The 57,671-nt window shown below is 36.8% G+C and carries 51 protein-coding genes (1 of these 51 running past the window's edge); 35 read left to right on the forward strand and 16 right to left on the reverse strand.

Annotation, left to right across the window (positions count from 1 at the left end):
- Nucleotides 1–6: 6 nt before the first annotated feature.
- From H624_RS0106180 to H624_RS0106190, 3 genes are all read right to left on the reverse strand, one after another.
- Complete coding sequence (locus H624_RS0106180; RefSeq protein WP_051220504.1) at nt 7–873, reverse strand: IS3 family transposase; 867 nt, start codon at nt 871–873, stop codon at nt 7–9.
- Between the two features lie 20 nt (nt 874–893).
- Nucleotides 894–1,565, reverse strand: a complete 672-nt coding sequence (locus tag H624_RS11705) for a helix-turn-helix domain-containing protein (protein WP_051220505.1) — start codon at nt 1,563–1,565, stop codon at nt 894–896.
- 148 nt (nt 1,566–1,713) lie between these two features.
- Nucleotides 1,714–4,248, reverse strand: a complete 2,535-nt coding sequence (locus tag H624_RS0106190; protein WP_035856274.1) for a transglycosylase domain-containing protein — start codon at nt 4,246–4,248, stop codon at nt 1,714–1,716.
- A 405-nt stretch (nt 4,249–4,653) separates the two neighbouring features.
- Between H624_RS0106190 and tyrS the strand changes: the two genes are divergently transcribed.
- Nucleotides 4,654–5,916 (forward strand): tyrosine--tRNA ligase, encoded by a 1,263-nt coding sequence (gene tyrS, locus H624_RS0106195; RefSeq protein ID WP_235678933.1) that lies wholly within the window; start codon nt 4,654–4,656, stop codon nt 5,914–5,916.
- Between the two features lie 221 nt (nt 5,917–6,137).
- Here tyrS and H624_RS0106200 read toward each other — a convergent pair whose 3' ends face one another.
- Nucleotides 6,138–7,466 (reverse strand): YjiH family protein, encoded by a 1,329-nt coding sequence (locus H624_RS0106200; protein ID WP_026866816.1) that lies wholly within the window; start codon nt 7,464–7,466, stop codon nt 6,138–6,140.
- A gap of 147 nt (nt 7,467–7,613) precedes the next feature.
- Between H624_RS0106200 and H624_RS0106205 the strand changes: the two genes are divergently transcribed.
- Nucleotides 7,614–8,564, forward strand: coding sequence for a dipeptidase (locus H624_RS0106205; RefSeq protein ID WP_026866817.1), 951 nt, complete (start codon nt 7,614–7,616; stop codon nt 8,562–8,564).
- A gap of 36 nt (nt 8,565–8,600) precedes the next feature.
- Here the strand turns inward: H624_RS0106205 and H624_RS0106210 are convergent, their stop codons facing one another.
- On the reverse strand, nt 8,601–9,089 hold the full coding sequence (locus tag H624_RS0106210) for a COG3014 family protein (protein WP_026866818.1): 489 nt from the start codon (nt 9,087–9,089) through the stop codon (nt 8,601–8,603).
- 106 nt (nt 9,090–9,195) lie between these two features.
- Between H624_RS0106210 and H624_RS0106215 the strand changes: the two genes are divergently transcribed.
- The 6 genes from H624_RS0106215 (at nt 9,196) to H624_RS0106245 (ending at nt 16,413) form a co-directional block, all read left to right on the forward strand.
- Nucleotides 9,196–10,329 carry an MFS transporter gene (locus tag H624_RS0106215; RefSeq protein WP_026866819.1) on the forward strand — a complete coding sequence of 378 codons (1,134 nt, stop codon included), beginning with the start codon at nt 9,196–9,198 and terminating at the stop codon, nt 10,327–10,329.
- A 427-nt stretch (nt 10,330–10,756) separates the two neighbouring features.
- A complete protein-coding gene (locus tag H624_RS0106225; protein WP_026866821.1) occupies nt 10,757–11,950 on the forward strand; it encodes a DUF418 domain-containing protein in 1,194 nt (397 codons plus the stop codon).
- Nucleotides 11,951–11,953: 3 nt separating this feature from the next.
- The gene (locus H624_RS0106230; protein WP_026866822.1) at nt 11,954–12,628 is read left to right on the forward strand and encodes a response regulator transcription factor; all 675 of its coding nucleotides are present in this window, start codon (nt 11,954–11,956) and stop codon (nt 12,626–12,628) included.
- Nucleotides 12,629–12,632: 4 nt separating this feature from the next.
- A complete protein-coding gene (locus tag H624_RS0106235) occupies nt 12,633–13,625 on the forward strand; it encodes a sensor histidine kinase (protein WP_026866823.1) in 993 nt (330 codons plus the stop codon).
- Between the two features lie 102 nt (nt 13,626–13,727).
- On the forward strand, nt 13,728–14,489 hold the full coding sequence (locus H624_RS0106240) for an ABC transporter ATP-binding protein (protein WP_026866824.1): 762 nt from the start codon (nt 13,728–13,730) through the stop codon (nt 14,487–14,489).
- Nucleotides 14,476–16,413: an FtsX-like permease family protein gene (locus H624_RS0106245; RefSeq protein WP_026866825.1), complete on the forward strand. Its 1,938-nt coding sequence runs from the start codon at nt 14,476–14,478 to the stop codon at nt 16,411–16,413. The genes H624_RS0106240 and H624_RS0106245 overlap by 14 nt, the downstream gene beginning before the upstream one ends.
- Before the next feature lie 103 nt (nt 16,414–16,516).
- Here the strand turns inward: H624_RS0106245 and queF are convergent, their stop codons facing one another.
- On the reverse strand, nt 16,517–17,005 hold the full coding sequence (queF, locus tag H624_RS0106250) for a preQ(1) synthase (RefSeq protein WP_026866826.1): 489 nt from the start codon (nt 17,003–17,005) through the stop codon (nt 16,517–16,519).
- Nucleotides 17,006–17,139: 134 nt separating this feature from the next.
- On the opposite strand from queF, the gene H624_RS0106255 reads away from it, so the two are divergent.
- Nucleotides 17,140–18,045, forward strand: coding sequence for an alpha/beta hydrolase (locus tag H624_RS0106255; RefSeq protein ID WP_035856277.1), 906 nt, complete (start codon nt 17,140–17,142; stop codon nt 18,043–18,045).
- Nucleotides 18,046–18,058: 13 nt separating this feature from the next.
- On the opposite strand, the gene H624_RS0106260 is transcribed toward H624_RS0106255, so the two are convergent.
- Entirely contained in the window at nt 18,059–18,277 is a 219-nt protein-coding gene (locus tag H624_RS0106260) for a hypothetical protein (RefSeq protein WP_026866828.1), read from the reverse strand.
- 77 nt (nt 18,278–18,354) lie between these two features.
- On the opposite strand from H624_RS0106260, the gene H624_RS0106265 reads away from it, so the two are divergent.
- The 7 genes from H624_RS0106265 to H624_RS11710 all read left to right on the forward strand — a co-directional run bounded on the left by H624_RS0106265 (nt 18,355) and on the right by H624_RS11710 (nt 28,040).
- The gene (locus H624_RS0106265) at nt 18,355–18,978 is read left to right on the forward strand and encodes a GNAT family N-acetyltransferase (RefSeq protein ID WP_026866829.1); all 624 of its coding nucleotides are present in this window, start codon (nt 18,355–18,357) and stop codon (nt 18,976–18,978) included.
- An 18-nt stretch (nt 18,979–18,996) separates the two neighbouring features.
- On the forward strand, nt 18,997–20,178 hold the full coding sequence (locus H624_RS0106270) for a M20 metallopeptidase family protein (RefSeq protein WP_342664966.1): 1,182 nt from the start codon (nt 18,997–18,999) through the stop codon (nt 20,176–20,178).
- A gap of 1 nt (nt 20,179) precedes the next feature.
- Complete coding sequence (locus H624_RS0106275; protein WP_026866831.1) at nt 20,180–21,454, forward strand: amidohydrolase; 1,275 nt, start codon at nt 20,180–20,182, stop codon at nt 21,452–21,454.
- 119 nt (nt 21,455–21,573) lie between these two features.
- Complete coding sequence (pruA, locus tag H624_RS0106280) at nt 21,574–23,115, forward strand: L-glutamate gamma-semialdehyde dehydrogenase (RefSeq protein WP_026866832.1); 1,542 nt, start codon at nt 21,574–21,576, stop codon at nt 23,113–23,115.
- A gap of 319 nt (nt 23,116–23,434) precedes the next feature.
- Nucleotides 23,435–24,739, forward strand: coding sequence for a CitMHS family transporter (locus H624_RS0106285; RefSeq protein WP_026866833.1), 1,305 nt, complete (start codon nt 23,435–23,437; stop codon nt 24,737–24,739).
- Nucleotides 24,740–24,894: 155 nt separating this feature from the next.
- The gene (locus H624_RS0106290; RefSeq protein ID WP_035856279.1) at nt 24,895–25,095 is read left to right on the forward strand and encodes a cold-shock protein; all 201 of its coding nucleotides are present in this window, start codon (nt 24,895–24,897) and stop codon (nt 25,093–25,095) included.
- 128 nt (nt 25,096–25,223) lie between these two features.
- Complete coding sequence (locus tag H624_RS11710) at nt 25,224–28,040, forward strand: AAA family ATPase (protein ID WP_051220506.1); 2,817 nt, start codon at nt 25,224–25,226, stop codon at nt 28,038–28,040.
- Nucleotides 28,041–28,054: 14 nt separating this feature from the next.
- Here the strand turns inward: H624_RS11710 and H624_RS0106300 are convergent, their stop codons facing one another.
- From H624_RS0106300 to H624_RS0106315, 4 genes are all read right to left on the reverse strand, one after another.
- A complete protein-coding gene (locus H624_RS0106300; RefSeq protein WP_026866835.1) occupies nt 28,055–28,816 on the reverse strand; it encodes an ABC transporter permease in 762 nt (253 codons plus the stop codon).
- The gene (locus H624_RS0106305) at nt 28,813–29,517 is read right to left on the reverse strand and encodes an ABC transporter ATP-binding protein (protein WP_026866836.1); all 705 of its coding nucleotides are present in this window, start codon (nt 29,515–29,517) and stop codon (nt 28,813–28,815) included. Before H624_RS0106305 ends, H624_RS0106300 begins: the two co-directional genes overlap by 4 nt.
- A gap of 142 nt (nt 29,518–29,659) precedes the next feature.
- The gene (gene rpsD / locus H624_RS0106310; RefSeq protein WP_026866837.1) at nt 29,660–30,262 is read right to left on the reverse strand and encodes a 30S ribosomal protein S4; all 603 of its coding nucleotides are present in this window, start codon (nt 30,260–30,262) and stop codon (nt 29,660–29,662) included.
- A 221-nt stretch (nt 30,263–30,483) separates the two neighbouring features.
- On the reverse strand, nt 30,484–30,954 hold the full coding sequence (locus H624_RS0106315) for a GAF domain-containing protein (RefSeq protein WP_026866838.1): 471 nt from the start codon (nt 30,952–30,954) through the stop codon (nt 30,484–30,486).
- Between the two features lie 113 nt (nt 30,955–31,067).
- Between H624_RS0106315 and H624_RS0106320 the strand changes: the two genes are divergently transcribed.
- Genes H624_RS0106320 through thiI form a run of 3 tightly spaced genes read left to right on the forward strand, consistent with a single transcriptional unit; the run spans nt 31,068 to nt 35,143 of the window.
- Nucleotides 31,068–32,759 (forward strand): septation ring formation regulator EzrA, encoded by a 1,692-nt coding sequence (locus tag H624_RS0106320; protein ID WP_026866839.1) that lies wholly within the window; start codon nt 31,068–31,070, stop codon nt 32,757–32,759.
- A 57-nt stretch (nt 32,760–32,816) separates the two neighbouring features.
- Nucleotides 32,817–33,944 carry a cysteine desulfurase family protein gene (locus H624_RS0106325; RefSeq protein ID WP_026866840.1) on the forward strand — a complete coding sequence of 376 codons (1,128 nt, stop codon included), beginning with the start codon at nt 32,817–32,819 and terminating at the stop codon, nt 33,942–33,944.
- On the forward strand, nt 33,941–35,143 hold the full coding sequence (gene thiI / locus H624_RS0106330) for a tRNA uracil 4-sulfurtransferase ThiI (RefSeq protein ID WP_026866841.1): 1,203 nt from the start codon (nt 33,941–33,943) through the stop codon (nt 35,141–35,143). Before H624_RS0106325 ends, thiI begins: the two co-directional genes overlap by 4 nt.
- A gap of 53 nt (nt 35,144–35,196) precedes the next feature.
- Here the strand turns inward: thiI and H624_RS0106335 are convergent, their stop codons facing one another.
- Nucleotides 35,197–35,994 (reverse strand): NAD kinase, encoded by a 798-nt coding sequence (locus tag H624_RS0106335; protein WP_026866842.1) that lies wholly within the window; start codon nt 35,992–35,994, stop codon nt 35,197–35,199.
- A gap of 194 nt (nt 35,995–36,188) precedes the next feature.
- On the opposite strand from H624_RS0106335, the gene sppA reads away from it, so the two are divergent.
- From sppA to H624_RS0106360, 5 genes are all read left to right on the forward strand, one after another.
- On the forward strand, nt 36,189–37,187 hold the full coding sequence (gene sppA / locus H624_RS0106340) for a signal peptide peptidase SppA (RefSeq protein ID WP_026866843.1): 999 nt from the start codon (nt 36,189–36,191) through the stop codon (nt 37,185–37,187).
- Nucleotides 37,188–37,198: 11 nt separating this feature from the next.
- Nucleotides 37,199–37,780, forward strand: coding sequence for an RDD family protein (locus H624_RS11715; protein WP_051220507.1), 582 nt, complete (start codon nt 37,199–37,201; stop codon nt 37,778–37,780).
- A gap of 100 nt (nt 37,781–37,880) precedes the next feature.
- On the forward strand, nt 37,881–38,777 hold the full coding sequence (locus H624_RS0106350) for a class I SAM-dependent methyltransferase (protein WP_026866844.1): 897 nt from the start codon (nt 37,881–37,883) through the stop codon (nt 38,775–38,777).
- Nucleotides 38,778–38,786: 9 nt separating this feature from the next.
- Complete coding sequence (locus tag H624_RS0106355) at nt 38,787–39,974, forward strand: acetate kinase (protein ID WP_026866845.1); 1,188 nt, start codon at nt 38,787–38,789, stop codon at nt 39,972–39,974.
- Between the two features lie 105 nt (nt 39,975–40,079).
- A complete protein-coding gene (locus tag H624_RS0106360) occupies nt 40,080–41,246 on the forward strand; it encodes an epoxide hydrolase family protein (protein ID WP_026866846.1) in 1,167 nt (388 codons plus the stop codon).
- Between the two features lie 49 nt (nt 41,247–41,295).
- Here the strand turns inward: H624_RS0106360 and H624_RS0106365 are convergent, their stop codons facing one another.
- Nucleotides 41,296–42,351, reverse strand: coding sequence for an LLM class flavin-dependent oxidoreductase (locus H624_RS0106365; RefSeq protein ID WP_026866847.1), 1,056 nt, complete (start codon nt 42,349–42,351; stop codon nt 41,296–41,298).
- A 109-nt stretch (nt 42,352–42,460) separates the two neighbouring features.
- The gene (locus H624_RS0106370) at nt 42,461–42,958 is read right to left on the reverse strand and encodes a universal stress protein (protein WP_026866848.1); all 498 of its coding nucleotides are present in this window, start codon (nt 42,956–42,958) and stop codon (nt 42,461–42,463) included.
- A 143-nt stretch (nt 42,959–43,101) separates the two neighbouring features.
- Here H624_RS0106370 and ald point away from each other — a divergent pair, with 143 nt between their 5' ends.
- A complete protein-coding gene (gene ald / locus H624_RS0106375; RefSeq protein ID WP_026866849.1) occupies nt 43,102–44,217 on the forward strand; it encodes an alanine dehydrogenase in 1,116 nt (371 codons plus the stop codon).
- 234 nt (nt 44,218–44,451) lie between these two features.
- Here ald and H624_RS0106385 read toward each other — a convergent pair whose 3' ends face one another.
- Nucleotides 44,452–45,027: a hypothetical protein gene (locus H624_RS0106385; RefSeq protein WP_026866850.1), complete on the reverse strand. Its 576-nt coding sequence runs from the start codon at nt 45,025–45,027 to the stop codon at nt 44,452–44,454.
- 85 nt (nt 45,028–45,112) lie between these two features.
- Between H624_RS0106385 and H624_RS0106390 the strand changes: the two genes are divergently transcribed.
- Both H624_RS0106390 and H624_RS0106395 read left to right on the forward strand, forming a co-directional pair.
- A complete protein-coding gene (locus tag H624_RS0106390) occupies nt 45,113–45,799 on the forward strand; it encodes a metal-dependent hydrolase (RefSeq protein ID WP_026866851.1) in 687 nt (228 codons plus the stop codon).
- Nucleotides 45,800–45,907: 108 nt separating this feature from the next.
- Nucleotides 45,908–47,170, forward strand: a complete 1,263-nt coding sequence (locus tag H624_RS0106395) for a DRTGG domain-containing protein (protein ID WP_026866852.1) — start codon at nt 45,908–45,910, stop codon at nt 47,168–47,170.
- A 33-nt stretch (nt 47,171–47,203) separates the two neighbouring features.
- On the opposite strand, the gene H624_RS0106400 is transcribed toward H624_RS0106395, so the two are convergent.
- Nucleotides 47,204–47,575 (reverse strand): YtpI family protein, encoded by a 372-nt coding sequence (locus tag H624_RS0106400; protein WP_026866853.1) that lies wholly within the window; start codon nt 47,573–47,575, stop codon nt 47,204–47,206.
- Between the two features lie 76 nt (nt 47,576–47,651).
- Here H624_RS0106400 and H624_RS0106405 point away from each other — a divergent pair, with 76 nt between their 5' ends.
- From H624_RS0106405 to pyk, 8 genes are all read left to right on the forward strand, one after another.
- Entirely contained in the window at nt 47,652–48,611 is a 960-nt protein-coding gene (locus H624_RS0106405) for a DHH family phosphoesterase (protein ID WP_051220508.1), read from the forward strand.
- 11 nt (nt 48,612–48,622) lie between these two features.
- The gene (locus H624_RS0106410) at nt 48,623–51,769 is read left to right on the forward strand and encodes a DNA polymerase III subunit alpha (RefSeq protein ID WP_026866855.1); all 3,147 of its coding nucleotides are present in this window, start codon (nt 48,623–48,625) and stop codon (nt 51,767–51,769) included.
- Nucleotides 51,770–51,835: 66 nt separating this feature from the next.
- Nucleotides 51,836–53,074, forward strand: a complete 1,239-nt coding sequence (ystJ, locus tag H624_RS0106415) for an NADP-dependent malic enzyme (RefSeq protein WP_026866856.1) — start codon at nt 51,836–51,838, stop codon at nt 53,072–53,074.
- Nucleotides 53,074–53,496 carry a FadR/GntR family transcriptional regulator gene (locus tag H624_RS11720; protein ID WP_035856296.1) on the forward strand — a complete coding sequence of 141 codons (423 nt, stop codon included), beginning with the start codon at nt 53,074–53,076 and terminating at the stop codon, nt 53,494–53,496. Before ystJ ends, H624_RS11720 begins: the two co-directional genes overlap by 1 nt.
- Nucleotides 53,497–53,513: 17 nt before the next feature.
- The gene (accD, locus tag H624_RS0106425; protein ID WP_026866857.1) at nt 53,514–54,365 is read left to right on the forward strand and encodes an acetyl-CoA carboxylase, carboxyltransferase subunit beta; all 852 of its coding nucleotides are present in this window, start codon (nt 53,514–53,516) and stop codon (nt 54,363–54,365) included.
- 2 nt (nt 54,366–54,367) lie between these two features.
- Nucleotides 54,368–55,315 carry an acetyl-CoA carboxylase carboxyltransferase subunit alpha gene (locus H624_RS0106430; RefSeq protein ID WP_026866858.1) on the forward strand — a complete coding sequence of 316 codons (948 nt, stop codon included), beginning with the start codon at nt 54,368–54,370 and terminating at the stop codon, nt 55,313–55,315.
- A gap of 153 nt (nt 55,316–55,468) precedes the next feature.
- On the forward strand, nt 55,469–56,428 hold the full coding sequence (gene pfkA / locus H624_RS0106435) for a 6-phosphofructokinase (RefSeq protein WP_026866859.1): 960 nt from the start codon (nt 55,469–55,471) through the stop codon (nt 56,426–56,428).
- Nucleotides 56,429–56,440: 12 nt separating this feature from the next.
- On the forward strand, nt 56,441–57,671 hold the 5' portion of the coding sequence (pyk, locus tag H624_RS0106440) for a pyruvate kinase (RefSeq protein WP_026866860.1). It continues 530 nt past the right edge of the window; 1,231 of the gene's 1,761 nt are visible here — the first part of the coding sequence; the start codon lies at nt 56,441–56,443; its stop codon lies off the right edge, out of view.

Here is a 57,671-nt window from a genome sequence, read left to right on the forward strand (position 1 = left end):
TTTTTTTTATGCAGCCACACGACGAAGTTCGATTGGTGTCAAACCAAACAGCACATCTTGTGGTCGTTCATGGTTATAAAAATGGATATAATGATTGAGATCTTCCACCAGGTGTTGGTAGGTGGCATAGCCACCTGACTTTCTAACTAAGTGATAACGCTCTGATTTTAACTTACCAAAAAATGACTCCATCGGCCCATTATCAATACATTTCCCCACTCTAGACATGCTCTGAGTCATCTGATTCACATTTAACAGTTGTCTAAAACCATAAGAGGTAAACTGGTATCCTCGGTCACTGTGCACCATGGGTGAAGCCAGTGGATTGCACTTTAAAGCAGCTTTAAACGTATCCAACACAAGTTGATTATTATTCCTCAAACTAAAACGATGGGCGACAATACTATTATCAAATAAGTCCAATATCGCACACATGTAGACACGCGAGCCATTCTTAAGCTTATATTCTGTAACATCCGTTAGCCATTTCTCATTCTTAAATTCAGAAACGAACTGTCGACCCAATGTATTTGTTGCAGTCAAATCACCAGATTTCTGTGTGCGGACTTGTTTCTTTTTACGTGTGACGGATTGTATACCCATGAGTCGCATGATGCGTAAGATACGTCTCGCACCGTATGCGGTATTAAGTTGGCGATTCACTAGATGACGCATCATTCGATATCCAGGGACACCTTTATATTTTAGGTATAACTCAGCAATGGTGGATGCGATGACTGCATTCTCAATCTCATATTGTGGGGGCTGACGGTTCAAATATTTATAATATGCTTGACGACTGATATTTGCGACCGCACATAGTTCCGAGATTGTATAGCCGACCCTGTGTAATTCAGTAATGGCTTCATGCACCCTATGGCCACGAACTCGGCTTATTTTTGTCTCCGCTCGAGTTCTTCCAACTTTTTTAGAAACGCATTCTCTACTTCCACTTTCCGACGTTGACGACGCTCTTGTTCTAGCGCGCGTTTCAATTGATCGACTTCACTCAATGCATCTTCAGGCTTTCGCTTGCCGCGTCGGTCTTCTAAACCATACTTTCCAGCTGCTTCATATTTTTTCACATATTGATAAGCTTGCTGATAGGTGACATCAAAAAGCTCAGATAGTTCACGAATACTCACTTCATTTGCCTCATAATACTGTGCAATGTCTAATCGTTCTTGGTATGTGGTCTGTCTTGACTTAACCATCAATGGCTTACCTCCGAAGGTAGATTTAACTCGTTTACCTTCAGTATACGCCTTAACCCATTTCTTTACAGTAGAATAGGCACGAATATTGTATTTTATAGCTAAGCTTCTATAACTAATGGATTGATTAAGATATTCTTCTACCACCATTGACTTAAATGCTTTTGTGTATGTCTGATGCTTGGGCTCATGTCTCAAAGCTTCAGGGCCCTTCTCTTGATATAATCTCATCCAATCTTTTAAACTTTGGATGCTTACATTAAATTTCTTTTGTGTGTCTTGCTGGCTACCATGCTTCAAGTAGTATTCAATAATACTAATTTTTTCTTCAAAACTACGATGTCGAGCCATAATAAAACCTCCTAAGTCTACAGATTTTTTAATTCATCTGTAAACTTAGGAGGTAGCAGGTCACTAAAGCATCGAGTGTTTTTTTAATGAAATTAATAGATTATCAAATAAAAAGGGTGGGAATATATTCCCACCCTTTTGCAAGTATTTAGTTCTCGTCCTCGTCCTCATCTTCGTCTTCATCATCGTCATCACTTGAGCTACTACTTGAAGAACCTCTTGGGACTCTGTAAGTGTCATCGTAAGTTCTCGTTACAGTTCCTCTTAAATCTCCGTTTGATAGACTTGAGTCAATACCTGCACCCATTCTTGCTTGAATTGCGGGATCATTTAGAGAACTCTTATCACTGAATTGTGTATCTTCAGCAATTAAACCTTCAATTGGACGATCCATACTTCTTGAACAATCATCTTCTAATTCCATCGTTAATGCACAGAAATCTTCTGTTCTAACTGATGATGGTTGTTGGAATTCTTCGTATGCACCCATCGTTTCTGGAGCTACTGCAGTTAAAGCTTGTGCCATGTTTCTCCAGTTGTAGATATGCGGATGTGTTTCCGCATCAGTATCATAAACTTGAGGAATATTTCTGTCATAACCCATCCATATTCCTAAGGTAACTTTAGGGTTAAAACCAATCATCCAAGAATCAACAAACTGTTCTGATGTACCCGTTTTTGCTGACCAATCGTAAACGTCACTGACTGCTTCATAGTAATCTTTAATATGGTAAACCGAACCAGAAACAAAGGATTCTTTCAACATATCTGCCATTAAGAATGAAGTAGATTCCTTAAATACTCGAGTTGGATCGCCTTGGTGTTCATAGACAACTTCACCTGTTGGAGAAGTAATCTTTTCAATCATATAACTTTCATTCATTTCACCTTGATTACCGAAAGTAGAAAAGGCATCGACATTGCTTTCAACTGACGTATCGAGTGGACCAAGTGGTAATGAAGTAATACCAACGAGTTGTTCAGGTACACTCATATTCATTGCATCTAAGTACTGATATGGATCATGATTTCTAACTTCTGACCATAATCTCAAGGTACTTAAGTTGTAAGAGTTACTGAGTGCGTGTTTAGCAGAAACTAAGCCATATTCGTCACCAGAGTAGTTTGCTGGTTGATAGCCATTGTTGTTGAACTCTTCATCGAGTAATACAGTGTCAGGTACGATGAGTCCTTCTTCAATAGCTGGTGCATAAGTACTGAGTGGTTTCATAGTCGAACCTGCCTGACGTGTTGTTTGAGTTGCGTGGTTAACTTCTGAGTTTTCATAGTTACGGCCGCCGACAAAACCTAATATCTTACCAGACTGATTATCTTTTAAGACCATACCAACTTCATGATCAAGAATTTCCTCTTCCTCACCTTGAACGGCATTCAAGGCATCTAAACTTGAGCGTTGTCCATAATAGTTGAAGTTATTATTCTTGGTGTCTTGCATTGTGTCGTAAATTTCCTTATCGATTGTTGTTTCGATTTGGTAACCTTCATTACGCAATGCATCATTTGCTTTTTGAGTATATTCTTGGTCTAAGAGTGGAGTAGAGTCAACATCCTCACGACTTACGCCTTCTTCTTCTGCCAAGATGTATTTGATGACTTCGACACCACGGCGTTCAACTTCATCGGTTAAGAACGGGTAGTTTTGGTTTGGAACAACCACACTAGAAGCCATATTTTCATAGATGTTGTAGCCGAGAGCTTGATCATGTTCTTCTTGGGTAATGACACCTTCTGTCAACATTCTTGAAAGTACGAACTCCTGACGATTCTTTCCTGCTTCTAACAGTTCGGGTTCTTTCATTGACCCATCTTGATTAAACGGTGTGTATGCATATGGGTTTTGTGGTAAACCTGCTAAAAAGGCACTCTCTGCAATATTTAACTCAGCTGCAGGTTTTCCAAAGACACCTTGAGCTGCAGATTCGATACCTGCAATGTTTTGACCATTCGCATTTCTACCAAATGATACTGCGTTTAAGTATGCTTGTAATATTTCCTCTTTCGTTAATATATTCTCGACTCTAAATGCGAGTAGTAACTCAGTCGCCTTCCTATCGAAAGTAGGGTCGTTAGTTAGCATTTGGTTTTTGACCAACTGCTGGGTAATGGTGCTACCTCCTGAACTTGCTTCACTACCAGATAATTCCTGAAGGGAAGCTCTCATAAATGCCTTAGGTACAACACCGTTGTGCTCATAAAAATGTTCATCTTCTGTAGCGATAAGGGCATTCATTACGTTTTCAGAGATTTCGTCATATGAGACGGTTTCGCGTATAAGATCTGAACGAAGTGTTCCGAGTTCTTCACCGGTACCAAAAGTCACAGACGTACTTTCAGTCATTTCCGTCAAGGCAGTTTGGATTTCATCTTCAGCGAGCACTTCCTCATCAGAAACAAGTGCTGCAAAATAGCCAAGACCGATGCTGAAAAGAAATAGTCCAAGTAGAGTAACTGCTAATAGTAAGAATAAAACAACATTCCAAATCGTATCATACGCTGTGAAGAATGTTACTCTAAGTGGAGACCCAGCTTTTTTAAAGCGGGCGACTGTATTTTGATATTTGTCCTTCGCAGTCTCGCCGTGAATCTTGTCAGTTTTCTTATCAGAGTCACTGCGCGAAAACATCTTCTTTATATTATCAATAAAGTCATTTTTCTTTTTCATGCCAACCTCCTATTAAAAAGATTATATCACATGTTTTCAGTGCTCCCTAGCGATAAAAGACCGAAAATACTATGATAATCAACCATTCCATATTAGCTTAAAATCTATAATTTTCAAGCTATAAGACCTCGCCAACTTGACTTTAATCTCCAGATTATAATATACTGATGTAAATTTAATGAATAAATTCAAGCGGTGAGACAAGTAATCTTTTTATTTGATTCAGAGAGCAGACGGATGGTGAGAGTCTGTGAGGATATCTAGATGAATACACTCATAAGTTAGTTTGAACGTCTAGAATTACGTATATTCTATTTAGAGATAAATTGTTTGGTGGTACCGTGTCAGCACCCATACTATATAGTATGGGTGCTTTTTTATTTATTAAAAAAATTATAGGAGGCTATTATGACAACTTTATTAGAAGATTTAAAATACCGTGGTATTATTTATCAGATGACTGATGAAGATGAAATCAACAAGATGTTAGAAAGTGAGAAAATTTCTTTATATTGTGGGGCCGATCCAACAGCAGATAGTTTACACATTGGCCACTTAGTCCCATTCTTAACGTTGAGACGCTTCCAGCTATATGGACATCGCCCAGTTGTCTTAATTGGCGGCGGTACTGGGATGATCGGAGACCCATCTTTTAAAGCAGATGAGCGTCAGCTTTTATCCGAAGCACAAATAGATGAAAATGTTAAGGGTATTAAAAAGCAAATGGAAACTATCTTTGACTTTAGTGATGAAAATGCTGCAGTACTCGTAAATAATAAAGACTGGTTACAAAACATCAGTTTAATATCTTTCCTAAGAGATTACGGTAAACATGTTGGGTTGAACTACATGTTATCGAAAGATGCAATCCAAACGAGATTGGAAACTGGTATTTCATATACAGAATTTACTTACACGATTTTACAAGCAATTGACTTTGGTCACTTAAATAAAGAATTCAATGTGCGCATGCAGATTGGTGGATCAGATCAGTGGGGTAATATCACTAGTGGTCTTGAATTAATGAGACGTATGTATGGTACGACGAATTCAGAAGGCTTAACTATTCCACTGATTACGAAAGCTGATGGTAAGAAATTTGGTAAGACCGAGTCAGGAAATATTTGGCTCGATAAAAACCGTACATCGCCTTATGAATTCTACCAGTTCTGGTTAAACCAATCAGATGAAGATGTTATTAAATTCTTGAAACTATTTACCTTTGTAGAACGAAAAGAAATTGAGTCACTAGAAGAATCAGTTGCAACTGAGCCACACTTAAGAAAAGCTCAAAAACGTTTAGCCGAAGAAATTACTGAATTTATACATGGTAATGACGGACTTGAAGAGGCGAAAAAAGTAACAGAAGCATTATTTAGTGGAGATATTAAATCGTTAGATGCGAGTCAAATTAAAGATGCGCTTAAAGATGCACCATCTGCTACAGTTGAAGCTGAAGACAACAATTTAGTAAAAGTCCTTGTAAATGCTGGTATTTCATCATCAAGAAGACAAGCACGTGAGGATATTCAAAACGGTGCAATCTACATCAATGGTGAAAGACAGCAAAACTTAGAACATGAAATCTCAGAAGCGGATAAGGTAGACAATGATTTCACGGTGTTCAGACGTGGTAAGAAGAAATACACGATTGTATATTACAAATAAAAATAGGCTTGGACATGAGTCCAAAGTGCGCACTTGATCCCTTGGGAAGACAAGTGCGTTTTTTCTATACATGAGGTAATTATTGATGACGAATAGAATTTTAAAGCCATTATTCTATAAATCGTTATTGCCTAAGGGACTTATAGAATTAAAATCACAATTTAAATACAAGCACAAAAAAACGACATGAGAATCCGTAGATCCTCATGTCGTTTACTGTATTAAAAGATTAAGAACGCAGCAATAATAATAATTGGTAAGGTAATCACTGTTCTTATCAAGAAGATTGTGAAGAGTTTTCCGAGTCCTAGTGGAATCTTAGAGCCTAAAATTACACCACCGACTTCTGATAAGTAGATTAACTGGGTAATACTCATGGCACCAACAATGAAGCGGGTCATGTCTGATTGTACGCCTTCAATTAAAATCGCTGGTAGGAACATATCAGTAAAACCGATGAATAATGTTTCTGACATTGCCTGAGCTTCTGGTATACCAATCAATTCTAGAAGCGGTACAAAAGGTAGGCCGAGCCAAGTAAATATTGGTGTGTATTCTGCTAATATTGTACCAAGTGTACCAATTGCCATAACGACTGGTAGTACGCCAAACCAAGTATCAAACACAGTCTTAATACCTTCTTTAACTAGTGAAACAAAACCTGGTGACTTTTCTGCCTTTGTTAAAGCTTGTTTATATCCCCAAGAGAATGGATTATGACCTTGTGGAATTATTTCTTCCAGTTCAGATCCATCATTATAATAGCTATCTTCAATCTTAGATAATGGTGGAATTCTCGGCATAATCAAGGCTGCAATTACACCAGCAATAAATATTGTTAAATAGAATGGACCAAACAAATGCATCAGTCCAATTAAGTCTAAAATAACAATTGTAAATGTAATCGATACGACTGAAAACGTCGATGCAATAACACTAGCTTCGCGTTTTGAGTAATATCCATCCTCATATTGTTTACTCGTTAGGATGACACCGACAGTACCATCTCCAACCCATGAAGCTAAGTTATCAACTGTTGAACGTCCAGGTAGGGTGAATACGGGACGCATGAATTTCGCAAACAGCGTGCCAACAAACTCTAACAATCCATAGTTTAATAATAACGGTAAGAAGAAACCAGCAATAATGAATACCGTGAATAAGGTTGGCTGTAAATCATTTAAAATCATGCCACCTGTACTAGAAGAAGTAATCATCTCGGGACCGACACCATAATAAGCAAGAACTGCAAATATTGCACCGATTGCTCTTAAAGTGACCCAAAAATGACTGGTATTAAAAATACTAGACCAGAATCCAGTATCAATTTTTAATATCCAAGTAAACAATATGCTCATTATGGCCGCAAAGACAATCGTAATGACAACAAGTAATGTAATCGTTTCAACTGAAATTAGTTCAATTATCCAGTTAGCTAAAAAGGCAACAGGAACTGTTGTTTCACCATCAATATTAAGGGGAACAAGAAACATAAAGATCCCAAATAAGGATGGTAATAAAAATTTAAGGAATGTAGTAGATCTTGTCATATGATAACCTCTTTATTTATAGATTTATAAAGCTCATTGAATGTATTAAATAATTATACATCATAATGTATAAAAGTAAATAAGTAAACGTTTTCATTTGAATGTATTATATTATAATAGATATAAGATTAAAAGGGGAGAGTTAAAATGAATATTATTGATACACATTGCGATGCTTTATTGAAATTACAGAGTGACCAGCGTAGTACTCATGGCAACTATGGTAGGAAAAGAAATTTAAATTATTTAGATTCTAAAGAAATTGATACTAATATGAAACGTAGGATTGAAGGGAATGTAAAAGTTCAGTTCTATGCAATCTTTATATCACCAACAATCCCTGATAATGAAAAATGGCAGCATGCACTAGAACAAGTTGATGCTTTTTATAATGAAGTACTCACAATGGATAAGATGGTGCACATAAAGAAATTATCCGATATCAATAATTTAAAAGAAGATGAATACGGAGCGGTACTAACCCTAGAAGGTGCCGATGCGATTGGCAATGACTTAATGAAATTAAGAACCTTATTTCGCTTAGGTGTCCTATCAGTTGGTTTAGTATGGAATAATGCTAACTTAGTTGCTGATGGTGTGGGGGAAACTCGCGGCACTGGCTTAAGTAAACTTGGTAACCAAGTAGTAGAAGAATGCAATAAACATGACGTTTTAATTGATGTGAGTCACTTAAACGTTCACGGCTTTGAAGATGTGATTGAAAAAGGTAAGCATGTATTCGCCAGTCATTCTAATTCACGCACAATAATGGATCATCCTAGAAATCTCTACGATGAGCAAATCATTAAACTCGTTCAAAAGGGTGGTATGGTCAATATCGTCTTTTGCCCAGCATTTGTCGGAGAAGGGAACCTTGTTATTGATGACCTCTTAACACATATCGATAAAATCCGTGAACTCGGCGCAGAAAAACACATTGGTCTCGGTTCAGACTTCGATGGTATTCCGAATTTCGTCGCTGATCTCGAAGACTCAGGTGACTACCCGAACCTTATGTCGGCTATTGAGGTACGATACGGTAAAGATTTTGCTGAAGATATTGCATCAAGGAACTTCATTAATAACTTTTGTTCATAAAAAACTAGGTCGCTATATAGCGACCTAGGTCATTACTTATTCATTATTTTCACTGATGAGCTGATCGATATCAGCTCTATTTTTTTGGACTTCTTCTTCTAGGTTTTGAATCTCTTCAAGCTGTTGATTGATGTCTTCACTTAGCGACGCATCTTCAAAAGGATTGACTATAAAAAACTCAGAATTAATTTCTGAATACAATTCCATTAATGTTCGTAAATTATCTAAGTAGGTTTGAATCGCCTCTTGGACTTCGATATGTGCTTCATCAGACAAGGTATAATTATCTATTGTTTGTTTAAAATCATCGATTCTAGGAATAATACCTTCATTGATATCTGCTAAGGCCTTGTCCCTGTTGGACTCTTCCTGTATATTCGTAACAGTTTCACTAATTTTTTTATTTAATTCAGAATCGTTTCTTTCAAAAGCTGAGGTCATCTGGCTATAGTTTTCTGTCGATTCACTAGAACATGCACTTAAAACTAAAAGAATAAAAGAAAAAAGTAATATATATCTTTTCATGGTCCACTCCTATGAATATAATATTTCTATCATTTAAAACGGTCATACTTTATTGTATAATAGCAGAGTTGCCCTTTAAAATAATTTACATATGGAGCGTTTATAAATGAACAAAAAATTAATCGTTACTTTTACCGTCGGTATCTTTTTGCTCGGTATGATGGAATTGATTGTATCCGGTATTTTGGAGCTGATGAGTAGTGATCTAGGTATCAGTCATGCTCTGACTGGACAGTTAATTACGGTCTATGCGATCAGCTTCGCAGTTTTTGGACCGATATTAATTCGTTTAACTGAAAATTTAAACTCTAAGCCTGTAGTTCTTCTATCCTTAGTTGTATTTATAATAGGTAATGTCGTTTTCGGTTTAGCTGACACATTCTTTATGCTTTCTGTCGGTCGTGTCATTACTGCCATGGCTGCTGCAGTGTTTATTGTAAAAATATTAGATATGACTGTGGTCTTATCTGAACCGAGAGTTCGTGGTAAGATGCTTGCTACAGTCTACATGGGTTTTAGTGCCGCAAACGTATTTGGGATTCCAATCGGTACGATTATCGGTGCTCAGTTTGGTTGGAGAATTATTTTCTTATTAGTCATTATCTTAGCAATTCTTGTAGGATTTGGTGTGATTTTGTTTGTTAACAGTAAGGCGCTTGATAGTGATATTCAACCAGGCGAACAAAAAAGTCGAATCACATCTAAAAGAAATGTCTCATTATATATTGCTGTGACATTGGCTGTGTTGATTGGTAACTATATTATCTTAGGTTATATCTCGCCACTTATGACGTCACATGGTTATACTTTAGAGAATGTTTCAATGGCCTTGTTGATTACAGGAGCAGGAGGGATGACTGGGACATATATTGGCGGTAATTTAGTCGATAAAATTGGTGCTAAACGTACAGTTATTACCATGCTTTCATTTTTCTTACTTAGTCTATTCATGATGCCATTCTTATATGATACACCGATTCTCTTCTATATTAATGTATTCTTATGGGCGCTCTTCCAGTGGGCAACTTCACCTGCAGTACAAGGTGGCCTAGTCGATAATATTGAGGGGTCGAGTTCAAATGTCTTCAGTTGGAACATGTCAGCACTAAATCTTGGTATCGGAATTGGGGCAGTTATCGGCGGCGTCTTCATCAACAATTTCGATATATCATATGGCCCTTGGTTAGGCTTTGTCATCGTCTTTATTGGTATGATTGCAGCCTTAAATATAAGAAACTAACGTGCTTAAATTTCAAATGTTGACGTTTATCCTGTATAATTAAAAGACCAAAAGGAGAGAGAATCATGTTAATGCGTTTGGTGTTGATTGTCATACTCAGTGTGGTTGCAATATTTCTTGTGAATTATACTGGATATACGTCCATTGAATATACTTGGAGTAACATATTATATGGTACGTTAATTATTATATTATGCATTGTTATATATAAAATCTTGGTGAGATTTTTGAGATTATTCTTGTTTATTGTTATTGTAGTTCCACTGGCTTTGATATGTTTTTACTATATATACACATATTTAACTGGTGCACCACCAGAATTTATGCAGTTTTAAAATCGCCTTTCTTTCATAAAGAAATGCGATTTTTTATTTTTACTAGTAAGATTAGGGTAAGTTAGAAATAAATAATCTTTAGAGGTGGACCAATGAATCAAAATCAACCTGTTTCATTTAAGGAAAGAATACATGAAATTGATGGCATTCGAGGATTTGCCTTGTTAGGTATCTTGATGATGAATATTATGGCATTTGCTGGTCCTGATATTGAGGACAGCTTGAATCCAGAGCGCAGTGAAATATACACAGGTTTTTGGAATGAACTGAGTTTATTTTTCATCAACACTTTTTTTACAACGAATTTTTTTACAATGTTTTCGTTCTTGTTTGGATTAGGATTTTTCATCTTTTTATCTAGAGCGGAACAAAAGGGTAAAAATCTTGCACCCTTGTTTTATAGAAGAATGTTTGTCTTATTAATCTTTGGTCTCCTACATGGAATATTTTTATGGTATGGCGATATTCTGTGGACCTATGCAATTGCTGGTGCACTTCTTTTCTTCTTCTATAGATTGAGTCCTAAGGTGAACGTGATTATTGCAGTACTGATATTAACAATGATCACAGGCTTAATTTTACTAGGGGCTCTAGCCTTATTCTTAATGGGCGATCAATCGATGGCTGGCTTTGCCTTTGAAATTGGAATGACCGATGCGATTCGTAGTGGTTCTTATAGTGAAGTTGTCAGTATGAATATGACCTTACTAGGAATCTCGGTTTCAGGAATGATTTTTGTTGTGCCAATTGTACTTGCAATGTTCTTAATCGGTTTATCTTTCGGTCAAATGAGAGTGTTTGAAAACTTACCTGCACATATGAACATGATAAAAAAACTAGCTTGGTATGGTTTAGGTATTGGTCTGCCAATTAAAATTGTGACAGGATATTTTACAACCTATGCAGGTGATAATGATACTTATTCAACACTTGGGCAACTCTCAAGTTCTTTAGGTGGTCCATTGATGTCACTCGGCTATGTTGCATTGATGCTAATTTTAATGAAGCACTTTAAAGGGCTTGTGAAAGTTCTACAACCAGTCGGTCAAATGGCTTTGACAAATTATATTGGTCAAACGATAATCATGTTACTTATCTTTTATGTTGGTGGTTTATTTAATCGTGTGGATGCAATTTATTTTGTGCCAATCGTACTCGTTGTTTTCACTGTGCAAATTATTTTATCTAAGATGTGGATGTCTAATTTTTCATATGGTCCACTAGAGTGGATATGGAGAACACTGACATACTTAAATGTAATGCCGATCAAGAAAAAAGGGGTCTAATCAATGAAGTTACTCATTATAGAAGATGATATGGTACTTTTAGATGAGCTTTTTAAAAGGTTCAATGAATGGGATATAGACGCATTTGGAATAAAGGATTTTAGCGATGTAATGAACGATTTTATAGAGGTCAAACCTAACTTAGTCATCATCGACATTACACTTCCAAAATATGACGGATTCTATTGGTGCAGAATGATTAGAAATATTTCTAGTGTCCCCATTATTTTTCTATCCTCGAGGGATCATCCTGCTGATATGGTCATGAGCATGCAAATGGGTGCGGATGACTATGTCCAAAAGCCTTTTAACTTTGAAGTGTTAAATGCAAAGGTTCAAGCGTTATTAAGACGAACTTATGAGTATAAGGCAACTGACGTCAGTGTTTATAAATATAGGAACGCTGTTTTTGATTTTAAAAAGTTGAAAATTATCATGGAAGAAAATGAAGTTGAACTAACAAAAAATGAATCTTATATCTTATCAATTTTGGCTCAAAACATAGATGAGGTCATCTCAAGGAATGATATTATTGAATCCCTATGGGATGACTCTAGATTTATTAGCGATAATACATTGACTGTGAACGTAAATCGCCTGAGAAAAAAACTTGAGGAAATAGGGTTAGACGATGCGATTGAAACAAAGACAGGTAGTGGTTACGTCTTAAAGGGGTAAAATAATGTACTTTAAAGAAAATATAAATATCGCTGTTTTGTTTATAATAATGAATAGTTTTATAGTCCTTATAGGAATGCTTGATAACGGTATTCCAAACGTTTCTGTTATCTACTTGATTTTATTTAATCTTTTAATCTTTATAATATATTTAGCTTGGGATTTTGTGAGAAAGTGGACGTTTCAAAATGAGTTTGATGCCTTAGGTAACCTAAATGATGTGGAAACTGTAGACCAACCCTTAGTAAATACTCAAAAGAAGATTTACGACAAGTTATATGAGTTAAGGCTTCATCATCAAGCAGAACTTGAGGAAGAAGCGGGGAGAACAAAGGAAAACTTAGATGAGCTGACACGGTTCATCCATGATATGAAGATGCCAGTCACAACCATGAAATTAATGATTGATGACTTAGAAGGCGATTATCATGACAAACTCCAAAGTGAATGGACCAGACTGAATAATATGCTGAACGAAATTTTATATCTTCAGCGACTGCCCAATATTAAAAATGATTTATATATTGAATCATTTAATATTAATGATTTGATTAAACACTCAATACTTAAGTTGAGAAGTGTGTGTATGGAAAAAAATATAGGTTTTGATGTTGAACTTAAATATGAGCATGTATATTCTGATAAAAAGTGGTTACAGTTCGTATTAGATCAAATTTTGACAAATAGCGTGAAGTATTCGAATGATAACGACATAGTCATTTCAGGGGAAATGGTGGCGGATCATTTACGACTTACAATCACTGATTTCGGACGAGGAATCGAAAGAAAAGATATAGATAGAATTTTTGACTCAGGATTTACATCAACGTCAGATCACGACGATAATCAATCTACAGGTATGGGGCTCTATTTAAGCCAGGAAGTGTGTAAGGTGTTAAATATTGACCTAACTGCACAATCCACATATGGAGAATATACAACAATGACCTTAATCTTTAATAAGGCAAATAAATTCTCTGATATCACTATGAAGTGACATTTTTGTCACTTCATAGTGCTTTTTGTTAGGAGATTCAAACGATAAAAGGATTTCTAGAGATTAAACTGGTATTAACAATTAAAACAGGAGGCAATTAATATGTTATTAAAAGCAACGAACATTAAAAAAAGTTACGGCAATAAGTTTAATCGCACAGAAGTTTTAAAAGGTATTGATTTGAATCTAAAAAAGGGGGAGTTTGTTACCATCATGGGTGCCTCAGGTTCTGGTAAGACGACCTTACTTAATGTGCTCAGTTCAATTGACAAAGTGACAAGTGGTCACATTTACATCGATAATTTTGACTTTACGACTTTAAAAGATAAGGAATTAGCAGACTTTAGAAAGAAGGATTTAGGATTTATCTTTCAAGAATATAATCTCTTAGATACTCTAACGGTAAAAGAAAATATTATGTTACCTCTATCTATACGTTCGATGTCTAAATCAGAAGCGGAAAATCAATTCGAGACAATTGCTAGCCAACTCGGAATTAGTGATCTAAAGAACAAGTATCCTAGCCAAATCTCTGGAGGACAGGCTCAAAGAACGAGTGCTGCACGTGCATTTATCCACCAACCGAAAATTATTTTTGCTGATGAGCCAACCGGTGCGCTAGACTCTAAATCAGCAAGTGATCTGTTGAAAAAGCTACAGCAACTAAATGAAAATCTTAACACAAGTGTACTCATGGTCACACATGACGCAACTGCTGCGAGTTTCTCACATCGAGTGGTATTTCTAAAGGACGGACTAGTCTATACATCACTTTCACGTGGTGACATGAGTCAAGATGATTATTACAGTGAAATTTTAGATACCCAACGCGTCTTAGGTGGTGTACTAGATGAATCTAAATAGTTTAATTATCAAAAACTTTACTAGAAATCTAAAAAACTACGCGCTTTACATCTTCGCACTTGTCTTTAGTGTTGCCTTGTTCTTTTCATTGCTAACACTGACGTTTGACGAAAAGGCTGGCGAAGAAATTTCACAAAGTACTGCAATGAACGCCTTGTTCTCTGTCGGATCCGTTGTCATTGTGATTATCATAATATTCTTTGTCATGTTTGCGAATTTGATATTCATTAAGAGAAGACATAGGGAACTTGCACTTTATCAGTTAATCGGGATGAATAAGTCCAAGGTATTTAGAATTTTACTGGTTGAAAACTTTATCATATATTTTGGAAGTTTAGTTCTCGGTATCATTTTAGGATTCTTTATCTCTCGACTATTGTTGATGATTCTAATGAAAATCATTGGTGTTGACTTAATGGTTGAGATGAGTTTCTCTATGGTAGCAGCCCTCACCACAGCTGGCGTTTTTGTATTTATCTTCATTTGCTTATTAATACAAAATAGAATCTTCTTAGGTCGACATCAACTTATTGATCTATTGAAATTAAATAAGGTATCCGAGTCGAGTCAACGACCAATTGGTGTAACGACTGCCTTGTTCGGCATTCTCGGAATCGTTATGGTAGCAGTGGGATATTTCCTATCATCCCAGATGTTTGATATGGCCATGGAGATGCCAGTACTACTCCCCATTTTAATGTTAGGTATTTTGTTCTTAACGATTGTAGGGACTTATCTTATATTTAAATGTGGTGTCGCTCTAATTTTAAACTTCTTTAGAAAAAGAAAAGCTGGCCATGTTAATGTAAAAGATGTACTGTCTACGACATCTATTATGTTTAAGATGCGTTCAAATGCTTTCTTACTCACAATAATCACAGTCATTACAGCAATAAGCATTACAGCAATGTCACTATCGTATATTAACTTTTACTCGACCGAGAAAATGCTAGAAAGTACTGAACCATACGACTATACGGTTGAAACAAGTGAAGATATTGATTTCTATGAAGATATGTTAAATGATGAGGGATATAGCATTAGTCGTTACGAAAAAGAATTCCTATTATTTAATGTACAAATGGATAATCAAATGGAAACAAATTTAGCCAGTCAAGATATAGAAGGTATACAATATCCTATCGTAAGTGATGCAGACTTTGAAGGTTATGATGTAAGTGAAAATGAAGTCTATGCAACAGGGACAATGGCAATCTTAGACTTTTTTACAGATCTAGAAGCCGGCACTCCTATGACCTTTACTACAACTGAAGGATTTGAAAAAACAGTACAAGTTTCAAAAGTATATTCTGAAGCAGTACTCCCAACACGGTTAACCTTTGGTATGCCGACACTAGTAGTGGACGATAAAGTATATAAAGAATTGATGGAAAACGAAGTAGTGTCTGAAATTGATGCTGAAAGGCCGACAGAACTTGCAGCCTTTAACATTGTTGAAGGAGACAATGAGGATGTATTAGAAATGATGGATAAGGAAGAAAATCCAGCATTCTCATCACAGCAAATGTCTTATAATGAGATGATTCAAACATCAGGTATTCTCATGTTTGTCTTAGGCTATTTAGGCTTTGCTTTCCTACTCACATCAGGTTGTATTTTATACTTTAAGCAAATTGATGAATGTGAAAGTGAAAAAGGATCTTACCAAGTCCTGAGAAAACTTGGATTCACAAATAATGAGATATTAAGAGGACTAGTCAATAAGATGGTTATATCCTTTGGTATTCCACTATTCATTGGATTACTTCATTCAATTTTTGCAGTCAGATCTGGTTGGTTTATATTCGGTGTTGAGATGTGGAGACCCACACTCCTCGTTATGCTCATCTACACAATTCTATACTCAATCTTTGCACTGATGTCACTCTTATATTATAAGAAGACAGTAAGTAAAAGCTTATAATAAAAAAGCCGGATGATAGCTTTTCAGGGGCATCGCGTAAGCCTGTAGTCTTACGCTGATGCTTTTCCTTAGAAGTCTAACATCCGCTTTTATAGGTTTATTCTTATCTATTATCGACTTTTTCTGGATACATATCATGATTTAACATTCTGTGCGTACTCATTTCCTCATATTTAGTACCTGGTCGACCGTAGTTAACATAAGGGTCGATGGAAATCCCACCACGCGGTGTGAATTTACCCCAAACTTCAATGTATTTTGGATCCATTAATTTCACGAGATCATCTAAAATCATATTCATGCTCGTTTCATGGAAACCACCGTGGTTTCTAAATGAGAAAAGGTAAAGTTTTAAAGCCTTACTTTCTACCATTTTGACATCTGGTATGTAAGAGATATAGACAGTGGCAAAGTCTGGTTGACCTGTCATTGGACAGAGTGTTGTAAATTCTGGACAGTTAAATTTAACAAAGTAGTCTCTTCCTGGATAGTCGTTATCGAATGTTTCTAATATATCAGGATTATATTCATAGTTATATGATACTTCTTGGTTACCTAATAAGCTTAAATCTTTTGAGTAATCTTTTGTCATTACATTATCCTCCTAGATACAATAAATAATTTTGTCTACTTCATTATACATTTGTCCGAAATAGTTGTCTTTTATATATATATTGAACTGAATTTTTTGATAATATTAAGGTAAGGAAGTGAGGCTTGAAATATATGAATATAAAGAAGTTTAAAATCGGTGATTACTATGCTGAAGTTACCGCACTGTTCGGTGAAACCGGAGTGAGTTTTGAGAAGAAGCCTGCTGTGGTTATCTGTCCAGGTGGTAGTTACATGTATTTATCTAAAAGAGAGGCTGAACCTATTGCCTATGATTTTCTTAAGCGGGGTTATCAGGTATTTATACTAAGGTACTCAACGATTGGTACGATGATAGAAAGTGAAGGACGTCAAGCATCAAGAGATGAACTCTATAAAATTGCTTCAATGGTAGAACCAGACAAAGTACTTGGTTCTGAATTTCCAAACCCGTTAATTGAGCTTGCATTAACACTTTCTCATATCAGAGAAAACATTCATGAATATAATGTAGATCCAGATAATATTGGATTAATCGGTTTTTCTGCAGGTGGACACCTAGCTGCAAGTCTCAGTGTCCATTGGAATAAAGCATGGCTAAGAGATTTAGTTGGTAAGGAATCACGTTGGTATAAACCAAATTTCCAAGTTTTATCTTATCCAATTTTAGACTATGACTTAAACAGACAAATTGCAGAAACACGCGGTGTAGGGGATCCAATTTATATGTCTATGGCAAGTCGTATGGTATTTGGTGCTGAAATTGATCCAGAAATTTTAGACAAGGCGACTTTGAAAAATCATGTGAATAAAGATACACCTAGAACTTTTATTTGGCATACTGTAGGGGATCGATTGGTCTATGTGAAAAATGCACTTGATTTTGCAGATGCTTTAGAGAAAGCGGGTATTCCATGGGAACTACACACTTTTACAGAAGGTGATCACGGGTTAAGTGTTGCGAGTGAAATTACCGGTAAAGTAAATAAGCATGTTCAAAATTGGGTTCCACTTATGTTTGAATGGTTAGAAAACCAATAAAAAAGCCGCTAATTTAGCGGCTCACATAATCCAAATGATATTCAGTATACAATTCTGAGTGATGTGGGTAGATCAGCTGTACGACGACATCCTTGTCATTAAAGTCAGGATGTTTTCTCACGCATTCAAAAATAAAGTCGTCAACAGCGGATTGTTCTTCATTTATATTATGGATTATTTTAAAGAAACTGTGGTCTTCGTTGGAGTTCATGCATTTTACTAATATATTCATGTTAACCAACTCCTCAATATAAATATAACCGAAAGAAATATACTATAAACATATAAACTAAGAAAGAAGGGATTTCCATGAATTTCGTTAAACTAAACAAGCATGATATTGATGAAATGCTAGTCTTACAAGATTCTATCTATGAGTTTTTAGAGCAAAAAGAAGTGCTACAAAAGCTCTCTAGAAGTGAGTTTGAACAAGGTGTTGAACAAGGCTATACAGCTGGTGTCTTTGTTCATGATCAACTTGTTGCTTTAAGAACGATGTATATTCCGGACCTAGACGAAGATGAGCATTTAGCTGACGATGTTCAAGTGCCACGTGAGCGCTCAATTTATTCGGAAATTTCTCTTGTGCATCCAGATCATAGAGGGCAAGGATTACAAACTAAAATGGGTGAATTTTTAATCGATCAGGTCAAGGCGTCTGGTGATTTTGACTATATCTTTTCAACAGTCATGCCGTCAAACCTCGCGAGCCTAAAAGATAAATTTAGACTTGGTTTCAAAATTATGCGTACGAGACTGAAATATAATGGGAAGAGAAGACACATTTTATATTTACCGCTTAATACAGAATTGACCAATCATGGGGAAGTCATCAAAGTTAAGTATGACAATTATGATTGGATGATGAATGACGGACAAAATTATATCGGGTGGCAACTCGAAGGCGACTTTATTGATTATTATAATAAGTAAAGCAAAGGTGGAAATATGATGTTTACTATTGATGAACATACAATTCAAGATGCAATTGATTTTAGAAGAATCTTGCATCGCTATCCTGAACTGAGTACAGAAGAATTTGAGACTTCAAAAAGAATTCAAGAAAAATTAACTGAATATGGTATTCCCTTTAAAACAGGCTTTGCAGGGACAGGGATACTCGGCATCATAGAAGGTGAACAAAGCGGTAAAATAATTGGTATAAGAGCAGATATAGACGCTTTACCGATGAAAGAAATTTCAGGAGTGGAATACGTTTCAGAAAATGAAGGCGTCATGCACTCATGTGGTCATGATGCGCACACGTCGATGTTGCTCCATGCGGGTAAAGTACTAAACGATAATAAAAAAGATTTAAAAGGAACGATTTTATTAATCTTCCAACCTGCTGAGGAACTATCACCGACAGGTGGATCGAAGGCTATGATGGAAGATGGCGTCTTTGATGAATATGAACCAGAAATGCTCTTTGCTCAGCATGTGTGGCCAGATCTTGAAGTAGGCAAATTTGGAGTGATGGCAGGGCCAATCATGGGCAATTCCGATAAATTTAAAATTATTATTAAAGGTTCTGGTGGCCATGCTTCAATGCCACATAGTACGGTAGACGCTTTGATTACCGGAAACCAAGTTGTCAATGCACTACAAACACTCGTAAGTAGAAATGCGAACCCGATGGAACCTGCCGTTTTAACAGTCGGACGTTTTGAGGCAGGCACTAAACATAATGTCATCGCAGAAACTGCAGAACTTGAGGGTACGATTCGTACACAGTCAGATGGTACGAAAACATTGATGAAGAAACGCTTCTTTGAAGTGGTTGAAAATGTTGTAACCTCAATGGGTGCTGAATGTGAAATTATTTTTGACGATGGCTACCCTGCAACAGTAAATGACGATCACTGGGCGAGCGAACTTAGAAAATCTATAGTGAACCTTTACGGTGAAACGGCTGTCCCATCCTTGCAACCAAGTTTAGCGGGTGAAGACTTCGCAAGATTCCTGCAAAAATATCCAGGTGTGTATTACTGGTTAGGAACGTCAGTCGGTGAGGGTCAAAAACCACTCCATAACCCTGCATTTAGATTAAATGAAGATGCTTTTAAATACGGTATCACTGCGATGGTAAATATGGCTGTAGATACATTGAATAGCTTAGCAAAGGAAGAATAATATGTCGGATATCTTAGTTGAAACAAGAAGAAAATTTCATCAGTTTCCTGAAGTGGGATTTACTGAATATATTACAACTTATGAAATTTATGAGCATTTAAAAGATACTGATTTTACCTTACATCTCGGTGACGATGTTTTACTAAAGAGCGCGCGAGTTGGTATGCCTTCAGAAGAAACGATGGCAGCATCTTATCAAAGAGCACTTGATTACGGTGTGCCAGAGTCATTTTTAAGTAAAATAAAGGATGGTATGACTGGTGTTATCGCGACTATAGATACAAATAAACCAGGTCCTCATTTTGCGGCACGTTTTGATATTGACGGTCTGCCGATTACAGAGGCAACAGATCAAGCACATATCCCTAATAGTGAAGGCTTTGGTTCACAGCATTTTGGTGAGATGCATGCTTGTGGTCATGACGGTCACATCACGGTTGGACTTAATCTCGTGAAATATATTAATGCTAACATTGATAATTTAAAAGGACGTTTTACAATTATCTTCCAACCAGCCGAAGAAAGTGTTAAAGGTGCAAAGTCTGTTGTAGAAAAAGGGTGGTTGGATGATGTTGATTACTTCTTTTCCTTACATCTTGGTATTAGAAAAATGCCGGTGGGCACTGTTTCCTTATCCACGACAGACTTCTTAGCGACGACTAAATTAGATGCACATTTCACAGGGAAATCAGCACATGCTGGTGTAGAACCAAATGAAGGAAATAATTCACTTTTAGCTGCATCAAGTGCAGCCTTGAACTTAAATGCGATTGCTAGACATAGAGACGGTGCGACTAGAATAAATACAGGATCACTTACTGCGGGAAGTGGAAGAAATGTAATAGCAGACCAAGCAAAAATGGAAATTGAGACACGCGGTGAAACGACTGAGTTAAACGAATACATGTATGAAAAAACTGTAAAGGTTTTAGAATCATCAGCTAATATGTATGACAATGAAGTAGAAATAGAGATCGTCGGGCAAGCTGTAAGTTCAGTTTGTAGTAGTGAATTGGTTAAAATGATTAGAGATACAGTTGAAAAAGTGGAAATAGTAAAAGACTTAAGAGATGACTTACCACTTGGTGCCTCAGAAGATGTTACTTTGATGTTAAATCGCGTCCATGATAAAGGTGGGCAAGCAACATACATGCTGTTCCCGTTTGATCTTAAATATGGACATCATCACCCGAGTTTCGATCTGGATGAGAGCGTCTTACCTATCGCAGTAGAAGTATTCCAAAACATTACTCTGTCAATAATGAAAGCGGATTAAAAATTTTATAGAATATGCAAAGGAATAGTTGGAGATTTTCCTAAACAATGTTATCTTAAAAATGCGGAAAGAATTTAATAAGTTTTAAAGGATATTAAAAACAAAGGAGAATTTATTTTATGATACCGTACAAACATGAACCATTTACTGATTTCTCTAAAGAAGAGAACAGAAATTTATTAAATAAGGGGTTTGAAACAGTTAAGAAAGATTTTGGTTCTGACTATCCATTGATCATTAATGGTGAAAGAGTCTTAACTGAAAAAAAATTAGCATCTTATAATCCTGCACAAAAAGACGAGATCATTGGACAGATGTCTCAAGCAGGTGAAAAAGAAGCATTAGATGCAATGGAAGTTGCTAAAGAAACATTTAAAGAGTGGAGAAAATCAACATTTGAATTCCGTTCAGATGTACTTTTTAAAGCAGCTAACATTATTCGTAACAGAAAATTTGAATTCACAGCTTTACTTGTAAAAGAAGCAGGTAAACCGTGGAAAGAAGCTGATGCAGATACTGCAGAAGCGATCGATTTCTTAGAATATTATGCAAGACAAAATATAGAACTTAAAAACGGTAAAGCAGTCGTTTCACGTCCTGGTGAGAAAAACCGTTTTGACTACATTCCATTAGGTGTAGGGCTAGTGATTTCCCCATGGAACTTCGCTCTAGCAATTATGGCAGGGACAACTTCTGCAGCCTTAGTAACTGGTAATACGGTCCTATTAAAACCATCTTCTAAAGCTTCAGTAATTTCTCATAAATTTGTTGAAGTACTAGAAGAAGCAGGTTTACCAAAAGGTGTAGTTAACTTTATTCCAGGTTCAAGTCGTGAAATTGGTGACTTACTTGTTGAACACAAAGATACAGCATTTGTATCCTTCACAGGTTCACGTGATGTCGGTGTAGATATCTATGAAAAAGCAGCAGTCGTTCAAGAAGGTCAAGTTAACCTTAAACGCGTGATTGCTGAAATGGGTGGTAAAGATACAATCGTAGTTGACAGCAGTGCAGACTTAGATTTAGCTGCAGAGTCAATTGTCACTTCAGCATTTGCATTCTCTGGTCAAAAATGTTCAGCATGTTCACGTGTTATTGCTTTAGAAGATATTCATGATGAGCTATTAGAAAAAGTTGTTGCTTTAACTAAAGACTTAACAATTGGTAACCCAGAAGAAGATAACTTTATGGGGCCAGTGATCGATGAATCATCAGTTGAAAAAATTCAAAAATACTTGGAAATTGGTAAAGAAGAAGGAAAACTTGAAGTCGGTGGAACAATCGATAACGAGACAGGTCACTTTGTACACCCGACAGTATTTTCAGGACTTAAACATGATGATCGTATCATGCAAGAAGAAATCTTCGGTCCAGTTGTTGGCTTTGCAAAAGCTTCAAACTTCACTGAAGCGATTGAGTTTGCAAATGATACTGACTATGGACTAACAGGTGCAGTATTAACGAAAAATAGAGCACACCAAGAAGAAGCAAGACGTGACTTCATGGTAGGTAACCTATACTTCAACCGTGGTTGTACAGCAGCTATCGTTGGTTATCATCCATTCGGTGGCTTCAAGATGTCAGGTACTGACTCTAAAGCAGGTGGACCAGATTACCTTACACTTCACATGCAAGGTAAAACAACTTCAGAAATGTTCTAAGTTAGAATCAATTTACACACACGACAATGTCGTGTGTGTTTTTTTTTGTAGAAAAATTTAATTTATACTTAATGTTTTTATTATCTTTAATAAGTATTACTAAAGCTAATATGACAAGTTTTCATAGTGTTTACAATAATTATCTCGAATTTTCTACCAAAAATTCTGAAAAATTCAAGGCTTTAATTTCATTAATAAATATTTTAAGGTGGAAAAGCGGATTTAGATATAGATTATTTATTATTTTTGTAAGCGATTTATATGATTTTGTAAGCGTTTTTTATATTGAGCCTTACATAGATAAAAGAGGGGGATCTTTATGCTTACGATAGTTGGGTTAATTGTAATACTATCGATAGTTGTTTTATTAATTACACAAAAGCTGAATCCAATTGTTGCGTTGGTGACAGTACCGTTTATAGGGGCACTTGTAGCAGGGTTTAGTTTAGAAGAAATTACAACGTTTTTTAACGACGGAATTGCTTCAGTTATTTCAGTTGTTATAATGTTTATTTTTGCTATATTGTTCTTTGGAATTATGCAAGATACTGGGATGTTTAATCCTTTAATCCAACGGATGGTTAAACTTTCTAGAGGAAATGTCATACTAATTGCAATGGCAACTGCTATCATAGGTGCCATTGCTCACTTGGATGGGTCTGGTGCGTCGACATTTCTAATTACTATACCAGCTTTACTTCCGCTATATAAGCGACTTAATATGAGTCCGTATTTGTTGGTCATGTTAATTGGTATCAGTGCCAGTATCATGAATATGGTGCCTTGGGCAGGACCTTTAGGTCGTACTGCGGCAATAACAGGTTCTGATCCATCAGAGTTGTGGCAACCTTTAATTCCCTTACAAATTTCACTGATTGTTCTCTTAGTTTTAATGGCAGCATTTATCGGAAACTTAGAGAAGAAACGACTTGAGAAAAATGGACTATTGATTCAGGGAATCAACATGGATGAATTTAATGTAGAGAAATCAGACGAGAAGACAGCATTAGTACGACCTGAGCTTTTATGGTTTAATATATTATTAACGCTTTTAGTCGTTGGATTTTTAATGTCAGGATTACTGCCTGCAGGTTTAATTTTTATGATTGCTGTAAGTATCGCATTAGTAGTGAACTATACTAATGTTGACATACAGATGGAGCGTATTAGAGCACATGCACCGAGTGCCCTGCTAATGGCTGCGATTATTCTAGCAGCAGGGTCATTTTTAGGTATATTAGAGAACTCGGGAATGTTGAACTCACTTGCTGAAGATATTATCGTTATTTTACCTGGTGCGCTCATTCCATATTTACATTATGTTGTTGGTTTCTTCGGTGCACCGTTGGAACTAGTCCTGAATACCGACGCCTACTACTTTGCACTCTTACCAGTAGTCGAGGAGATAGTCGTTGCAGAAGGTGTAGATAATATTGTCGCAGCCTATTCAATGATGATAGGTAATATCATCGGTACTTTCATCAGTCCATTCTCTCCAGCTCTATGGCTAGCGGTTGGTCTTGCAGGTATAGAAATGGGTCGATATATCCGTTATGCTTTTTGGTGGGTATGGGCATTCAGTATACTTGCAATGGCTGTGGCCTTTATACTCGGTATTATTTAGTAATAAACACTTGGCATAATTGCTAGTGTGTGGTATATTAAGAATGTAGTTTTTAAGATAAGTTTAAATAGTTTCTATTTCATAGTTGAAAAAACTCTTTTAAATGTTCAAAACTGCAAAAATAACACGTGCATAAGCACAAGGAGGTTTTTTCAATGAATGAAGGAACTGTAAAATGGTTTAACGCTGAAAAAGGTTTTGGTTTCATCGAACAAGAAGCTGGAGACGACGTATTCGTACACTTCTCTGCTATCCAAGCTGATGGTTACAAAACTTTAGAAGAAGGTCAAAAAGTTACTTTTGAAATCGAAGAAGGTCAACGTGGACCACAAGCTGTCAACGTTACTGGAGCTTAATTATAAATAGTACATTTTGAGAGACACCGAAAGGTGTCTCTTTTTTTATGTTTGAGTCATTACTTTAGATTATTCTGAACTTTAGTATAATAAATGATACCTATTTTGTTTTAATGGAGGTACTAGGGATGGGAAAAGATATATTAGTCGGTAATGGCAGAAGAGAAGTTCCTTTTCAAGATGTATTTAAAACAATAAAAAACAATGACAGAATCATCATGTCTCAGGTTGAACCATATCATACTTTAATCGACGGAATGAACATACCGAAAGATTGTTATACAGCAATAGAAGGCCGTGAAAATGAAAGTGTCGTGATCAGTGCAGGTTTTACTGTGCAAGGGGAATTACATTTAAAAAATTTAACGATTGATTTTGGTCTTACTGATGAACGATCTGGTGAGAGAATCTATGTTGATGGTGGGAAGCTTACCTTAGAAAATGTCAAGATAATTGGAAGTAAAAGAATGGCGAGTCCAGTCTTTATCAATGGTGGTGGCGAGCTAAAAATGAAGCGTTCTGTAGTGGATAACATTGTTGAAAGAAGTTACGCTTTAGAACTCCGTGAGGATTGTAATGGTGATATTTATAAGTCAGAACTAAATGGGATTGTGGTTAATAGCTCATCACTCTTAATTGATGATTGTAAAATTACTGGCGGCGTATATGTTAAGGAAAGTTCGAGATTTATAGCAAATAAATCAACTTTAAATTTCTATGATTCGGTCGATCCTAGAAATATATATATCACTGACAGTCAAACTGATTTAAATTTATGTACGGTAATCGGTGATATCAATGATAATCCGATTAGGGGGTTTAATGCCAACCTTACTTTAACAAAGTCAGATGTTACAGATGTTAGGGCTAAGGGTTTTGGTGTTGAACTAAATGATAGTAAAGCAACCTTCGATGGCAATAAGGTTCGAGGCGTGTTTCTTAAAAATTCACAGCTCACTGAGAAGAGTTGGATGACTGTCTATGGATTTTTTGAACTCTATGCTAAGAGTCACTTTAAGGTGGAGAATTTAGCTGTGATGATTGTACCCCCTGTATATTCCATGCAGATTCATGAAAACTCAACGGTTGAAATTAAGAATTTGTCATCTCCCTATAACCCGATAATGAGAGTCGTTGACTCAGAGTTGACCATCGATAATATTCAGAGTGATTATTATCCAATCGCTGTCGATGTGTCTGGTAGTTATAAAGTAAACACTGAGGATAAAAAGACGAAGATTCAAGAATTAATGACAGATGTCGACAATAACAAAGTTGAAAATCAACAAAGTAACGAGCAACCGACTGTCAAGAAGGGGAAAGCATTAGAACAGCTTAATAATTTAATCGGTCTTGGCGAAGTAAAAGATGCTGTTAAGAAATTTATAAACTTGGCTAAAATTAACAAGGCAAAAGAGGAGAAAGGCTTACCCGTTCGTCAGTCGTCTCTTCATTCTGTCTACCTTGGAAACCCAGGAACAGGTAAAACAACAGTCGCAAGATTAGTCGGTCAAGCTTTATATGAAGAAGGTGCTTTATCGAACAATAAATTCGTTGAAGTATCTAGACAAGATCTAGTATCCGGTTATCTTGGAAAAACTACAGAAATTACTTTAGAAAAATTAAAAAGTGCCCACGGTGGAGTATTTTTCCTAGATGAAGCATACACCTTAAACAGTGAAGGCGGAACGACGAATTATGGTCAGGAAGCACTCGATACTATACTTAAATATATGGAAGATAATCGGGATGACATTATGATCATTTTTGCAGGCTATACAAAAGAGATGTATGACTTCTTTAATATGAACCCAGGTTTGAAATCTAGAATTCCACATTATTTTAAATTTGAAGATTATAGCACTGAAGAACTCGGGAAAATTGGCATTAAAGAGTTAGAAAATGAACATTATGAATTTGATCATCAAAAATATGCAAAAGAATTAAAGAAAGCTTACAGTCGCTCGACTGATGGTAGTAATGCTAGATTTGTTCGGAATTTTAATGAAAAACTTATACTAGAACAATCGAATCGGGTGGCTGAATCCGGAACCATTGAGTCAGATGACTTCTTAAAAATTACAGATGAAGATTGGACAAATCTTTTAGGTAATGAAAGTGAAGCGGTCAATAGTTTAAAAGCCTTACTTGATGAGCTCAATAGCATGACCGGATTAGATAATGTGAAAACTTTTATTAACCAATTGATTAAAGAAGCTCAGGCAAATAAAATGTTTGAAGAAAGAGGGATAGATGTCGGTAAGTCTTCCTATCACATGAGCTTTACCGGTCCCCCTGGAACAGGAAAAACGACCATTGCAAGATTGATTGCAAAATTCTTTAAAGCCCTAGACATTTTACCTGACGATAAAGTAATTGAAGTCGATCGTAGTGATCTTGTTGGATCATATATTGGTCATACAGAGAAAAACACAAGTAATGCAATTGATAGAGCAATGGGTGGGGTACTGTTTATTGATGAAGCCTACCAACTGTCCATAGAAAATAGCGATAATGACTTTGGTAAACAAGCAATTGAAACACTCATCACAGCTATGGAAAATAATCGAGAGAAATTTATTGTCATCTTTGCAGGTTACACCGCTGATATGGAACGGTTTATGTCATCAAATGAAGGTTTAAGATCAAGAGTCCCGTATACTTTAGAGTTCCCACAATTTAGTGCTGAGGAAGTTGCAGAAATTGTCGTTAATAATTTAAAGAATCAGTGGCGATTCAATGAAGATTTCTTAAGAATGGCAGTCATCAATAAATATGAGAGTTTAAAAGATCAAGAAAAGACGAGTGGACGTTACGCCCGTAACTTTACTCAAAAGCTTCTAATGATGCACAAAAATTATATAGTTAACGAGAATGTAGAACCAGATAATTTTGACTTTATTATAGATTCAACAATTTTATCAATTGTCAAAGAAGAAAGCTAATCTAATTATTTGGATTAGCTTTCTTCTTTTATACCGATAAATTGCAGCTTATTGTTAAATAACCTAGGATAAGATAGATATCCGACGATAATTGAGGCAATCGTTGCTGTCATCAGTATTAAAAAGAGTATTAAAAGTTGGTATAAGACTGCTTCTAAGGGGTCTGCACCACCTATAATGAGCCCACTCATCATTCCAGGGAGTTGTACTAGACCCATGGTTTTTTGCGATTCTATGGTCGGAATCATGCTTGTTCTGATTGCAGATTTTAAACTACCTGATACGGCACTTTTTTTGTCACCACCAAAGGATAATATTAGTTCTATAATTTCATCACTTCTTTTAACTTCTTCTTTGAATTCGCTGACAAATAGTAGAGAGAGCACCATACTGTTTCCAATAACCATCCCTGATATTGGGATGACTTCTTGAGCAGTGAAATCTATAATACCCAAGCTAAGCATAAGACTCATTGAAAGTAATTCTACCGTAATCATAGCAAGAAGAATCGTCCATGCAATACCAGGAATGCCACTGCCTTTTTTAATAACATTTTGTGTTGCGGCTAGAATCATGACAATAATCATCAATATGATGAAAATTGGGTTTTCTGCATCAAAAACAAAGGTTAGTATATAACCAATTATTAAAAGTTGGATAGTTGAACGTATAGTCGCAATGATGATGTCATTTTCTAAACCAAGTTTTAAATATAAAGTAAGTACTAGAGGGATAAGTACAAATACTAACGATAATAGTAGTTGTGTAAAAGTCATTCATACTCACCCCTCACAAAGGATTGAATATAAGTGTTATCTGATTGGTTGATAAGGCTAGCTTCACCAAATTCAAGTAAATGACCGTCTTTGAGAAACCACATATCATCACTTACACGCCGAGCTTGTTCTAAATCATGGGTAATCCAAATGGCAGTGAGTCCCACATTTTTTTGAAGTTGACAAATTAAGCGTTCAATCTCTCTCACCATACGATATTCCACGCTACTGGTTATCTCGTCAAGTAGTAAAACTTTAGGTTCATTAACTAAAGTTCTAGCGATAGAAAGCCTGCTTCTCTCACCACCAGAAAGTACTTTCACTTTTTGATTTAAATCGATATGACTAAGATCCATGCATGCTAATAGGTCTTTAGCAATGGCCGTGTCGAGCTTCTCATTAAAAATAGATTTAGGAAGATTTAAATTATCATAAACTGTTCCTTCGATCATTGGGGAGCTTTGAAAAGCCATGCCAATTTCCTTTCTTAGTTCTTTTTTATTTATCTGTTCAATATCTTGTCCTTTAAAATATATATTTCCTTGACTGGGGGACAAGAGGCTGTTGATATGCTTTAAGCATGTTGTTTTACCAGCACCACTTGGACCTACAAGGGTAGTAATCTTATTTTCTTTAAAAGATCCGGTAATATTATGCAGAATATCTTTGTGACTAACATTTTTAAATTCAATTAAAGACATGTTCCACCTCAAATTCGTTATTTACCTATATATCATATCAGTTATCTTTCATAAATAATTAAAAAATAATATTGAAAAAGAAAAAAGCCTGAGAACAGTAATAATACCAGTGTTCTCAGGCTTTCTAGTGTTTCGAAAGTGCTTATCTTGAGTAGTACTCAACGATAAGTTGTTCGTTGATTTCAGCGTTAAGTTCGCTGCGCTCTGGAAGTCTGTCAAAAGTAACTTCAAGGCTATCTTCATTGAAAGTAAGGTAGTCTGGCGTGAAGTTGCTTAATTCAACAGCTTCAGCAATGATATCTAGTTTACGTGATTTTTCACGAACACCGATAACTTGACCTGGCTTAACGATGAATGAAGGGATGTCAACGCGTTGTCCATCAACAGTGATGTGACCGTGGTTAACTAACTGACGTGCTTGACGTTGTGTACGAGCAAGACCTGCTGCACGAACGATTGCGTCTAAACGAGTCGCAAGTAAGATCATGAAGTTCTCACCGTGTACACCTTGCATTTTACCAGCACGGTTAAATAACGTACGGAATTGACGTTCGTTGATTCCGTAAAGGTAACGAAGTTTTTGTTTCTCTTGTAATTGCATACCGTACTCAGAAAGTTTAACTCTTTGAGTCGGACCATGTTGTCCTGGTGCGTAAGGACGACGTTCTAATTCTTTACCAGTGCCTGTCAAAGAAATTCCAAGACGGCGTGATTTTTTCCAGATTGAACCTGTAAAACGAGCCATATTTAGCTCCTCCTTATGTTTTTTAATTTATGCAAAAAACATCATAAGGGAATAATCTCCTAATAGGGTATACATTCTAAAGTGCCTTCGCCTCATAGCATTGGTTACACAGCACATACCTGACGCGGGGGAATGCATACTATCTAATAGTGATCATCCGCTACTTATCTGTTCATTTACACAATAAATAATAATACATGACTTAAGGTATAAAGTCAATATTAAATATATTTAATCAGCGTATCTACAAAAGCTTTTAAGCCGAGTCGATCTTCTTCTGTAAAGCGTTCTAAGATTGGTGCGTCTATGTCTAAGACACCAATACCGACACCGTCTTTATACATTGGAACAACAATTTCAGATTTACTGTTGGCATCACATGCAATATGACCAGGGAATTCACTGACATCATCGACGATGAAAATATCATTTCCTCTAAAAGCAGTACCGCATACACCTTTTCCATTTTCTATACGTACACATGCTGGTAAGCCTTGGAACGGTCCTAAGATTAATTCATTAGATTTTTCTTCATATAAATAGAAACCAACCCAGTTGATATCTTTTAGGAATGTGTTAAGTAGTGCTGAAGCATTTGATAAGTTAGCAATACGATCTGTTTCATCTGAAACTAAACCTTCTAGCATTTTGTTAAGTGTCTCATAGTCTTTTATTTCAACTTCAGTAAACATGACAACCTCCGCACTGTATTTATATAATGTGATTTTAAAGAATTATACATTTATCTGTTTTAGAACGCAATGATTTGGGCTATAATTAAGTTTATGTATAGGAGGTAAAGTGTATGTGGGTGTATATATTAATTGCGATTATTATATTAGTAATCGTTACGGCAGCTGTGCTTTTATATCTGAGGTCTGTTAAAACACAGATGGTAAATGAGCAGTACAGCAAATTAGAGGAAACAAAAAATCTTCCATTTAAATTGGATATAGACAAATTAAAAAGCTACAATCTGCACGGGGAAGCCAAGGAATTATATGATGGCTGGCAGAATGAGTGGAATGAGACTGTTAATACTCACAGTACACATGCAAGCGAGTCTTTAGAGCAGTCTAAGTTAAACATAGAGAAGTTTAAGTTTAATAAGAGTACTGAGAATAATGAAGCAGCCGGAGAAGATATTGAGCTGATTCAGGCCAAGTATGATGAACTGACTAGTGATATCGCAAGTTTCATGGAGTCTGTAGATAAGGGTAAAGAACAGTACATCGATAGTGAACGTCTATATCGTGAAGCAAAACGTGATGTGCTTGCCAATGGGCACAAGTTTGGTGAAGCCAAACAACCACTTGAAGAAGTGATTAAATCTTATGAGAATGAGACAGCTAAGTACGAAAAAATGGTCAATGATGGGAACTATATTCGTGCGAATGAGTTTATCTTTAACACCCATACAGAACTCTCGAACTTAAAAGAAAACATGGATGAGATTCCACTGTTAATTAAGGAAGTTAAAAAGGAACTGCCACAACAGTTCCAAGAACTTAGATATGGTTGTCGCGATTTAAGAGGCCAAGGTTATGACCTAGACCATATCAAAGTTGAAAATCGTCTGTCTACAATGAAGAGTAACTTAAATCGGGTAGAACCACTCGTTGCTAAGCTTGAACTTGAAGAAGCAGATACGATACTTGAAGGAATTCATGATGAATTAGACGATATGTATGCACTTGTTGAGCATGAAGTAACTGCAAAAAACAAGTTTGATCAAGAGCAAGATGTCATCAAAGATGAACTGCTTAAATCTAAGTCCTTAAACTATACGCTACGAACTGAAATTGAGTATATTAAAGAACAGTATCATATTGATGAGTCGGATGTTCAAAAAGTCTATAATTATGAAAATGAAATTGAAAATCTTACAGGTATCTTCAGTGAGATGATTAGCGAAACTGAAAAGAATACGACACGTTACAGTGCTGTTATTGAAAATATTGACTACCTTAAAAATAATGCACACACGATTTTTGAAGAGCAAAACGCCATTCAAGAACACTTAGTTAACTTACGTGAAGACGAAGCAGAAGCAGAAGAAAATCTTCAGTATGTGAATGATCGTAAAGAAAAAGTGTATCGTGATTTGATGTCTTCAAACTTAGTCAATTTACCTGAACAATTTGTTGTTATGAAGCATGAAATTGAAATGAACATTAATGACATTGAAAAAGTGTTCGAACGTCGACCTTTAAACGTCGAGTACGTCAAAGAGAAAGTCAATGACACAGTGAAGATGACAAACAAGTTTGAAGTTGAGGCGAATGCGGTTATGAGGGATTCTCAACTGACAGAATTAATGGTACAATACGGAAATAGATTCCGTAGCCAAGATCAGGCCTTAAGCCAACAACTTGATGAAGCGGAAAGATTATTTAAAGAAAATCGTTACAAACGTGCTTTTGATGTTGCAAAAGATGCAATTGAAAGTAAAGAGCCTGGTAGCGCCGCTAAAATTGAAAAACAATTTGATAAGTAAACATCATGACTTAGGATATGTCATTATCCTAAGTCATTTTAATGTGAGAGGTGACACATGATATATTTTGACAATGCAGCAACAACAAAACCATTCAAAGAAGCATTAGAAACATTTAACACGACGAGTGAAAAATATTTCTATAATACAGCAAGTATTCATCAGGCAGGTAAAAATGCAGCTAAATTGTTAGAAGCCGCACGTAAGCAAATACTTGATTTAATGTATTTACCAGACTATGATTTAGTATTTACAAGTTCGGCAACTGAATCGAATAATATTGCTATACTTAGTACCTTGAGACACAAAAAGCAATTTGGTAAAACGATTTTAACGAGTGAATTAGAACACCCAAGTATTGTTAACGTTTTGGCTGAGATGAAAGATGAAGGCTTTATCGTAAAATATATAAAGACGACATCTGTTGGTAAGATAGATTTAGAAGACTTTAAAGAAAAGTTAGATTCCGACGTCATTTTCGTAACAACGATGTCTCTAAACAATATCATTGGTAGTGTTCAGCCGATTGAACAAATGGTTAAAATATTAGAAGATTATCCAAAAGCACATTTTCATGTCGATGCGACCCAAGGAATTGGTAAGACAGATATTGATTATAAGGGCGTTGATACAATTAGTATCTCTGCTCATAAGTTCAATGGTGTAAAAGGTGCGGGTGGACTTTTTGTTAAGACCTTGAGTAATCTTCATCCGGTATTTTACGGTGGGGGACATGAGTATAATGTGAGAAGCGGTACTGTGAATTTACCAGGTATTACCGCAATGACTAAAGCGCTACGTTTAACGCTCGAAGAAGCAAGAAGTGTTAATATACGACTCAATGATTTTAATGGCCAGATTAGAGATGCCGTAAAAGATTTAAAATCTATAAAAGTCCAACCGAAAGATGCACCATATATCGTGAATATGTCCTTTGTCGGTGCTAAAGGAGAAGTAGTCGTTAATGCCTTGTCTAAAAGGGGCATATTAGTCTCAACAACAAGCGCATGCGCCTCAAGATTAGCTGAGTTAAATGAAACTTTACTTGCTTTAAAGAATCCAGATGACGTCATAGAAGGAAGTATAAGAATCTCCATGGGACACTATACGACACAAGACGATGTAGACGCATTGGTTACAGCGTTAAAATCAGTCTATGAAGAATTAGGAGATGTACTAAAATGAAATTTGATCATATATTAATTCGCTATGGTGAGTTAACCCTTAAGACAAAAAATAGAATGATGTTTGTCTATGCACTAAGAGATAGAATGAGAAAAGCCTTAAAAGGTTTTGATGTTGACGTAAAGGCAAATAGAGACCGTGCTTATATTGAAATTAACGATGAAGACCCACATCAAGTCATTGATAAGCTAATGAATATCAGTGGAATTCTTAGCACGTCACCTGTAGTTAAGATTGAAAAATCAGATGAAGCGATGAAAGAAACAGTCATGAAATTTGCTGAGAATATTAAAGCGGGTGAGACTTTTAAAATCGAAGTCAAACGTGCGGACAAAAATTATCATCTCGATACTTTTGGTGTACAACAATTACTCGGCGGTCATGTCATGTCGAATACAGAGCATATGACTGTTGATGTGAAGAATCCTGATTATAAGATCATGGTAGAAGTCAGACAAGATGCGATTTATATGTATTATGAGTCTATCAAAGGTCTCGGTGGTTTACCACTTGGTACAGGAGGTAAAGCTTTACTCATGCTCTCAGGTGGAATTGATTCACCCGTTGCAGGTATTGATGTTATGAAGCGTGGTGTAGAAATAGAAGCCATTCATTTCCACTCGCCACCGTACACGAGTCCTCAGGCGACAGATAAGGTGAAAAAACTTGTGGACATTATGAGTGACCGTACAGGTTTTGATATAAAGTTGCATATCGTACCATTCACGGAACTTCAAACAACAATATACGATAAGGTCCCGGATAACCTATCCATGACATCTACTCGACGTATCATGCTGAGAATCGCAGAACAACTAGCTAAAAATATTGGGGGAGAAGCGATTGTTAACGGAGAAAACTTAGGTCAAGTTGCATCACAGACCTTAACAAGTATGTATGCTATAAATGAAGTGACAAGTATGCCAGTCTTAAGACCCTTACTCACTTTAGAGAAAAATGACATCGTGAAGATGGCGAGAAAAATGGGGACATATGAAACATCCATTCTACCATTTGAAGATTGCTGTACAATCTTTAAGCCGAATGCACCAAAAACGAAACCGAATCTCGAATCAGTTAAGAAATTTGAGAGTGGGGTCGATTTTGATTCAATGATCGAAAAAGCTATAGAAAATATTAAAATCTATACACCGAACCACAAAGTAGAAGCTGAAGACGACTTTAGTGATTTACTGTAAGAGGTAAGATGATAATAAGAAAACCAGGTCAAATTGACCTGGTTTTCTTAATTCTATAAAAAGTTTCTCTGAGTTTTGTGCCAAAATGTATTGTTCGTAAGTTTAATTGTGTTGATAGAGTGGTCACTCAATTTTACACTAATTTTTTCAGTGTTTTGTACTGACAGTGCTTCATTATCCATACTCATTATTGGATAATACTCGATTGAATTGTCTATGACCAAAGTAATTGGTCGTTTTTTCGATAAAAGGAAGCTCGTTCCGAGTGTTCTGTGGTTATTGTTGTTCACACTACCAAGTTCAGTCACCTGCATCGCTTTAACTAGTGGATCAATAACTGCACCGCCAAGGGATTTGTTGTAGCCTGTCGATCCTGTAGGTGTGGAGATAACTAGGCCATCCCCGTTGAAATGTTCAAACAAGAAGTCATCAATATAAATATCCATCATGATGGTTCTTACTAGGTTTGATCGAATAGTAAACTCATTTAAACAATAGTTCGGCTGATTGTCATTAACCTTCACTTCAATAATAGGGTATTGACGTGTTTCAAAATTCATTGTCTCAAAGACTTCACGTATTTCAGCTAAGTTATGGTAGTTAAAATCGACGTACATATGGTTTCGGTCTTCGACTCCAATGCCGATATATAAGCAATCATCTCTAAAATCGCTCTTACGAATTGCTTGTAAAAAAGCACCGTCTGCACCAATTGATGCAATAATGTCAGCAGTGTCAGATGAATCGGCAATCTTATAACCAATATCTTCAAATAGTTGTTGTAAGTCAGTTAGTATCTTCTTTGAATTTTTATAGGTCGGTTCAAATAAATAGATGCTTTTTTTTGTCATAGGATTACTCCATTTCACTCTTTGTCTGATTATTATTAAATCTAGACTACCATAGAAAAATTAAAAGTTCTATTAGTCATCAATCTATAAACTTCATAACCTTAAATGTACCTTAAAAGATATTAGGTTTCATTGTGACGCTATTAGGGGTAATGTTATGATATCTTTGACTTAAATATAGAAAGGGTGTTTTCATGAAAAGAATTATTGCATTGGTTTCAGCAATTGCAATTGTCATTTTAGGACTTGGTGTGTCCTTTATGTCTTCTTTATGGGCAAGTGATTGGGAAGATATGTTTAATGACCTTGCATCAACTGAAGCAAGCAAATCTTCTATTCTTGAAGAAGGGGATGCAGGAAATAAAATCGCTGTATTGAACTTTGAAGGAACCATTCAGGATACTGGAGCAACTGTTGGCATGTTTGGATCGGAAGGTTATAACCATGAGTTGACGATTCAGGCGTTGAAAGATATTGCTGAAGATGACACATATAGCGGGGTACTTCTTAATGTAAACTCACCTGGTGGTGGTGTCTATGAAAGTGCTGAAATACATAAGTACTTAATGGCAGTTAAAGAAAGCGGTAAAACAATATACAGTTCGATGGGTAACATGGCCGCTTCTGGTGGCTATTATGTTTCTGCACCAGCAGATCAGATCTTTGCAACAGATCAAACGATTACTGGTTCAATTGGTGTAATCATGCAGAGCATCAACTACGGTCAGTTAGCTGAAGAACACGGGATTTCATTTGACACTTATAAGAGTGGAGAAATGAAAGATATGATGTCACCGTCTAGAGAAGCGACCGAAGAAGAACAAGAATATATTCAAAGTATTGTAGATACAATGTTCCAAGACTTCGTTGACGTCGTAGCTGAAGGTAGAGGTATGACTGAAGATGAAGTACGTGCAATCGCTGATGGTCGTATTTACCTTGGTGAGGAAGCAATTGAAAATGGACTTGTTGACCAAAATGGTCACTTCGATGATGCACTAGCTGCCTTAAAGGAAGAGCTCGGTGGGAATCCACAAGTGGTTGAGTTTGATGGAGGTTACAATTCTTCATTCCCATTTGGTGTACAGATTAAGAGTGCCATAAGTGACTTGTTCGGTGGTGGCGAGGTTAGAATGGTTCAAGAACTAATCGACAACCGACAAGGTGTTCAACCGATGTACTTATATGAATAGGAGGGAAACGTATGACTGAACAAGTAAGTATCGAACATGATGATACAAATTACATTACAGCGTTAAATAACATGACTCATGCAGGTTTCTTCCCGAGATTCATATCATACATCATTGATATTGTTGTACTTTGGGGAGTCGCTCAGTTAACCATTGTACCGCTTCTATCAATATTTGATTTAAGAAATGTTTTCTTTGGTATAGAAGCATTATCCTTAGAGAACATAGGTACAACGTTGTTATATTTTATCTATTTCACATTGATGACATTTTTCTTTAAACAAACAGTTGGTAAGATGATTCTAGGTATAAGCGTCAATTCATCTACAGGTGAAAAGTTAACATTCGCACAAACGTTTTACAGAGAAACAGTGGGACGAATTATTTCAAACTTCTTATTATACTTGCCATATCTTGCAGTCTTTTTTACCAATGCAAAGATTGGTTTACACGACTTTATAGCTGACACTTACGTTGTGAATGATAAGTACAGTAAATATTCACGTCGAATTAAAGACGAAATGTCAGCAGATACTAAATCGAATTTAAGTGAAACTTCATCGATTGATCACACAGTTGAACGAAACTTTTAAAGTGAACTGATTGATGCGAAGTCAGTCATGTAATATAATCAAGACACTAGGACTATCCGGTATATGGATAGTCCATATTTTGTGTAAAGAGGGATTTAAAATGGCTAAAACAGCAATGGAAGAAATGTATGAGAATTTAATCAATAGAGTAGAAGAAATCGTAAAAGAAAAAGAAAGTCCTAGATTAGAAGCGCTAGCAGAGGCCTTATTGCAAGTTGAAAGTAAGAGCACTTTTTCGGATAAAAGAAAAGCCTTCCAGTTTGCATATCTTTACCAAGTAAAAGAAGAGCCAGTACAGAGTAACCACCAATTAACACCTGATGCGATTGGGTACTTAGTTGCTCATATTGTAGACTTGTTCACAGATGATAATAAGAAAAATTTAGTCGATATCGGCAGTGGTACAGGCCATCTTGCAATGACGATTAAGGAAATGGTAACTGATTTAAACTTATCAGGGATTGAAGTTGATCCTGCCTTAGCAGAAATTAATGCAAATCTATGTGAGTTTTTAGAAACACCGATGTACATTCATCCACAAAATGTGATTGAGCCGAGTCGTATTCCGATGAGTAATATTGCGGTAGGGGATTTACCAGTCGGTTATTATCCACTACCAGCAGAAAAATATAAAACTGCATTTGATGCAGGTCAAAGTTACGCACATCTTTTAATGTTAGAAGCAGGTATGAATCTTATTGAAACAGATGATATTGGAATTTTTGTTGTCCCTTCGAATATACTAGAAGAAAACAATGAAACGATTAAGCAATATATTTCAGAAGATGCGACCTTACTCATGTTCTTAAACTTACCGTCAACTATATTTAAGACAGAGAAGCAACGTAAGTCACTAATCGTACTTAAAAAAGGATTCTCACCACTTGTAAATAATGAAGTTTTAATTGGAGATGTGCCTGACTTTAAAGATGCGAGTAAGATGCAGGAGTTTGTTAGACAGTTAAATGAATGGCATGAACAATACAGCAGAAAGTAGTTGAAGCTTATGACTAAAATTATTGCAATCAATGCCGGCAGTTCTTCTTTTAAATTTGAACTGTTTGAAATGTCTGAGGAACAAGAAATTGCCAGAGGACTTGTCGAACGAATCGGATTAGATCATGGTGTTTTTACGCTGTCTTATAAAGGTGGACGTGAAGTATTTGAACAAAACTTTAAAAACCATACTGAAGCGGTTAATATCATGTTAGATATTTTAGTTTCTAAAAATATTATCTCATCAATCGACGAACTCGAGGGTACTGGTCATCGTGTGGTACACGGCGGTGAAAAGTTCTCAGAGGCAACTATGATTGACGATAGTGTAGTTAGAGATATTGAAGAATTGTCAGAGTTTGCACCTCTCCATAATCCCGCGAACTTAATGGGGATTAGGGCGATGAGGGAACTTCTACCGGATGTGCCACATATCGCTGTATTCGATACATCCTTTCATCAATCTATGCCTGAGAGTTCATATTTATATAGTTTGCCTTATAAGTACTATAAGGACTATCGAATTAGAAAGTTTGGCTTCCACGGCACGAGCCATCAGTACGTGACAGAAAGAGCAGGAGAAATTTTAAAACGTCCTCTAGAAGAATTAAGGTTAATTAGTTGTCACTTGGGGAATGGTGCGAGTATTGCTGCGGTTAAGGCAGGTAAATCCATCGATACGTCAATGGGTTTCACACCACTTGCCGGTGTGACTATGGGTACACGCTCAGGTAACATTGATCCATCTCTAATTCCTTATATTATGGAAAAAACTGATAAGAGCGCAGTAGAAGTATTGAATGTTCTAAATAGAGAATCCGGTCTACTTGGTGTCAGTGGTTTCTCAAGTGACTTAAGAGATATAACCGAAGAAGCTAAAAAAGGTAATGATAGAGCGGAACTTGCCTTAGAAGTATTTAGTTCGAGTATCCACAAATATATGGGATCATACGCTGCACGTATGGGTGGGGTAGATGCCATTATCTTTACTGCAGGTGTCGGTGAAAACTCGAGTTTAATAAGAGAAAAGGTCTTAGATAGCCTTGAGTTTATGGGGGTTTACCTAGACAAAAAAACCAATGACGAAACAAGAGGTGTCGAAGCGACAATCAGTCACTCCTATTCACCTGTAAAAGTCCTTGTTATTCCAACGGCAGAAGAAGTCATGATTGCAAGAGAAGTCATGAGACTTAAATAAATTTATGCTATAGAACCACTTTCATATTTTGTGAAAGTGGTTTTGTTTGTGTTAAGGAAGGTGAAAATATACACTGGAATTGAATTAGGAATGGGGGGTTAGAATATGTCAAAGCAGTCTGTTCGTGAGTTTGAGATTTCTATATCAGAAGGAGCACTTGAAGATTTACACTATCGATTAAATCATGCACGTTTCCCTGAAGCGGAGACCGTTCCAAATGATGCTAAAGGAAAAGCCCGTTGGCGTCAAGGGGTGCCATTAAAAGAAATGATTGAACTCGTGGACTACTGGAAAAATGAATACGATTGGAGAAAATTTGAGAAGAAAATCAATCAATTTCAGAATTACAAAACAGTAATTGATGGCGTTGATATTCATTTTATACACATGGCATCAACAAGAAAAAATGCAGTCCCACTAATAATATCTCATGGATGGCCAGGGAGTGTGGTAGAATTCCTGGATATAATTAAAGCGCTGTGTGAGCCAGAATGTAAAGAAGATCCAGCTTTTCACGTTGTCGTACCATCATTACCGGGTTTCGGCTTTTCTGAACGTCCATCTGTTGAAGGTATAGGTACAGAAAAAATTGCGAGTATATGGGTGCAATTGATGCAGCGTCTTGGATATAACAAATTTTTAGCGCACGGGGGAGATTGGGGTGGCGTGATTACGACACAACTTGCTGGATTATATCCAAAAAATATCATAGGAATACATTCGACTTTCAATCAAGCTCCACCAGGAATGTCATTAGATGTACTTAGTGAAAAAGATAAGATATGGGCAGAGAATAGTTTTAATTTTTGGGGAAATAAAGCGGCTTATGCCAAGGTACAAAGCAGTCAACCTCAAACTATTGGTTATGCCTTAGTCGATTCACCAACTGGACAACTGGCCTGGATACTAGATAAGTTTTTTGAGTGGACAGATACGACCAATAGCCCTTATGAAAGAATATCTAAAGATCATATTTTAGATAATGTGACCTTGTATTATTTAACAAGGACTGCAGCTTCTTCAGCTCGGATATATTATGAAAGTCATGATGCTATTGATCCTGAACTAACAGTGGATGTTCCAACAGCACTTACCTTATATCCAAAGGATATTGAAAAATATCCTAGGGTATGGGCTGAAAAAAGATATCGCAATATTGTAGCCTGGAATGAGGCGCCAGAGGGTGGACATTTCCCATCACTTGAGGTTTCTGAGTACTTTGTTAAAGATTTAAGAAATGGACTGTCATCCATATTAGAAGTTTACAAATAAAAATCCTGCTAGAAAGGTAATGTCCTTTCAGCAGGATTTTTATATAAATTTATTTCTGGCGTTCTGTCTTGATTCTCTCTACACCTTCATGTACAAGAGGTGCGACTTTTTCACCAAAGAGTTCGATGGTTCTTAGGACTTTGTCATGTGACATGACACCGACTGGCGTTTGTAATGTAAAGCGTTCAACACCCATGTGTTCATATAAATCAACAATCTTACGGGCGACGGTTTCTGGACTACCAACATATAGCGCACCGGTTGGATCCGCCATCGCATCGAAGGCCTCTCTTGTATATGTCCCCCAACCACGCTCACGACCAAGCTTAGTCATTGACCCGGATATTGCAGGGAAGAAAAGGTCTCTGGCTTCACCATCAGTATCCCAAACAAAGCCATGAGAATTAGTAGCAACTTTTAATTTGCTTTCATCATGGCCTGCATCTTTACCCACTTGACGATAAAAATCCGCTGTTCGTTTAAATTGATAAGGACTACCACCGATAATGGCTAAGACAAGTGGCAGACCAAGCATGGCCGCACGCTGTGCAGATTGTGGTGTACCACCGCTAGCAATCCATATCGGGATTTCATCTTGTACAGTTTTAGGGAATATTTCAGCATCCTTTAATGGTGGACGATGTGTACCTTTCCAGTTTATCTTACCGCCTTTTTGCAGTTGTAAAAGTAGGTCGAGCTTTTCATCGAAAAGCGTATTGTAATCATTTAAATCGTAACCAAACAAAGGAAAAGATTCTATAAAAGACCCGCGTCCTGCCATTATCTCAGCACGGCCATTAGAGATGCAGTCTAAAGTAGCAAATCGCTCGTACACGCGTACTGGATCATCTGAAGATAAGACAGTGACACCACTAGATAGACGGATGTTTTTACTCACCGCTGCCCCAGCTGCTAATACAACATCAGGTGAGCTGACAGCATAGTCATTTCTGTGGTGTTCACCAATAGAAAAAATATCTAAACCGACTCTGTCTGCTGTCGCAATTTCTTCTACTAATTGTCGTAACCTTTCTGGATGAGTTGTTGTTTTCCCAGTGACAGGGTCTAAGCCTGCATCACCAAATGTGTTGATTCCAAGTTCCATAAGAACCTCCTGAAAATATTATTTTGAATTTGAATTAATTATACTCGATATTCTGTAAATAAAAAAGCAATGCAACTCAGAACTGAGTGCATTGCTTCAAATAATTTGATTAGCGGTGTTGTTCTATAAACTCTTCTGTAGCTACTTTTGGTTCAAAGTCTGAAGGAAGTGTTTCTGTACGAACGACTAATACGTCACATTTGGCATTACGTACAATAGCCTCAGAAACTGAACCGATTATGAAACGTTCAACAGCGTTTAGACCTGTAGAACCACAGGCAATTAAATCTGCTCCGATTTTTTCGACTGCTTTTTTAGGGATAACAGATTTTGGTGAACCATAGTCGATGATTTTATCTACAGATTCAACGCCACCTTCTAAAGCAACTTTTTCATAACCGTCGAGTAACTTTTGCGCAAACTCTTGTGCACGAGTTGAAATCGAGCGATCGTATGCTTCAACAGATGCGAAAGATCGTGTATCAATAACATTAATAATAGAAAGCTTTGCGTTGTTACGTTTAGCAACTTCGACCGCTTTTTGGAATGCCCATTCTGCTTCGTGTGAACCGTCCACTGCAACTAAGATGTTTTTGTACTGTAACATAGTTACCAACTCCATTTCCTATTCTTATTAATCTATACCACATGTATGCGGTACCAAAACTTTATTTTTTAAAGATTATTTTGGGTGCAAATATTAACTTATATGATACAATAAATTTGCTTAAGAAAAAGGGGGAAATTGTAATGATTATTGGATTACCGAAAGAAGTAAAAAACAACGAGAATAGGGTGGGACTAACACCTGGAGGCGTTTACGCTTTTGTACAGGCTGGTCACACTGTTCGCGTTGAAACAAATGCGGGAGAAGGTTCATTCTTCCACGATTCAGCATATGTAGAAATGGGTGCTGAAATCGTTGATACACCTGAAGAGGCTTGGGATGTCGATATGGTGGTCAAGGTTAAAGAACCATTAGCAGAGGAATTCGATAGAATCAAAGAAGAGTCTATCCTTTTCACATACTTACACTTAGCGCCTGAAGAAGCGTTAACACAAGTATTAGTCGATAAGAAAGTAACGGCGATTGCTTATGAAACTATTCAATTGCCAGATGGTTCATTACCATTACTCGCGCCGATGAGTGAAGTTGCAGGTCGTATGGCAACTCAAATTGGTGCAGAGCAATTAAGAGCAATCAATGGCGGTAAAGGTATTCTCTTAAGTGGTGTACCTGGTGTAGAAAAAGCGAGAGTTACAATCGTTGGTGGGGGAGCAGCGGGTACAAACGCTGCAAAAATGGCGATTGGTTTAGGCGCTGATGTGACAGTGCTTGATTTAAATCCGAAACGCTTACGTGAACTCGACGATTTATTTGGTTCAAACGTACAGACATTGATGTCTACACCATTAAATATCAAACAAGCAGTAGAAAAAAGTGATTTAGTCATTGGGGCAGTACTTATTCCAGGTGCCAAAGCACCAAAACTTGTTACTGAAGAAATGATTAAAAATATGTCACCAGGATCAGTCATTGTTGATATTGCAATTGACCAAGGTGGTATTTTCGAAACTACAGATCGTATTACAACACACGATGATCCAACATACGTAAAACATGATGTAATACACTATGCCGTGGCAAACATGCCAGGTGCGGTACCAAGAACTTCAACGAATGCTTTAACTAATGCGACTTTACAGTATGGACTTTTAATTGCGAACAACGGTTACAAAGAAGCTGTAGCTAAAAACCCGGTTATCGCTGGAGGTTTCAATACTTTCCAAGGTCACATTACTTATAAAGCAGTTGCTGAAGCACAAGGTAAAGAATATAAAGATATCTTAGAGTTATTAGGATAAGTACTATAAATAAGAACGCGGTGGTGTCGATGGGAGTCCACCGCTTTTTTGAGTTTATCGAGTGAATGGTGGTGGGTTTTGAGTGGGCTTGGTGGGTGGATGGTTGAGTAAGTGATTGCGCCGCTTCGAACCAAAAACGAAGCTGATGAATTGCGTGAGCACCGCTTCGAACTGAAAACGAAGCTGACGCAAAATGAAAAGTCCCCTTAACAAAGCCCCAACATCACTTATTACTTACATCTCATCAATCACACAGACATCAAAGGGAATACTTTTCTTTAAAGCTTCTAGTTGTTCGGCTTTAATTAAAGGAATAATTGAAATTCGTTTTTTTACGTGCATCTTCAGCTTAGCTAGAGGCTGTAAGGCTTTAAAATCACTCAAATCTATTTCTCTTAAATCATATATAATGCCGGAAACATCGTTGTCGATAAAGACCTCGGCTAAGCGGCTATGTAAAAAGTAAGGGACCTTTGTAAATGCGGGTCCAATAATAAAGTGACAGTTACGAATTTCATTTGATAGGGTACTTAACAAAGCTTCGTTCACATCGTGATAATCACGGGTAAAGATCTGATCGACAATAAAGCCATCGACCTCATTTGCTCTGATTGTTTCAATCAATGTATTTTCTAACATAAAAGCATCTGTCTCGTAATTGTTGTTTATAGACATGTAGATTTCAGCTTGTGGTGTTAATGCTTTTTGCATAGAGATTAAAACACTGTTGGGTGCATTAAAATCTGACTGACTAAATAAAACATGGTCGTAAGCTAGTGAAAGGTTATGGCTAAGTGTAATTTGTTTCAACATAATTCTCCTTTACATTTATGATTAGAACTTAATTTTTTAGGGAATGGATAATTATTAAACATTTTCTATAGGAGTGAAAATAATGACTGTAAAATTTCATGGACATGCAGTACTATCATTTTCTAATAACGATTCAAATGTAATTATTGATCCATTTATAAATGGTAATGAATTAACTGATTTAAGGGTTGAAGATGTCAAAGCAGATTATATTATTTTAACACATGGTCATAATGACCATGTGGGTGATACGATTGAAATTGCAAAAAATAATGACTCTACTATCATCGCACCTGTAGAGCTCGCTGACTACCTTGAAGGACAGGGCCTAAACGCTATCGGTATGAACGTTGGTGGTGAAGGTGAGTTTGAATTTGGTTCGATTAAATTTGTTCATGCCTTCCACACATCAAGTTTTACAGATGACGACGGTGTCATCAATTATACTGGCGAATCCATGGGACTCATTCTGAAGATTAATGGAAAAACAGTATACGTGACTGGGGACACAGGTATCTTTGGTGACATGGAATTGATTTCTAAATTGAATGGGCCAATTGATGTGTGCTTCATTCCAATCGGTGGCCATTTTACTATGGGTATTGATGATGCGGTTTATGCAATTAACAACTTCATTAAACCCACTATTGTTGTACCGACGCATTATGATACTTTCCCACCAATTAAGGCGGACCCTGAAGTATTTAAAGATAAGGTCAACACAAACTGTCAAATCCTAAAACCAGGTGAAGCAGTTCAATACTCATAAACCATAATTTATTTTAACCGGAAGCTCAAGCTTTCGGTTTTTTGTTTTCGGACTTTCTATTTACATGCTATGATAAATTTAAGCTGAATTAATGGAAAAGGTGAACTTATGTCTAAACACGATGAAATTTTAAAGTATATCAGAGGTCTAAGGGAAGGTAGCAGTCTATCAGTCAGACAGATATCTGCCTACATGGGTGTCTCCTTAGGCACAAGTTACCGTGCAATCAAGCAAGCTGAAGAGGACGGACTAGTGAAGACCGTTGAGCGCGTCGGGACTTTTAGAATTGTCCAAAGAGAGCTAAAGAATCACGGTAAGATTATGTTTAGAGAAGTGAACCGTGTCATCCAAGGGACCGTTTTAAGCGGGGATAACTATCTCGATAAAGAAATATCAAGAATTTTAATCGGTGCCATGCAGACTGAGGACATTGTAAAATATTTAGAACCCAACGGTTTATTAATTGTCGGGAACCGTGAAAAATCTCAGAGAAGTGCTTTAGAAAACGGAGTGGGTTTACTTATTACTGGTGGCTTTGGCACAGGGAAGGAAATATTAGAACTTGCTGAAGAAAAACAATTACCCGTGATATCGACCACACACGATACTTTTACATGTGCATCAATTATTCATCGTGAAGTGTATAGTTTATCATTATCACAAAATATTGTTACAGCCGGGCGATTGATGGTAAAACAACCTCAGTATACCGTAGATATCAAAGATCTTGGTACTGAAATTCACCCTGAAGATAAGAATATGATATTACTTGATGGCAATCGATTTGTCGGTGCAATCCGAGCAAAGGATTTACCAGAAATGACTGCTCAAAATTACACTTCTTATTTACTACCGGATTATAGTGCTGAAGAAGATACAACGGTCTTATCACTCAGACAAATTATGTCCTGGCATCAATTAAATACAATACCCGTTGTAGAGTCAGGTGATTATAGAGGCATTGTTCACCGCAGAGAAGTATTTAAAAATATCTCATCTAGAAATTTAAAATCTGGCATGTCGACTGACCAGCTTATCGACCGTGAAATTCAAATCGATAGCCATAAGATTAAGATTCGGGTCATGCCATTTATGACAGATGAATATGGATCACTTTCACAGGCGAACTTTATGCGTCTAGCAGAACGATTGATACTCGTCGTGTTACAAGAAAACAATATACACAGTTATCACATCGATACTTATAATATAATGAACTTTAAAGTGGTCCAACTCTATCAAGAAATTGAGTTACTCGGACAAATCATAGACAAGGGTGAGCAATTTATACGTCTTGAGATTGTCTTGAATATTCAAGGTGAAGCTTATTCAAAAGCAACTTTCCTTATCCAACATTTCAATGAAAAATAAAAAGGCTTCCGGACAAACCGGAAGCCTTATGTATTAGCTACGCTTTTTCTTTTTCGCCTGATTCTTTTTCATCGCTTCAAATTCTTGCCATGCTTTTTCTTCTATCGGTAAGTTACCTTTAAAATACTTGCGTGCTTTATTGAAATAATTAAGCTGGAAGCCACCAAAAATAATGAACAATCCACCGATTAAATATGCAACAAAGGTGTGGAATTGGACGATGGTATTTAATCCGAAGACAATCATGAATAAAGCGAGCCATATCCGAGAGATGCTATTATAGTAAGCACCTCGAACGTCTCTTATCGTTCGTATTTTACGAACTTTAAAGACGACGAAGAGAATAAATGTAACAACAATTGCTGTAACTAAAAATGAAACAACAAAAGAATATAAGAATTCCATCCGATACAACTCCAATCTCTTATGTAGTATAATTGATTGATGAATGTAAGTAAATTATTAATGAGGAGTTTTACTATTGTTAAAAGAATTGACGCAGAATTTAAGTGAGTTAAATAGTAAAGCAAAGGACGTTTTAACACTAATTGAACAACATGATCAAATTGTGATTTTAAGACATCAAAAGCCAGATCCGGATGCCTACGGTGCACAACTTGGTTTACGTAACTACTTAAGAAATAAATATAAAGATAAGGACATCATTGCACTTGGTGGCTTAGAACCTTCTCTGGATTTTTTAGGAGAAATGGACGAAGAAAAACCCCTGAACTCACCACTTATTATCGCAGTGGATACAGCAAATCTCGACCGTTTAGATGGCACAGTAGAAGCAGGTAATAAGTTAGTAAAAATTGACCATCATCCTGATGTTGAGCCATTTGGAGATTTGTCGATTGTTGAGACAGCTGTTTCTTCTGCAAGTGAACTGCTCTATTTGTTGATGGATTTATGGGATACTCATCCTATAGATAATGAAGTAGCAGCCTGTCTATACATGGGTATTGTCGGAGACACCGGTCGCTTTTTATATAACAATACAAGTCCTTTAACATTTCAAGTTGCTTCTAGATTAATCGCTTTTGATTTTGACGCAGCTAAGTTAAATAATCAGATGCATCAGTCCACAAAGAAAGCCTTTATGTATAAGGGTTGGTTGATAAGTCAAGCTGTCTTCTTAGACTCCGGTATTGCCTATACTTATGTCCCTGAAGAAGTTATTAAAGAATTCGATCTCTCTATGTCAGAAGCAGGATTAGACGTCAACATATTTAGAGATATAGACGAAGTGAAAGTATGGTTCCTAGCCTTAGAAGATAAAGACCAGATTAGAATACGATTACGCTCTAAAGAGATCGTAATTAATGACATCGCCGGGGAATTTGGCGGTGGTGGTCATCCACTTGCCAGTGGGATTAGAGTAAGTGACAAAGATGAGCTCGAGGCGTTGATTGAACGAATAGAAGAAAAACTAGTATAGGGTGTGTCTGTATGCTTAATTTGAATGTTCATAGTGCATTTGACTTTTTAAATTCAAATATAACGCTAAATCGTTTGTTAGAAACGCTTAAAAACGATGGCCAAACTGCAGTCGCAGTGACGGACTTCAACCGAATGCATGCAGTCTACCAGTTTATGAAAACGGGGCAAGAGGAGAATATCCATGTTGTGCCAGGAATAGAAATTCTAGCAGAGGATGGCTTAAATGGTATTCCCTTAGTTTTATTAGCTAAAAATGTGGAAGGGTATTTAGAACTCGTCCGTTTAAGTGCGATGTTGTCATATAAAGATATCGAAAGGACACCACTCGCTTACCTTATTAATAATATAAGAAACTGTATTGTGATTGGTAAGACACAGTCTAGTGTTGAACTATTAGCAGAACTTAGAACGAGTGATGAAGATCAGTATCTTTCCCACCAAGTTGAAGGACAATATAAAAAAGTTTATATTCAGGCGAGTCATTACGTAAATCGTGATGAGCGCGGGGCATTAAAGGTATTAAATGCGATTCGTGATAACGAAAAAATCAGCGCAGACTCTATACATTCCTTGAGTGGAAATGACTGTATTCAAGTATCTACAATGCTAGATGACCGTGCAGCCTCTTTTTTAAAGAATAACGAAGAAATATTCAATAAGTGTCAAGTGCCACTTCCTCAGGTTGAACATACCTTACCTGTCTTTGACAATCCTTATGATGAACCATCTAAAGACTACTTGTGGCGCGTGTTGATGGAACGTTTTAAAGCGCTCGGACTAGATAAGAGAGGCTCTGTATACAAAGAGCGTTTGAAATATGAGTATGATGTCATTGTCTCTATGGGCTTTGAAGACTACTTTTTAATCGTACAAGATTTGGTGGCTTTCGCTAAGAATCAAGGCATCTACGTTGGCCCAGGTCGTGGATCTTCATCTGCCAGTCTCGTTTCATTTACCCTAAATATTACTGAAGTTGATCCGATTGAGCATCAGCTCTTGTTTGAACGGTTTTTAAATCCAGAACGTGTCAACATGCCAGATATAGATATCGACTTTGAAGATTCAAGACGAGATGAAGTTGTCACTTATCTGATTGAGAAATACGGCCAGATGCAAGTCGGTAATATCGTAACCTACGGGACACTGAGTGCAAAAATGGCAGCCCGTGATGTTGGTAGAGTGCTCGGTTTTACTGAAGATGAATTAAAATTAATGTCCAATTTAATTCCTTCGGAATTAAATGCAACTTTAAATCAAGCTTTCGATACAGACCGTTTTAAACAACTAGAAGAGAATGACAGTAAATATAAAGTTTTAAAAGAAGTCGCCTTAAAAATTGAAGGGCTGCCAAGACACACCTCCACACACGCTGCTGGGATGGTGTTAAGCAGTAAGAAATTGACCGACTCTGTGCCAATTATTTTTGTTGACCAGCATGTAATGACCCAGTGGCCAATGAAAGATGTTGAGTCTGCTGGGCTCTTAAAAATTGACTTACTTGGCCTTAAAAACTTATCGCTTATCCGATATATGATACAGGGCGTTCACCGTCACGATAAAAACTTTTCTCTAGATGACATCAAAGAAGATGCGCGTGTTTACAAGATGTTATCCCTTGGCATGACCTTAGGCATATTCCAGTTAGAGTCAACTGGAATAAGACGTGTGATTGAAAAATTTAAACCAGAGAGTCTTAGTGATTTAGCCGCAGTACTTGCCCTCTATAGACCGGGTCCAATGAAAGAAATAGATAATTTTATATATCGTAAAGAAAATCCGAAAACAATCGCATACCCACACGAAGACTTAAAGGAAATATTAAAAGAAACATTTGGTATCATCGTCTATCAGGAACAGATTATGCAAATTGCTGGAAAGATTGCAGGCTTTAGCTATGGACAAGCAGATATATTAAGACGTGCCATGAGTAAAAAGGACAAGAATATCTTAGCTGAAGAGCGTGAACACTTTATAAATGGCGCCTTAGATCAAGGATACAGTCAAGCGTTGGCAGAGCAGATATTTGAATTGATTATGGAATTCGCAAATTACGGTTTTGTAAAAAGTCACGCGGTTGCCTATAGTAAAGTGGCTTATATTATGGCTTACATTAAATTACATTATCCATCGATTTTCTATTCCGTAATATTGACGCATCACCGCTCTAATGAAGATAAAATTAAGCAAGTTTTAAGTGAAATCAAGATGATGAAAATTAATATTCTTCCACCTGACATCAATCGTTCCCAATGGCAAAATATCGAGAGCGATGGTATCCTTCTCGGATTTTCAATGATTAGTGGAATTTCAAAACTACTCTATGATGCCATACAAAAAGAACGTCAAAACGGTAATTTTACAGATATATTTGATCTTGTTAGCCGCGTAAATTTCAAATTCAATGAAAAAATATTGAGAAACTTAATTGTTTCAGGTGCACTCGATTCATTTAAAGAGAATAGAAAAACTATGTTACAAACCATACCGAATGTACTCAATAATGCAGGTGACGAATATCATCATGAATCATTTTTAAGTTCTCTTGGGTTTAGTATTAAAAAAGATTTCCATTATACAGATGAGATGTCTCAAGGTGAAATAATTCAAGGTGAGAAGGAGACACTCGGTTTTTATATTTCCGATCATCCAGTCTTACTGAAGCATCAAGCTTTAGAATATATCCCTTTCTCATTTATTCAACAGCATAAAAAACACGCGAGTTATCTTTTGTTTATCGAAGAAGTTAAAACCATCAAGATTAAGAAAAGTGGTCAGAACATGGCCTTCTTAACACTATCAGATGGGTATACATCAATAGATGGTGTTATATTTGCTAAGGAATATTTTAAATATCATCCTTTACTGAATGAACCCATTGTGGTCGCAGTGGCAACCATGGGTGAGCGTAACGGTAGGGATCAACTCGTCATCGATCGCTTGTACACACCTGAAACATATAAGGACGCTTACATTAAACGGACCAAGAAAATTTATATTAGAAATCTACAAAAAAGTGATATTGAACCATTTCTTTCAGCTGAGGGGATACCGGTTCTAGACTTTGAACGTCATTCAAGGATTGGTTATATAGAGGCAATAAATATCAGCGGATTAATTGATACAATTGATTATGAAAATTTCAGATTAATCGTATAAATATATTGTAAAACGGGTAGGTTAGTGATAATATACCGTGGTATGACCACTATAGGAGGAAATGATTTGTCACTTAAAAGCGATGCATTAGAACTACACAAAGTTAACCAAGGAAAATTGTCCGTAAACTCAAAAGTTGAGATTAAAGATAGACAAGCACTATCCCTTGCATATTCACCTGGCGTAGCTGAACCTTGTAAGGAAATTTACGAAGACGAAAGAAAGATCTTTGACTATACAATTAAAGGTAATACAGTTGGTGTTGTTACAGATGGGTCTGCTGTACTAGGCCTTGGTAATATTGGTGCTTCTGCAAGCTTACCAGTGATGGAGGGTAAGTCTATCCTTCTGAAAAATTTTGCAGGAGTGGATTCATTCCCAATTGCTCTTAAAACAAATGACGTCGATGAGATTGTTAATACTGTGAAATTGATGACACCAGTATTTGGTGGAATCAATTTAGAAGATATCTCAGCACCGAGATGTTTTGAAATTGAAGAACGTTTAAAAAAAGAAGTCGATATTCCAGTATTCCATGATGATCAACATGGTACTGCAATTGTGACTTTAGCTGGTTTAATTAATGCGATTAAGCTGACTGGTAGAAAATTATCTTCAATCAAGGTTGTACTAAACGGAGCAGGTGCAGCTGGTGTGGCAATTGTTAAGCTCTTACACAGCTTTGGTGTAAAAGATATGATTATGTGTGATTCACGTGGTGCAATTTATGAAGGTCGTCCAAGTGGTATGAATCCTATAAAAGAAGAAGTCGCTAAATTCACTAACATAAATAACATTGAAGGGAATTTAGTCGATGTGATCGAGGATGCTGATGTATTTATTGGTGTGTCAGTCGAAAATGCAGTAACTAAAGAAATGGTTCATTCTATGAAGGAAGATCCGATCATCTTTGCAATGGCTAACCCAACACCAGAAATTATGCCAGATATTGCACATGAAGCAGGTGTTAAAGTAATTGGTACGGGGCGTAGTGACTTTCCGAACCAGGTTAATAATGTGCTCGCTTTCCCAGGTATCTTCCGTGGTGCCTTAGATGTACAGTCGACGCATATAAACGAAGAGATGAAGAAAGCGGCAGTGTTAGCAATCGCAGATATAGTAACAGACGAGGAGTTAAGTCCTGAATATGTGATACCGGATGCTTTTCACCCAGAGGTGGCACCTACTGTTGCAGAAAAAGTGGCAGAAGCTGCTATGAATACTGGGGTTGCCCGTATCAAGGTTGAGCCTGGTGAAGTATATGAAAAAACAAAAAAATTAATAAGTGAGTTATCAGTGAACTAATGGAAAATAAAAAAGGTCTCGAAACGATTCTAGAAGAAATCGACAAAATCATCGAAGATCAAAACATCGGTATCGGCGAGAAGATACCAAGTGAAAGATATTTAAAAGAACGACTAAATGTAAGTCGGCAAAGTGTCAGAGAAGCTCTAAGAGCCTTAGAACTCATAGGTGTAATCTATGTTAAAAGAGGCGAAGGGACTTACTTAGCTAATATTGACAATCATCAACTGTATAAATTAATTGCAAAGTATTTAATCCATACTGAAAAACAGTATGAGGAGCTTAATGAACTCATGCATATGATCGATTTTTATTACGAACATAAATATCAGGGTATGAAGAGGGTAAAAGACGACGATAATCAAATCGTGCGTAGAATTTATTCTTTACTCGAAAAATATGCAGACAGACATAAGGCGTGATTTAATGAGGTGTAGGAATGCTAAGAGATATATTTTTTAAGTTAAATAAAAAAGCGACAGATGAGCAGGGCAAAGACGGTTTAATAGAGCAAGAAAAAATTATGACCAAATGTCCAAATTGTAAAAAGATATTGTATTCTAAAGATCTTCACAAGCGTTTAAACGTATGTTCTAATTGTGATTATCATTTACCGATAACCAGTACAGATCGAATGGAAGCTTTACTGGATGTCGATACTGAGGAACGTCTTTTTGAAAATGTGACTTCTTCAAACCCGTTGAAGTTTCCTAATTATGATGAAAAACTAAAATCTGATAAGGAAAAAACAGGACTCAATGAAGCCCTTGTCGTTTCCCATGGGAAGATTATGGGCAATGATGTTGTTGTCGCAATAATGGACCCTAGATTTAGAATGGGGAGTATGGGTTCAGCATTAGGGGAAAAGCTTGCACGTAGCTTTGTCTATGCAACAGAGCATAGACTACCTGTCATTGTCTTCACTGCAAGTGGTGGTGCGAGAATGCAAGAAGGTATTCTTTCCTTAATGCAGATGGCTAAAGTCAGTGTCGCTTTAGAAAGACATAGTGAGGCTGGGCTCTTGTATATTTCATATATGACAAACCCGACTACTGGTGGCGTGTCGGCATCATTTGCCTCTGTTGGTGATATTAATATCGGGGAGTCAGGTGCCCTAATCGGCTTCGCTGGCCGTCGTGTTATTGAAGAAACCATAAAAGAAAAATTACCTGATGATTTCCAGACTGCTGAGTTCCTACTCAAGCATGGTCAATTAGACGAGGTCGTTAACCGTACCCATATGAAACGCTATCTCGGTACAATCTTAAAAATGCATAAAGAGGTGGTGTAAATATGGCTTTTGACTTTGAGAAACCTATTGGTGAGCTAGAAAATAAAATTAAAGAACTTGAAAAATACGCACATAAAAATAAATTAGATTTAAAAACTGAAATTAGCTTTTTGGAGAAGAAAGTGAAGGATAAGAGAGCGGAAATATATTCAAATCTAACACCTTGGCAACGTGTCGAAATTGCAAGATATATTAAACGTCCAACTTCTAAGGAGTACATTGCTGCTTTATTTGATGATTTTATCGAGTTAAAAGGTGATAGAGCTTATAGCGATGACAATGCGATTATTGGTGGTATTGCAATGTTCAATGGTCGCCCTGTGACAGTGATCGGTAACCAAAGAGGGATGGATACTAAGGACAACATTGCCAGAAACTTTGGTATGTCACATCCAGATGGTTATAGAAAAGCGTTAAGATTGATGAAACAGGCAGAGAAGTTCAATCGTCCGGTCATTTGCTTTATTGATACGAAAGGCGCTTACCCAGGTAAGGCAGCTGAAGAACGTGGACAAAGTGAATCTATTGCAAGAAATCTCGTTGAAATGGCAGGACTCACTGTACCGGTGATTAGTATTGTTATCGGTGAAGGTGGTTCAGGTGGTGCTTTAGCACTCGGTGTATGTAATCAACTGTACATGCTTGAGAACTCGACCTACTCAGTTATTTCACCAGAAGGTGCGGCATCAATTCTCTTTAAAGATGCATCACTAAAAGAAATCGCAGCAGAATCACTTAAGATCACAGCGGATGATCTTCTAGAATTAGGTGTCAGTGATGGCACGATTGAAGAACCTCCAGGTGGGGCACATAACGATAAGACTTTTGTGTTCAATGAAACTGAGAAAGTACTGAAAAATGCCCTAGAAGAATTGACACAACTCGATGGTGAACACCTTGTAAATCAAAGATTCGAAAAATATATGGCAATTGGTCAATACGAAGAATAATGAGTCGATTTTATTAATAATCCGTACGTTATTAAGTTTGAGTATAAGAAGCTCTAACATTTAACGTATGGATTTTTAATTTTATATTCTTAAGAATAGACCACACTTAAGGTCTGTGCTATGTTTAAGATGACTAAGAAATGGGTGATTCTATTGAAGAAGATTGCAGTATTAACAAGTGGTGGAGACGCACCTGGTATGAATGCAGCCATCCGTGCTGTGGTGAGAAAAAGCATCTATGAAGGTCTTAAGGTCTACGGCGTATCTCATGGATATCAAGGCTTAATCAATGGGGATATAAAAGAGATGTCACTGGGTGATGTAGGCGATATTATACATAGAGGTGGTACGGTCTTATATTCAGCCCGGTCTGAAGCCTTTAAGACAGTTGAAGGACAACAAAAGGCGGTTCAAAATCTAAAGGATTTTGGTATTGAAGGCGTTGTTGTCATTGGTGGTGACGGGTCTTACAGAGGTGCAAGTGTACTTTCAGACTATGGCATCAAGGTCATTGGCATTCCTGGAACAATTGATAACGACATTCCCGGTACAAATGAAACAATAGGTTATGATACGGCATTAAACACCATTGTAGACATGATCGATAAAATCCGTGATACTGCCACGAGTCATGAACGGACCTTTATTGTTGAAGTGATGGGAAGAGATTCTGGAGAACTTGCCTTAAATGCTGGATTAGCAGCGGGAGCTGAAACAATTTTTATACCTGAAAGAAATACGAAGATGTCTGATGTGGCGGACAGAATACAGGCAGGGCTCGACCGAGGTAAGAAACATTCCTTAATAATTGTTGCAGAAGGCGTAATGACTGCAGAATATTGTAGCGTGGAGTTAGTAAAGTATATTAATATAGAAACTAGGTTAAGTGTACTTGGACATATTCAACGTGGTGGTAAACCTTCTGCAAAAGATAGGGTACTCGGTTCACGATTTGGTGCATATGCGGTAGAGTTACTACTCAATGGACAAAGTGAAATTGGGACTTGTATCAAGGACAATCAACTATCTACGGTCACACTCAACTATGTACACGAGCATGAAAAATCTTATGATAATTCTATTTATCAGCTTTCAAAAGAACTATCAATCTAGGGGGAAACTATAATGAGAAGTACTAAAATCGTATGTACAATTGGACCTGCTTCAGAATCTGAAGAAAAGCTTGAACAAATTATTTTAGCCGGTATGAATGTGGCACGTTTGAATTTTTCACATGGTGACCATGCGGAACATCTTGCACGTATTGAAACGATCCGTAAAGTTGCTAAAAGGCTGGATAAAACCGTCGGGATCTTATTAGACACCAAAGGTCCTGAAATTCGTACACACAGTATGGAAAATGGTTCAGTTGAACTAGTAAAAGGTGAAACAATTGAAGTTTCGATGACTGAAGTGTTAGGTAATAAAGATCGCTTCTCAGTTTCTTATGAAGGTTTGATTGATGATGTTCAGCCTGGCGACTTTATTTTACTCGATGATGGCTTAGTTGAACTACAAGTCGAGAGTATAAATAAAGAAGAAGGTATTATTACAACGACGATAAGAAATAATGGTATTTTGAAAAATAAAAAAGGCGTAAACGTGCCTGGAGTTAGTGTGAACTTACCTGGTTTAACTGAAAAGGACAAAGCTGACGTCAAGTTTGGTATCGAACAAGGCGTTGATTTTATTGCTGCAAGTTTCGTACGTCGTCCACAAGACGTATTAGAAATAAGAGAATTACTTGAAACGCATCAAGGTGAATACATTAAAATTATTCCTAAGATTGAAAACCAAGAAGGCATTGAAAACATTGATGAAATCCTTAAGATTTCAGACGGTCTCATGGTTGCTCGTGGGGACTTAGGTGTAGAAATTGCACCGGAAACAGTGCCGATGAAACAAAAAGAATTGATTAGGAAATGTAATCTAGTCGGTAAACCAGTAATTACAGCTACACAAATGTTAGATTCGATGCAACACAATCCACGTTGTACACGTGCTGAAGCAAGTGATGTTGCGAATGCGATTTACGATGGTACAGATGCTGTAATGTTAAGTGGTGAAACAGCTGCTGGAGATTATCCAGTTGAAGCGGTACAGACAATGGCGAAGATTGCTGAGTCCTCTGAACAAGCACAAGATTACAAGAAATTATTATCTGACCGAACAAAATCAACACAGACAAACATGGTGACTGCCTTAGGCGTATCTGTGGCACATACTGCATTAAACTTAAGTTGTAAGGCGATTGTTGCAGCAACAGAAAGTGGTCACACAGCGAATATGATTGCGAAATATAGACCACATTCAGATATCGTTGCGGTAACACCTTATGACCATGTAGCTAGACAGC

Source organism: Jeotgalicoccus marinus DSM 19772, assembly GCF_000425825.1.
In the GTDB taxonomy this organism is placed as follows: domain Bacteria; phylum Bacillota; class Bacilli; order Staphylococcales; family Salinicoccaceae; genus Jeotgalicoccus; species Jeotgalicoccus marinus.

Bases quoted from the DNA above. Each gene is read 5' to 3' on its own strand.
- H624_RS0106320 (WP_026866839.1), top strand. From the start codon at position 31,068: ATGTGGGTGTATATATTAATTGCGATTATTATATTAGTAATCGTTACG.
- H624_RS0106225 (WP_026866821.1), top strand. From the start codon at position 10,757: ATGAATCAAAATCAACCTGTTTCATTTAAGGAAAGAATACATGAAATT.
- H624_RS0106230 (WP_026866822.1), top strand. From the start codon at position 11,954: ATGAAGTTACTCATTATAGAAGATGATATGGTACTTTTAGATGAGCTT.
- H624_RS0106335 (WP_026866842.1), bottom strand. From the start codon at position 35,994: ATGACAAAAAAAAGCATCTATTTATTTGAACCGACCTATAAAAATTCA.
- H624_RS0106205 (WP_026866817.1), top strand. From the start codon at position 7,614: ATGAATATTATTGATACACATTGCGATGCTTTATTGAAATTACAGAGT.
- H624_RS0106370 (WP_026866848.1), bottom strand. From the start codon at position 42,958: ATGTTACAGTACAAAAACATCTTAGTTGCAGTGGACGGTTCACACGAA.
- H624_RS0106200 (WP_026866816.1), bottom strand. From the start codon at position 7,466: ATGACAAGATCTACTACATTCCTTAAATTTTTATTACCATCCTTATTT.
- H624_RS0106395 (WP_026866852.1), top strand. From the start codon at position 45,908: ATGTCTAAACACGATGAAATTTTAAAGTATATCAGAGGTCTAAGGGAA.
- H624_RS0106215 (WP_026866819.1), top strand. From the start codon at position 9,196: ATGAACAAAAAATTAATCGTTACTTTTACCGTCGGTATCTTTTTGCTC.
- H624_RS0106270 (WP_342664966.1), top strand. From the start codon at position 18,997: ATGTTTACTATTGATGAACATACAATTCAAGATGCAATTGATTTTAGA.
- H624_RS11715 (WP_051220507.1), top strand. From the start codon at position 37,199: ATGACTGAACAAGTAAGTATCGAACATGATGATACAAATTACATTACA.
- H624_RS0106430 (WP_026866858.1), top strand. From the start codon at position 54,368: ATGGCTTTTGACTTTGAGAAACCTATTGGTGAGCTAGAAAATAAAATT.
- H624_RS0106390 (WP_026866851.1), top strand. From the start codon at position 45,113: ATGACTGTAAAATTTCATGGACATGCAGTACTATCATTTTCTAATAAC.
- H624_RS0106235 (WP_026866823.1), top strand. From the start codon at position 12,633: ATGTACTTTAAAGAAAATATAAATATCGCTGTTTTGTTTATAATAATG.
- H624_RS0106260 (WP_026866828.1), bottom strand. From the start codon at position 18,277: ATGAATATATTAGTAAAATGCATGAACTCCAACGAAGACCACAGTTTC.
- H624_RS0106325 (WP_026866840.1), top strand. From the start codon at position 32,817: ATGATATATTTTGACAATGCAGCAACAACAAAACCATTCAAAGAAGCA.
- H624_RS11710 (WP_051220506.1), top strand. From the start codon at position 25,224: ATGGGAAAAGATATATTAGTCGGTAATGGCAGAAGAGAAGTTCCTTTT.
- rpsD (WP_026866837.1), bottom strand. From the start codon at position 30,262: ATGGCTCGTTTTACAGGTTCAATCTGGAAAAAATCACGCCGTCTTGGA.
- H624_RS11720 (WP_035856296.1), top strand. From the start codon at position 53,074: ATGGAAAATAAAAAAGGTCTCGAAACGATTCTAGAAGAAATCGACAAA.
- thiI (WP_026866841.1), top strand. From the start codon at position 33,941: ATGAAATTTGATCATATATTAATTCGCTATGGTGAGTTAACCCTTAAG.
- pruA (WP_026866832.1), top strand. From the start codon at position 21,574: ATGATACCGTACAAACATGAACCATTTACTGATTTCTCTAAAGAAGAG.
- sppA (WP_026866843.1), top strand. From the start codon at position 36,189: ATGAAAAGAATTATTGCATTGGTTTCAGCAATTGCAATTGTCATTTTA.
- H624_RS0106290 (WP_035856279.1), top strand. From the start codon at position 24,895: ATGAATGAAGGAACTGTAAAATGGTTTAACGCTGAAAAAGGTTTTGGT.
- H624_RS0106400 (WP_026866853.1), bottom strand. From the start codon at position 47,575: ATGGAATTCTTATATTCTTTTGTTGTTTCATTTTTAGTTACAGCAATT.
- H624_RS0106360 (WP_026866846.1), top strand. From the start codon at position 40,080: ATGTCAAAGCAGTCTGTTCGTGAGTTTGAGATTTCTATATCAGAAGGA.
- H624_RS11705 (WP_051220505.1), bottom strand. From the start codon at position 1,565: ATGGCTCGACATCGTAGTTTTGAAGAAAAAATTAGTATTATTGAATAC.
- H624_RS0106315 (WP_026866838.1), bottom strand. From the start codon at position 30,954: ATGTTTACTGAAGTTGAAATAAAAGACTATGAGACACTTAACAAAATG.
- H624_RS0106210 (WP_026866818.1), bottom strand. From the start codon at position 9,089: ATGAAAAGATATATATTACTTTTTTCTTTTATTCTTTTAGTTTTAAGT.
- H624_RS0106355 (WP_026866845.1), top strand. From the start codon at position 38,787: ATGACTAAAATTATTGCAATCAATGCCGGCAGTTCTTCTTTTAAATTT.
- accD (WP_026866857.1), top strand. From the start codon at position 53,514: ATGCTAAGAGATATATTTTTTAAGTTAAATAAAAAAGCGACAGATGAG.
- H624_RS0106300 (WP_026866835.1), bottom strand. From the start codon at position 28,816: ATGACTTTTACACAACTACTATTATCGTTAGTATTTGTACTTATCCCT.
- H624_RS0106240 (WP_026866824.1), top strand. From the start codon at position 13,728: ATGTTATTAAAAGCAACGAACATTAAAAAAAGTTACGGCAATAAGTTT.
- queF (WP_026866826.1), bottom strand. From the start codon at position 17,005: ATGACAAAAGATTACTCAAAAGATTTAAGCTTATTAGGTAACCAAGAA.
- H624_RS0106285 (WP_026866833.1), top strand. From the start codon at position 23,435: ATGCTTACGATAGTTGGGTTAATTGTAATACTATCGATAGTTGTTTTA.
- H624_RS0106245 (WP_026866825.1), top strand. From the start codon at position 14,476: ATGAATCTAAATAGTTTAATTATCAAAAACTTTACTAGAAATCTAAAA.
- H624_RS0106255 (WP_035856277.1), top strand. From the start codon at position 17,140: ATGAATATAAAGAAGTTTAAAATCGGTGATTACTATGCTGAAGTTACC.
- H624_RS0106305 (WP_026866836.1), bottom strand. From the start codon at position 29,517: ATGTCTTTAATTGAATTTAAAAATGTTAGTCACAAAGATATTCTGCAT.
- ald (WP_026866849.1), top strand. From the start codon at position 43,102: ATGATTATTGGATTACCGAAAGAAGTAAAAAACAACGAGAATAGGGTG.
- H624_RS0106190 (WP_035856274.1), bottom strand. From the start codon at position 4,248: ATGAAAAAGAAAAATGACTTTATTGATAATATAAAGAAGATGTTTTCG.
- H624_RS0106275 (WP_026866831.1), top strand. From the start codon at position 20,180: ATGTCGGATATCTTAGTTGAAACAAGAAGAAAATTTCATCAGTTTCCT.
- H624_RS0106365 (WP_026866847.1), bottom strand. From the start codon at position 42,351: ATGGAACTTGGAATCAACACATTTGGTGATGCAGGCTTAGACCCTGTC.
- H624_RS0106410 (WP_026866855.1), top strand. From the start codon at position 48,623: ATGCTTAATTTGAATGTTCATAGTGCATTTGACTTTTTAAATTCAAAT.
- H624_RS0106265 (WP_026866829.1), top strand. From the start codon at position 18,355: ATGAATTTCGTTAAACTAAACAAGCATGATATTGATGAAATGCTAGTC.
- H624_RS0106350 (WP_026866844.1), top strand. From the start codon at position 37,881: ATGGCTAAAACAGCAATGGAAGAAATGTATGAGAATTTAATCAATAGA.